This is a genomic window from Ruficoccus amylovorans (assembly GCF_014230085.1).
Classification (GTDB): domain Bacteria; phylum Verrucomicrobiota; class Verrucomicrobiia; order Opitutales; family Cerasicoccaceae; genus Ruficoccus; species Ruficoccus amylovorans.
The window spans coordinates 56,430-114,100 of sequence record NZ_JACHVB010000014.1; the positions used below are offsets into that span (position 1 = coordinate 56,430).

The following is a 57,671-nucleotide window of genomic DNA, read 5'->3' on the forward strand; positions in this document are numbered from 1 at the left end:
GCAATACTGTGCGCGACCTGGACGTTTTTCTGCTCAAGCGGGCTTCGATCACGGCGCGTTTACCGGGCGCTTTCAACCCAGGGGTAGAGACCTTTTTTCGTCGCCTCAAGGCGGAGCGTCGCCGCGAGTTTAAAAAGCTCTGCGCGTTTCTGCGCTCGGAGGAACTGCCCGCGGGCAAGCTCCAGTGGCGCGAGTTCTCGACCCGGCTGGCGAGCCCGGACTTTTCACCCGCTCCAGGGGTGTCGGTTTACACCGTGGCCTGCGCGAATATTTCCCGCCGCTATGCGCGCATCCTCAAGCGCGGGGGCAAGCTTGGTCCCGGTTCGCCCGAGGAGCCGTTCCACGAACTGCGGATCGACTTTAAAAAACTGCGCTACAACCTGGAGTTCTTCCGCTCGCTCTTTCCGGGGAAGGAGGTGGGCTACTTCATCCGCCACCTGCGCCGGATGCAGGGCCTGCTCGGCGACCTCAACGACATCAAGGTGCAACGCGATTTCCTGACCGCGCGGCTGGCGCGGCTCGACCTGAAAACCCGCGACTCGGCCAACATCGCCGCCTCGCTCGGGGCGCTCATCGCCCGGCTGGAGGAGGGGAGCCTGCGCTTGCGCGAGGGCTTCCCGGCGGCCTTTGCCGAGCTGGCCGACGGTCGCATGAAGTCCATCGCCGGGCGGCTCTTTCGACCCTCATGAAGATCCTGACGCTTTACCATCTCAAGGGCGGGGTGGGCAAGACCGCCGCCGCCGTCAACCTCAGCTACCTGGCGGCAGCCGAAGGACGGCGCGTGCTCCTGTGCGACCTCGATCCGCAGGGCTCGGCCTCGTACTACTTTCGCATGCGCCCGGCGCGCAAGGTCAAGGTCGGCAAGCTGCTCAAGTCGGCCAAGTTCGCCGAAAAGCAGGTGCGCGAGTCCGACTACGAGAACCTCTTTCTCATGCCCTCGGACCTGGTCCTGCGCCAACTCGACGCCAAGCTTGAAGCCGGGAAAAAGTCCCGTTCACGCCTGAAGCGGCTTTTCGCGGGGATGGAGGACGAGTACGACCTCATTGTGGTCGATGCGCCCCCGGCCATCACGCTGCTGGCGGAGAATCTTTTCCGCGCCTCGGACCTGCTCTTGTTGCCGATCATCCCGACCGTGCTCGCGCATCAGGCCATGCTTAAGGTGATGGAGTTCATGGAGACCGAAGGGCTGGACACCTCGCGGGTGCGGGCGTTTTTCTCCATGGCCGACCGGCGCAAGAAGCTCCACCGCGAGTTTATGAAGCAGCTTTCGGCGGATGCCACGCGCTTCCTGCCCGCTGCCATCCCCTATGCCAGCGCGGTGGAAAACATGGGACTCGAACGCCGTCCGCTGCCCGACTACGACCGTCGCAGCCCTGCCACCAAGGCCTACCGCGAATTGTGGGCGCAGTGCGCCAAGCTGTTGTAGCGTGTGGGTCGATCGGTCGCGTTTTTTTTAACCGCAAAGACGCAAAGGCGCAGAGGTTTTTTCAAGGGAAGGGCTTCTCGTCAGGGGGGCGATGGCTGCTTTGTGGGCCTTTTGTCCGTTTATGCTTTCTCCGCGCGGGAAGCTTCTTCGGCGGAGAGAGTGGAAGTGGCGTCGTCTTTGTTCATGAGCATGGGCAGGTACTTGACCTTGACCAGCCGCCAGAGCACGACGAAGAAGGCCGTCAGGGGGATGGCGAGAATCATGCCGAGGATGCCGTCCAGCGCAGTACCCCAGAAGAAGATAGCGATGATGATGACCATCGGGTGCAGGCCGGTCTGCTTGCCCATGATGCGCGGCGTGAGAAAGTAGCCCTCCAACGCCTGCACGGCTGCGAAGACCCCCAGCACCCAGATCACGGTGGAGACACCGCCGTCGCTTTGCAGGTAGCCGATGGGCAGGGCCATTCCGAGGCCGAGGATGGTGCCGAGGTAGGGGATGATGTTGAGGAAGCCCATCGCCATGCCGATGAAGAATCCGAACTTGAGCCCGACGAGGCTGAAGCCGATGGCGTAGCAGACGCCCATGATGAGCCCGATCACGATCTGGCCGCGGAAAAACGAGACGATGATGCCGACAAACTCGCGCACGAGGAACACGATGTCGTCGCGGATCTTGTCGTTGACGAAGACCAGCTCGCGCTTGAGGTCCTGCGAGAAGTCGCGGTCGCTCAGCAGGAGGAAAAACAGGTACACCGGGATGATGGCGAACTGCGCCGAAAGGCCGAAGAAGGTGAGCACGCCCTTGCCGGATTTTTGCAGAATGCTGACCATGCTCCCGGCGCTGTTCTTGATGACTTCCAGCAGACGGTTGGCGAGCTCGCCGCTCTGGTCCATCATGGCGGCCCATTTTTGTTCGCCGAAAATGTTCTTCCCCATGTCCATCAAGTCGGGGAATTTCTGGCGGATGGAGGCGATCAGTTCGGTGATCTGGTCGGGGAGGGTTTTGAAGAAGACGATGATCTGCTTGTCAAACAGCTCGAAGATCGCGTACACGCCCACCCCTGCGATGAGGATGGCGATGACGTAGAGGATAAGGATCGAAGGGATCAGCCCGAGGTGCAGCTTGCGGCTGATCAGGCTGACGACGGGGCGCAGCAGCATGGCCAGGATGCCCGCCGCCGCCAGCGGCCAGAGGACACCGCTGAAAGTGCTGACAAAGACTTTCAACAGGTAAAAGCACAGCAACACAACCGCGCACAAAAAGACGACCCCCAGCGCGGTCAGCGCCGCGACGACAATCCGCTTTTGCAGGTCGCTGAAAACTTTGTTCGGCTGCTTGTCGCCCATGAGGGGAAGCATGCCCGGCGCGCCCCGCCTGTCGAGGTTTTATCGTACGGTGTCCCGCCGTGGGTTGCAGGAGTGCAGGTGCACTGGTTTGTGCAGTATAAAGCCGGTTTCCGTTTCGCTTGCGGCAAGCCGGTTTCCTTGACGAACCGGCGGAATCCACCCCAGTTCGGACTGACTGATGCTCCGATGCGGGGTAGGCACGCAGTGCCGTAGGGGGATTGATCCCCCTCAGTGCCAGCGGGCGCAACCCGCCTAGTCGTCTTCGTAGTTGTCGCCGAGGCCGAGCTCCATGCGGGTTTCGGGGTCTTCGGCCAGGGCGTCCTTGAGTTCCTCCACGCTGAAGTCGGCCACGATGAAGTCGCCAAATTCGAGGGTGGGGGTCTTGGTCTGGCCGCTGACTTCGATCATGCGCTGCATGTTCTGGGCGCTCAGGTTGACATCGCGCAGATCGACTTCGACCGCGTGACGCTGGAAAAAGGCCATGGCTTCACGGCACCAGGGGCAACCGCGCTTGATATAGAGAATGGGGTGTTTCGACATCTCGTTTGTGCTTGGTTTTTATTGGCTTAAATCAAGCACGGCAAGACGGGTTCCGCAACCCTTTTCGGCGCTTTGCCCAAAGCCAAACAAACGTGACCGGGCTTGCGCTCGGGGCGAAACGGGGGCAGGTTAAAAGGATTTGCACAGCACGATGTCCGAGACCGAAAGCCAGCCCTGTATTCACATAAAAGGCGCGCGCCAGCACAACCTGCGCGACCTCGACCTGCGCATCCCGCGCGGGAAGCTGGTGGTGATGACCGGCGTCTCCGGCTCGGGCAAGTCGAGCCTGGCCTTTGACACCATCTATGCCGAGGGCTACCGCAAGTACATGGAGAGCCTCTCGGCCCGCGCCCGGCAGTACCTGGACCAGTTGCCGAGGCCGGACGTGGACTTTATCCACGGACTGCCGCCGGTCGTGGCTATCGAGCAGCGTACCATCACGGGCGCGAATCCGCGCAGCACCGTCGCCACGGTGACGGAGATCGCCGACTATGCGCGGCTGCTGTGGACGGTCTGCGGGGAGCAGTTCGACCCGGTGGACGGCGCGCCGATTGAGCGGCGTTCGCTCGACGATTGCATTGCCCGCATTTACGAGGAGCCGGAGGGGAGCCGCCTCATGCTTCTGGCCCCGGTGATGACGGCCAAGCCCGCCGTGTTACGCGAGGAGCTGCCCCGGTTGCGGCAGAAAGGTTTTTTACGCGTGCGGCTCGACGGGGAAATTCGCGAGTTGGCGGACGATAAGATTATCCCCTCCGGCAGCCGCGAAGTCACGGTCGAGGTGGTGGTGGACCGCATCGTGCTCGGGTCGGATCAGCGCGGGCGCATTGCCGACTCGTTGGAGCTGGCCTTCCGCGAGGGCGGGGATCGGGCGATTGTCATGGTCCAGCATGACAGGGAAGCCCCGTGGGGCGAGTTCCGGCTCAGCCAGGCGCTGGCCGGGACGCGCTCGGGCGTGGTGTACGAGCCGCTCTCGACGCGCTCCTTTTCCTGGAACAGCCCCGAGGGCGCTTGCCCGACCTGCGGCGGGCTCGGGCAGACCATGCAGTTCAGCGACGAGTTGATCGTGCCGGACCCGTCGAAGTCCGTGCGCGGCGGCGCGGTCAAGCCCTGGCGGCTCGGCTCCAAGGCGATGATAATTAAACGCAACGCCATCCTCAAGCAGCTCTCCGAGCAGTTGCCCTTCGACCGCAACGTGCCGTGGAGCGAATTGCCGGAAGAGACCCGCCAAATCATCCTGCACGGGGCGGGGGAACGGCTGTTTTCCTTCAAGCTCAAGGCGGGCAATGCCAAGCCCGAGGCCACGCCCTTTGCCGGGGTGATCGCGGATCTGGAGGAAAGCCGCCGCACGAGCAGCAGCGATGGCTTCCGCGCCCGGTTGATGGCGTTCCAGGTCACGTCGCTGTGCCCGGATTGCCAGGGGAGTCGCCTCAATGCCCGTGCGCGTAACGTGCGCGTCGAGGGCGTGTCGTTCACGGACTTTATCGGGCTCGGGATCGAGCGGGCGCGGGAATTTGTCTCCAAGCTCGGCGGGCGCAAGGGGCGTTACGAACCGGCCGCCGACGCCATTCGCGGCCTGCGCGAGCGACTGGGGTTTTTGACCGAGGTTGGGCTGGAATACCTTACGCTGGATCGCATCTATGCCACACTCAGCGGCGGCGAGGCCCAGCGCGTGCGGCTGGCTACTCAACTCGGCATGGGACTGGTCGGCGTCGCCTACGTGCTCGACGAGCCGAGCATCGGCCTGCACCCGGTGGACAACCAGCGGCTGATTGACACGCTGGTTGGCCTGCGCGACCGGGGCAACTCCGTGCTCGTGGTCGAGCACGACGCCGACACGATGCGCGTAGCGGACCAGTTGATCGAGCTCGGGCCGGGCGCGGGCGACCAAGGCGGCGAACTCATTTTCCAGGGGACGCCGGAGGAGTGCATGGCCTCGCCGCGTTCGCGGACCGGGCCGTTTCTTTCCGGCCAAAGCGAGATCATGCGCGACGCCCGTGTGCTGGAACCGCGCCACGGGATGCTGACTGTTATAGGAGCGCGGGAGAACAATCTGCGCGACCTCAATGTGGGCTTCCCGATGGGGCTGCTGACCGTCGTGTGCGGTGTGTCCGGCTCGGGCAAGAGCACGCTCGTCAACGACATCCTGGCGCGGGCGGCCGCCTTCAAGCTCAACGGTGCGAAGACCATCCCCGGCCTGCACAAGGAGATCGACGGCCTGCGCAACTTCAAGACCGTGGTGCGCGTGGACCAGGAGCCCATCGGGCGCAGCCCGCGCTCGAATCCGGCCACCTACGTGAAACTTTTCGACCAGTTGCGCGATCTTTTCGCCAAGTGCCCGCTGGCCAAGGTGCGCGGCTACAAGCCGAGCCGCTTCAGCTTCAACGTGCGCGGCGGGCGCTGCGAGAAGTGCCAGGGAGACGGCCAGATCAAGCTCGACATGCAGTTCCTCGGGGACGTGTTCGTGGAGTGCCCGAGCTGCCGCGGCCAGCGCTATAATCGCGAGACGCTGGAGATCCGCTTCAAGGGCTACAACATCGCCGAGGTGCTCGACATGACCGTCGAGGAGGCGATGAAGCACTTTCGCAACCAGCCGAAGATTTTTGAAAAGCTCGCCACGCTCGCTGCCGTCGGCCTGGGCTACGTCAAGCTCGGCCAGCCCGCCAACACTCTTTCCGGCGGCGAGGCCCAGCGGATCAAGCTCTCGCTCGAACTCTCCCGCCGCCAGCAGGGCGAGACACTCTACCTGCTCGACGAGCCCACCACCGGCCTGCACTGGGAAGACATCCAGAAGCTGATGGACCTGCTCTTCCAGCTTCGCGACGCGGGCAACACCGTTGTCATTATCGAGCACCAGCTCGATGTCATCGCCCTGGCCGACTGGCTGGTCGAGCTCGGCCCCGGCGGCGGCAAGTCCGGCGGCAACCTTGTCTTCGAGGGCACCCCCGCCGACATGACCCGCGCCGAAGGCTCTCCCACCGGCTCCGCCCTCCGCGCCGCCGGTCACGGGTGAGAGGGAGAAAAAGAAGCTCGCTCTGGGGTTGCGCCGGAGGGGGGGAGGTGTCACTTTGGCCGATTCATGAAACCTCAGAAGCGGAAGCCGGGCCGCAAACCGGTCGCCAGCGAGCTGCGCCACCGGATCAACGCCGGGCGGGTCGCGGTGAAAAACCAGATTGCCTTTTTCGAGAGCCAGTTCGGGCAGGTTGAGAGCCAGTGGAAGGAAGATGACACGCGGGTGACGTTCGCGGACTTTGCTATTTCTGAAAAGGTATTTACCGAGTTGCGCCGCTCGTTCCCGCATGACGATTTTTGCAGCGAGGAGTCGAATCCCGAGGACGAGGAGATGCTGCTGGAGGCTGAGTACGCCTGGATTCTCGATCCCATCGACGGCACGAACAATTACGCGCTGGGAATTCCGATGTGTTCAATTTCGCTGGCGCTGCTGCGCAACGGTGAGCCCGTTTACGGCTATATCTACGACTATGCCCGCCGCACGCTGATCGAGGGCGGGGAAGGCGAGGGCGTGCTCGACGGCACGCACCGATGCCGCGTGCTGGCGGACGAGCCGACGGTACAGAGCCACTTTGCGACGAATTTCCCCTTTGATCCGGCGGACATGGCGCTGACACGTGAGCTGTTCGAGCAGTACCGGGTGCGGTGCTTCGGCAGCGCGGCGATGAACCTGGCCTACACGGCGACGGGTAAGCTTGAAGCCTGCCTCGACTTCCGGGTCAAGGTCTGGGATGTGGCCGCCGGGTTCGCCATGATTAAGGCCGGGGGCGGCGAAGTCGTTTACTTCGGCGAACCGGCTTTTCCGCTCAATCGCTTCCACGTACGGATGCCTGCCGTGCGTTATGTGGCGGGTAATCCGGCTTTTTGCCGGATCGTGGAGGAGCGTATCCGCGGGGGCGGTGGCAAGGCCTAGGGCCTGAACGGGCCTCTGGAAAAACTACGTTATTGCTTGAAAACGAAGCTCTTGCGGATCAGGTCAAAGCCGGGCATGGCTTTGTCGAGGTCGTCCGAATAGTACAGCTCGGTGACGAGGATGCCCTTGGGGCCGTCGGTCGAGACGAAGATGCGGGCTCCGCCGGGAAGGAAGCCGGCGATCTTGCCCTTGAGGTGGCGTCCCTGGCCCTTGAAGTTGCCCCACTGCTCGAAGCTGTCGCGCGAGTAGGTCTCGATCATGGGGCCGTCCAGCGTGGTCAGGATGCTGAACATGATGTCGTCGGCGTCGGTGTCGGCGTCGGGGACGAAAATCTTGATCGTGATGTAGGAGTCGGCGTTGGCGACTTCGATGGTGAACAGGCGGTCGGCGTCGAAGTCTTCCTGTTGGGTGGCGACGGTCCAGTCAGCCGGGTAGGTCAGGCTGAAGCCCGGGCGGTCCAGCTTCTTAATCTCGTTCGGAGACCAGTCTTCCTGAAGGACGCTCAGGGCCAGTTGGTTGGCGGAACCGAGCGTCTCAAGGCCGGAAATTCCGGCGTAAGTTCCTGCCATCCCGGCAAGAAGGCAGAAGGACGAGGAGAGAAATTTACGCATGTATAACAGGTGAGTAGTTATTGAGAATTGCCTATTAAAAGAGAGAACGCGACCGGGTGGTTTTCGTACTTGGTTGCGTAAGGCTGATACCCCAATAAGACCTGCTTGTCAACGGGATAGTGTAAACTACTCGTAAAATACGGTACGCATTGTCGCGCTATACCGTGTAGCATGTACCGGGAACCGGGTCGGTGACGCTGTAACCCTGGTCGCTCTGCTCCAGCTCTTCCTTGAACCAGGCCCGCGCCTCGGGGTCGCCATGCGTGAGGACGATGGCGCGGGGCTCGCAGTGGTGAGCGAATTCGAGCAGTTCCTCGCGGTCGGCATGGCCGCTAAGGTCGAAACGCTCAATACTGGCCCGCACGGGCGTGACGTAGTCCAGCGCGTCGAAGACAAAGGATTCGTCCCGCGGGGTTTCCAGCAACTGGCCACCGGGGGTGTCCGGGTCGCAGTAGCCGACGAAACAGACGGCGTTGTGCGGGTTTCCGAGCAGGGACGACGCGACGGCGTAGGAGGGGGTTTTCTCCACCAGCATACCGCTGCTGACCACGAAGAGCGTGGGACGTGAGGGGGATTTGCCGGGGTCGGGGAAACGCTTCAGGCTCTGTACGCCGAGCTTTTTCAAGATCGTGCGGCGGAAATGGACCGCATTGAACTTGCGGGAAATGTTATCGAAGTAATCGACCAGATCCAGCCCCAAGCCCGAGCAGACGACGGGGACCTTGGGGATGTCGCCCTTGGAGACGGCTTCCTCCAGGATGGCGAGGATCTCCTGCATCCGGCCCAGCGCAAAGGCCGGGATGAGGACGGAGCCGCCGTTTTCCAGTGTGCGTCCGACGGTCTGGAGCAGGCGGGCGACCTCGTCTTCGCGGGCCTTGTCGGCGGTGCGGGCGGTCAGGCCACGGGTGGTTTCCATGACCAGGGTGTCAAAGGTCTCGTCTGGAAAGGATGCGCCGGGCAGGGTTTTTTGGTCGGTAAAGAGCACGTCACCGGTGAAGAAAATCGAGCGGTGCTTGTAGGTCAGTTTGACCCCGGCGGCCCCGACGATGTGGCCGGAGGCGTAGAGGGTGACCTGGACTTCCTCATTACCCTTGGCGAAGGTGCGCGCGTGCCCGTAGGGCAGGGCGAACATCATCGGCTCCAGCCGGTCCAGCTCGGAGTAGCTGTACAGCGGGTACTCGGGGATGTGCTGCTCCTCGCGCTGGCGGCGCATGACGTTACAGGAGTTGCGCAGCATGCGGACGGCCAGCTCCTGAGTCGGCCGGCTGAGGATAATCATGGCCTCGGGCTGGTGGCGCAGAGCCACGGGCAGGGAGCCGAGGTGGTCGAGGTGGCAGTGCGTCAGGATGAGCGCGTCGATGCTGTTCGGGGCCAGCTTATCAAAATCGGGCAGGGTGTCGCGCCCGACTTTTTTCGGGTGGATACCCGCATCGATAAGGAAACGGAAGGGGCCGAGTTCGACCAGAAGGCAGTTTGCTCCGATGCCTCCGTGCGGGTTCAGGTCTGTCAACTTCATGGAAAGCGCGAAAGCCTAACGCCTTTTTCCCGCGTTAGGCAATTCCCCTATTTCTGAAAAAATAACCGGCTTATCCCCCCGCCACGATGCGGACGATTTCGAGGTTGTCGCCGTTGGCGAGGGTGGCCTTGAGGGTTTCGGCGGGGGTGAGGGCTTCACGGTTGCGCTCGACCACGACGCGCTCCGGTGCCAGCCCGAGCGTATCGAGGAACTCCGGCAGCGTGGCCTGGGCCGCGATCACGTAGGGTTTGCCGTTGGCGGTGATGTGGATTTTGTCGCTCATGCTGGGGAAAGGGTTGATCGGTTCAGGTGGAGGTGTCGGTGCCGACGAGGGCGCGGTCGAAGTCCTTCCAGACCGCTTCGTAACCCTGGCGCCGGATCATGGCCGCAATCTCAACCGGCGGGCGCTCGTCTGCAATATGAAACTGCTCGCCGGGTTGGTCGGCCTCGGGGGTCCAGGTGTCCTCGTCGAAATGTTCGTACCCGCCGGGCTCGGTGCTGGAACCGGCGCTCATCAGGGTGACGCCGAGCTTGACCAGCCCGTCGCGCAGTTCGGGGCGTTCGCGGGTGGAGAGGGTGATCCCGACCTGCGGCAGGAACATGCGCAGGGCGCAGATGACCTGCACCATTTCGCGGTCGCTCATGATAAAGGACGGGTCCGGCTGGTAACCGCCGGCGGCCGGGCGCATGCGCGGGAAGCTGACTGAGATCTGGGCTTTCCAGCAATGCTTGAGCAGGTGACGGGCGTGGGCGGCGACGGCCATCGTCTCGTGCCGCCAGTCGTAGAGCCCGTAAAGTGCGCCGATGCCCAGACGGCGGAATCCGGCTTCGTAGCCGCGCTCGGCGGTGTCCATGCGCCAGGCGAAGTACTTTTTCGGCCCGGCTTTGTGCATGGATTCGTAAGTGCTCTGGTGATAGCTCTCCTGATAAACGATGAGCCCTTCGGCTCCGGCCTGAACGAGGGGAGCGTAGTCAGCGGCGTCCATCGGCCCCAGTTCCAGCGCGACGGAGGGCATGTGCCGCAGACCGGCCTGGATGCACTCGCCGACGTAGCCGTTGGAGACGTATTTGGGGTGTTCTCCGGCCACCAGCAGCAGCGAGCGGAAGCCCTGTCGCGCGATCTTGGCGATCTGTTCCTCGGCCACCTCGACCGGGATAGTCAGGCGCGGGATGTCGTTATTGCGTGAAAAGCCGCAATAGGTGCAGACGTTGACGCACTCGTTGGAGAGGTAAAGCGGGGCGAAAAGCCGGATGGCCTTGCCGAAAAAGCGCTGTGTGAGCCGTTGAGAAACCGCCGCCATCTCCTCCAGATACTCTCCGGCCTCGGGCGAGGTCAGCAACGCGAAGTCCTCCAGCGTCTCGGCGCGGCCCTTGCGGAGGAGGGCGGCGATGCGGTCGCGGTCCCCGTGGCGGGAGCGGTAGGCAAGTTCGCTGATCGGGAGCCGTTGCAGGCTTTCGGAAAAACGTCCCGCCGGCGCTTCGGCCGGCGTGTGGTACTTGGCGGGTCTGGCCATAATCCGCCTAGCTTATACAGCCCGGCGGCGAAAGCAACGTCTTTGCTCGCGAAATGTCCAGTCTCCTGCCCAGTCCCGTTGTTTGGAAAAAGGGCTATGCGCTTCTTCGCGTGGGTGCGCGGGCAACTCTTTCCCGTCTGTGTGAGTCTGTGATCGGAGCTTGGAGTCCGGGAAAAAATGTGACAAATTGTCGGGTATGAAGAAAAAACTTCTCAAAGCCGGCACCTCGTTCACGGTCAAACTGGGCGAAAGTGACACCCTGAAAATCAAGCTCGGGGAGGTGCTGGTGCCGCCGGGCCGGTCGGTTAATTTGAAGAAGGACTTCGATCCGGGGTTTACTGCCGGGTACGAGAATGAAAAGGCGGCTATGGCCAAAGTCCGGGCCAATGTCGGCAAGATGAGCAAGCTTCAGGACAAGCTCTACGCGCAGAACCGCTACAGCCTGCTGATCATTTTCCAGGCGCTCGACGCGGCCGGCAAGGATGGGGTGATCAAGCACGTCATGTCCGGGGTCAACCCGCAGGGCTGTCAGGTGACGAGCTTCAAGACGCCCTCGACCGAAGAGCTTGACCATGACTACCTCTGGCGCTCGGTGCGGGCGCTTCCGCGCCGGGGCGAGATCGGGATTTTCAACCGCTCGCACTACGAGGAGGTGCTCATCACCCGCGTTCATCCGGAGATCCTCCAGCGCCAGAAACTGCCTGCTTCCGACATGGGGCCGGAGATATTCGAGAAGCGCTACGAGCAGATCAACAACTTCGAAAAATACCTGGTCGAGAACGGCACCATCGTCCTGAAGTTTTTCCTCAACCTTTCAAAAAAAGAGCAGGCGCGTCGCTTCCTCGCCCGAGTGGACAACCCGGACAAAAACTGGAAATTCTCGGACGCCGACTATGCTGAGCGCCAGCACTGGGACGAGTACCAGGACGCCTATCAGGCGTGCATCAGCCATACCAGTACCTCGCATGCCCCGTGGTTCGTCATCCCGGCGGACAACAAGTGGTTCACGCGGCTGGCCGTATCCGAAGTCATCGTGCGCTCGATGAAACTGCTCCCGCTGGAGTACCCGAGCGTCAACGCCGAGCACAAGAAAATGATCTCCCGTATTGGAAAAAAACTACAAAAGGAAATCTAGGTGCGTGCCCGGTGCGTGACCGCACTGGACATTCTTTTTCGGGGGCTGGCTGGACCAGCGCCCCTAAGCGCCCAAAAGGCCGTTTGCTCCATGCGTGGCCGCGTAAGCCGTCGGGGGCTGCGCTTCTCGCCGGGGGCAACAGTATTTGGCCTGTCAGGATTTAACCTTTGTCGATGGGGCCAACGCAGTTCGTTTGAGCTGGCGTCAAGCGGCTGTTGTCCGTACCGCCGCGTTGGTGTGGCAGCAGTGATCCTAAGGGTCACAGGTCAAGGACTCTGCCCTTGAGGGCCGTGTTCGGTCGCAGCCCTGGGGCGTTCTTCTTAAACACGGTCCAGTGGGGCGGTGATGACGCGGATGCCTTGCTGGCGGTAGGGTTCCAGCAGGCCGGGGGCGGCGCGATCATCGGTCACGAGGACGTTGAGCTGGCGCGGTTGTGCGAAGATGAAGGGGCTCTTTTTCTCCAGTTTGCTGGAGTCGCACACGACGCAGATTTGCTCGGCGCGGGGGATGAGACGTTCCTTGAGCACTGCCTGGCCGGGGTTGACCTCGGAGGCCCCGATCTCGTGGTGAAGCCCGTCCACCCCGACGAAGAGCCACTTGATCATGTAGCGCTTGAGCGAATCCTCTGCCACCGCGCCGACGTAGGAGCGCGAGCGTTCCTCGTAGTTGCCACCGGTACAGATGAGGTCGTAGCCGGGGCGTCCGCCCAGGGCGACGATGACGTGGTGAGCATTGGTCAGGACGGTCAGCGGCACGGACGGCAGGTTGTCGCACATGGCCAGCACAGTGGAACTGGCGTCCATAAAGATGGTGTCGTTGGTGCCGACCAGTGCTGCCGCCGCCTGGGCGACGATGGATTTTTCGAACTGGTTGACACTCTGCCGGGCGGGCAGGGGAAGGTCGTGCCGGGAGTCGGAGGCTCGGGTGGCCCCGCCGTGGATGCGGATCACGCGCTTGGCCTCGGCCAGGGCTTCGAGGTCTTTGCGGATGGTTTCGTGGGTGACGTTGAAGGCGTCCGCCAACTCCGCGTTGGAGACGGAGCCTTCGGCCTCGATCCGGCGTAAAATCATTTCCTGGCGTTGGGCGGGGAGCATCGCGATAAATAAATCTGTCCTCCATTCTGGGGATAAAATTGGAAAATGCAAGTCATGCGCTTTGGATAACTTGCGATTGCAAGTTCTGCTCCCTTTAAGCCCAGAACAGTCGGTAGCTTGGGATCGGTGCAGTAGGGTTTTCTTGTGAAACCCAATTTTTAAAAGATGTAAGTATATGTTATTTAAGGACTTGAATATTCTATTTTTCGGTTCTACTATTTGCGTATACCTCCTCCGAAATCCCCGGTTTTACCCGGATAACCCCATACTATCCCACGCTTATGAGCCCCTATATAGCTGAATTCATTGGCACCGCATTGCTCATCCTCTTCGGTAACGGCGTAGTCGCCAATGTCGTTTTATCCAAATCCAAGGGTCAGAACTCTGGCTGGATCGTGATCACGGTCGGCTGGGGGTTGGCGGTGATGCTGGCCGTCTATTGCGTCGGGCGCATTTCCGGTGCGCATATCAATCCGGCGGTGACTCTCAGCCTGGCTTCGGCAGGGTTGTTCGACTGGGCGCAAGTGCCCGGCTACATCATCGCGCAGGTTTGCGGCGGCTTCTTCGGCTCGGTGCTGGTTTACCTCGCCTATTACGCGCACTGGGACCAGACCGAGGACCCGGCGTTGAAGCTGGCCTGTCACTCCACCGCGCCTGCCGTGCGACGCTTCGGCCCGGCGTTTATCACGGAATTCATCGGCACCGCCGTGCTGCTCTTTGTCATCCTCGCGGTGGGCAAAGTCGCCCTTGGCGCGGAGGACGCCCAGCGCATTTGGGCCACCTCTATGGGGACGTGGTTCGGGCCGCTGGTGGTGGGGTTGCTCATCGTGGCGATCGGCGTTTCGCTCGGCGGGCCGACTGGTTACGCGATCAACCCGGCCCGCGACTTTGGACCGCGTCTGGCTCACGCCTTCCTCCCCATCCCCGGCAAAGGCAGTTCCGACTGGGCCTACGCCTGGGTGCCGATTGTCGCGCCGATCCTGGGCGGTATTGCCGGGGCCAAGCTTTTTGTCTATCTTAACATGTAAAAACCCGTGGCGCCCTCAAAGCGCTTCTCCGAGTCCTCTCAACCGTTTCAGAACCCGCAACCCCTCAAACTTCTACTTAATCCCGTAGCACTATGTCCAAAGACCAATATATTATCGCCCTGGACCAGGGCACGACCAGCTCCCGCTCCATTGTTTTCGACCACAACGGCCATGTCGTGGCGGTCGCACAAAAGGAGTTTCGCCAAATCTACCCCAAGCCGGGCTGGGTCGAGCACGACCCGATGGAGATCTGGTCCAGCCAGAGCGCAACGGCGGCCGAGGCGATTTCGCGGGCGGACCTGACCACCGACTGCATCGCTGGAGTCGGGGTGACGAATCAGCGCGAAACCACCATCGTCTGGGACAAGGACAGCGGGCGGCCCGTTTACAACGCCATCGTCTGGCAGGACCGCCGCACGGCGGACTACTGCCTCAAGCTGAAGGAAGAGGGGCTCGAACCGATGGTCACGGAAAAAACCGGCCTGCGCCTGGACCCGTATTTTTCGGGGACGAAGGTGCGCTGGATCCTGGAAAACGTCTCCGGCGCGCGCGCCAAGGCCGAGGCCGGGAAACTGCTTTTTGGAACGGTGGACAGCTGGTTGATCTGGCAGTTGACAGGGCGCAAGGTCCACGTCACCGACGTAACCAATGCCAGCCGTACGCTGTTTTATAATCTGGAAAAGGACGATTGGGACGACGACCTGCTCAAGCTCTTCAACGTGCCCCGCTGCATGTTGCCCGAGATCCGCTCCAGTTCCGAAGTTTATGGTGAGGTCCAAAAGAACCTCTATCCCGGCGGCGCGTCCATCTCGGGCATCGCCGGTGACCAGCACGCCGCTCTCTTCGGGCAGGCGTGCTTCAGCCCCGGTATGGCCAAAAACACCTACGGCACCGGTTGCTTCCTGCTCATGAACATGGGCGACAAGCCCGTGCGCTCGAAGAACAACCTGCTCACCACGGTGGCCTGGCGCATCGGGGGAAAGACCGAGTACGCGCTGGAAGGTTCGGTCTTCATCGGTGGGGCGGTCGTGCAGTGGATTCGCGACGAGGTGCAGCTCGTGCGCACCGCGCAGGAGCTGGACTGGCTCGCCTCCACCGTCAAGGACGCCGGCGGCCTCTTCCTCGTGCCCGCCTTCGCCGGACTCGGTGCCCCGCACTGGGACCCGTACGCCCGGGGCGCGGCCCTTGGCATCACCCGTGGCACCAATCGTGCCCACATTTGCCGGGCGGCCCTGGAGTCGATCGCCTTCCAAAGCGCGGACCTGCTCTCGGCCATGGAAAAAGACAGCGGGCTCAAGCTCAAGGAACTGCGCGTGGACGGTGGGGCTTGCCGCAGCGACCCGCTTTTGCAGTTCCAGGCGGACTTGCTCCGCACGTCCGTCGTGCGGCCCAAGTGCATTGAAACGACCGCTCTGGGAGCGGCTTACCTGGCCGGGCTCGCGGTCGGCTTCTGGGAGAGCCGCGACGCGATCACCGAGCGCTGGGAGATGCAGCAGGAGTTCAAACCCGAGCGCTGCGACGAGGAAATGGCCCAACTGCGCAAGGGCTGGGACAAGGCCCTCGAACGTGCCAAGAACTGGGAGGAAGCTGAGGCGGAATAAGCCCGTCCCGGCTCCACCGCTTAACGCGCCAACCACTTAACGACAGAAGAAAGACATTATCTATGAAACGCTCAACCTCTCTCGACCGGGCCCAGTCCGCGGACAAGCCCTTTGACGTCATTATCATCGGGGGCGGTGCCTCCGGCCTGGGGGCGGCAGTCGATGCCGCCTCGCGCGGACACAGCGTCGCGCTCTTCGAGCAGGCGGACTTCGCCAAGGGCACTTCCAGCCGTTCGACCAAGCTGGTGCATGGCGGCGTGCGCTACCTCCAGCAGGGCAACGTCTCCCTCGTGCTCGAAGCCCTGCGCGAACGTGGCCGCCTGACCCAGAACGCCCCTCATCTGGTGCGTTCGCAGGCGTTTGTCATTCCGAACTACTCCTGGTGGGAAGGCCCCTTCTATGGCATCGGCATGAAGGTCTATGACCAACTCGCCGGTCGCCTCGGATTAGCCCCTTCGCACCACCTCAGCCGCAAGGAAACCATCGAGCAGATTCCGACGGTGGAGCAGGAGAGTCTCGTCGGCGGCGTCATTTACCACGATGGGCAGTTCGACGACTCGCGCCTCGCCGTGAACCTCGCGCAGACCGCCGAGGCGCTTGGCGCGGCCATGCTTAACTATTGCCGTTGCGTCGGGCTGGTGAAGGAAAATGATGTCGTCGCCGGTGTCGAGGTTGTGGACCAGGAGACCGGTAAGCAGTTCACTGTGCGCGGGAAAACCGTCATCAACGCGACGGGCGTCTTCGCCGACGACCTGCGCCAGATGGACGACCCGAAGGCCAAGGAAATTATCGCCGTGAGCCAAGGTATCCACATCGTGTTGCCCAAGCGCTTCCTGCCGGGTGATGCCGCCATCATGATCCCAAAGACGGCGGACGGGCGCGTGCTCTTTGCCGTGCCGTGGCATGACCGCGTGGTCGTCGGCACGACGGATACGCCGCTGCACCAGCATAGCCTGGAGCCGCGCGCGTTGGAAGAGGAACGCGAGTTTGTCTTCACCCACGCGTGCAAGTACCTGAGCACCGACCCCACGCCGGACGACGTGTTGAGTATTTTCGCCGGGTTGCGCCCGCTGGTCAAAGCTGGAGACGGCACGGACACGGCGGCGCTCTCGCGCGACCACAGCATCATCATCAGCGGTAGCGGTCTCATCACCCTGACCGGCGGCAAATGGACCACCTACCGCAAGATGGCCGAGGACGTCATCGACCAGGCGCAGACACTGGGCGGGCTGGCGGACCGCCGCTGCGAGACCGAGGAAATGCACATTCATGGCTGGACCCGCGCCACCTCGGACAAGCCGAACCTCGCCCTCTATGGCTCGGATGCGCTCAAGATTGAGGACTTGATGAAGGAAAATCCTGCGCTGAAGGAGCCGCTGCACGCCGACCTGCCCTATCAGAGGGGAGAAGTCGTCTGGCAGGTGCGGGAGGAAATGGCCCGTACGGTGGAAGACGTGCTCGCCCGGCGTACACGTTCGCTCCTGCTCAACGCCCGCGTCTCGATCGAGGTCGCCCCGGTGGTGGCCGCGCTCATGGCGAAGGAACTGGGCAAGGACGAGGCCTGGGAAAAGGCCCAGGTGGAAGCCTACACCGAACTGGCCAAGGGCTACATCTTCTAAGCCCGGCCGAGTTGGCTCAGTTCCAACCTTTGAGTCCTCCTTCCGGGGTTGCTGATATTCGCGTCATAGAAAGCAGCAACCCCGGATACGGGGCACTCTGGTAGCGTTAAGTTCAATTTAACCCCGCTGGAATATTCAGACGGGGGCAGAAAAACCTCTGGGCACTTTGGTTAACCTCCCGGAAGCGAGACGAGAGCACTTCAGGTTTTGCGCAAGGAAACTTCGCACGCAGCACAAAACCAAAAGTCTCTCACCTCAATGGCGTACAATCATCGCCGATGGGAGGTTAACCGAAGTGCCCTTGGGGGGCTTTTAGAGTGTTTTAAAAATACTGTAGCCATAATGGCTAAATGGCCAATTGCTAATTGTTGGATGCGGAACGTAGGAAATAACAATTAACCAATTAATCATTTAGCCATTCGGCCTTTTGCCGCATAGGGGGTGACGGCCTTCATGGCCCAGTACAGCCACGCTCCGGGGTAGCCGCCTTTTTGGCGGCGTAGGGGCGAAGCCCCTCAACGTCCCATGCGGCCACGCACAGGAGCCTTTCTGGCTCCGTAGGGGCGCAGCCCCTCAACGTCCCGTGCGGCCACGCACTATTTTTTGGAGCGTTCCCACTTGGGGCGTTCGGGCTCGCGGAGGGGGCGGGAGTCGAGCTCGATGCGGCGGACGGCGGGGTGCTTTTTGAGCTTCTCGTAAAGCTGGGGCACGAGCTTACAGGCTACGTAGTCGGGGCTCTCGAAGTAGAGCGCCTCGTCTTCGTTGACCATGACAGCCAGCCGCAGCTTCGTGCCGCCGCTCTCGTTGGTATCCACCAGTTCGCGCAGAAAGCGGGCGAGGTCGGCCAGCGGAGCGTCTTCGGTGCCGGTGTAAAGGGTGGCGGCGGTGACGTAGGCGGCGGCGGATTCGGCGGACATGGCTCCGATGTAGTTGGCGTTGAGCCGGGTCTCGCCGCGCTCCTCGTCGTAGCGGATCTCGCCCTCGACGAGCACGATCTTGCCGTCTTCGGCCAGGTTCTGCGCGTACTTTTCAAAGGCGTCCGGGAAGGCGTTGATCTGGTAGTAGGCCTTACGGGTGGCCAGGGTGAAAAAGGCCCACGGGCGGTTGTCCTTACGGGTGAGGCGCTTGTTGATGTTGAGCGCCACGCCGCAGAGGCGGAAGCTCTGGCGGTCGCACAGCTTGAGGTCCTCGCCGGGGATGAGGTTGTTGATAATGTCGTCGAGGCCGTGGAACTCGTTCATCGGGTGCCCGGAGACGTAGAAGCCCAGCAGTTCCTTTTCGTACTGGAGTTTTTCGGCCATGGGCATGGGCGGGCCGTCGGTGCGGATGGCACTGTGGCCGGGACCGGAATCGTCCGCGCCGTCGCTGTCGTCCATGAGCATGTCAAACATGTTGGCCTGGCCGGCCTCGCGGTCACGGGCGAGGTCGGCCACCTCGTTGATGACCTGCTCGACGGCGGCGAGCAGGTGCCCGCGGTCCACGCCGCAGTAGTCGAAGGCTCCGGTCTTGACCAGACACTCGACCACGCGGCGGTTGACGGCGGCATCGGCGGTGCGGGTGATAAAGTCGTGGAAATCGGTGAAGGGGCCGTTTTTGTCGCGTTCGGCCAGGATGATGCGGGCGGCGGCGTCGCCCACGCCTTTGATCGCGGCCAGGCCGAAGCGGATGCTCCAGGCGGCCTCGTCGCCCTTGTGCTCGTCCTTGACCGGGGTGAACATGAGACGCGACTCGTTGATGTCGGGGCCGAGCACCTCGATGTTGAGGTTTTCGCACTCCTCGATGAAGTGGGAAACCTTGTCCGCGTTACCCAGCTCGGAGGAGAGCACGGCGGCCATGAACTGGCACGGGAAGTTCGCCTTCAGGTAAGCCGTGCGGTAGCTGAGCATGGCATAGGCGGCGGAGTGCGATTTGTTGAAACCGTACTGCGCGAACTTCTCCAGAATGGCGAAAATTTCCTCGGCCTTGCGACGGTCGATGTTGTTGGTCTCCTTCGCGCCGGTGATGAAGATTTCCTTCTGGGCATCCATGACCTCCTTGATCTTTTTGCCCATGGCGCGCCGGAGAATGTCGGCGCCACCGAGCGTGTACCCGGCGATGATCTGCGCGGACTGCATGACCTGCTCCTGATAGACGAGCACACCGTAGGTTTCCTCGACCAGTTCCTTGAGGAGCGGGTGGGGGACCTGCATGGTCGAGGGATCTTTTTTGCCCTTGATGTACTGCGGGATAAACTGCATCGGGCCGGGACGGTAGAGGGCGATAAGCGCCACAATCTCGTCGATGCTGCTGGTCTCAAGCTGGCGGCAAAGCGCCTGCATCCCGCCGGACTCAAGCTGGAAGACGCCGACGGTCTTGGCGTCCTTCAGAAGCTGGAAGGTGGCCGGGTCCTCCAGGCTGACCTTTTCGATGTCAAAGTCCTCCTGGCCGGGCAACTGGCGGACGTTCTCCTGGGCGTCGGAAATGACGGTCAGGGTCTTCAGGCCGAGGAAGTCCATCTTGAGTAGGCCGAGGTCCTCGCTGGGGCCCTTGGGGTACTGCGTGGTGAGGTCGCCTTCCTGCAGGGTGACGGGGATCAGGTTCGTGATCGGCTGGTCGGCGATGATGACCCCGCAGGCGTGCTTGCCGGTGTTGCGGGTCATGCCCTCGATCACCTTGCCCTCCTCGATGATGCGCTTGGCGATGGGGTTGTGCTTGATCTCGCTCTGGAGTTCGCCGGACTTGGCCACGGCGTCGTCGAGGGAGATGTTCAGCTCGTCCGGGATCATCTTGGCCAGCTTGTCGCCCTCGGCGAAGGTCAGGTCGTTGATGCGGGCCAGGTCGCGCACGATCATCTTGGCCCCGAAGGTGCCGAAGGTGATGATGTTGGCCACGCGGTCACGGCCGTACTTGTCGCGCACGTAGTTGACCACGTCGTCGCGGCGGCGCATGCAGAAGTCCACGTCAAAGTCCGGCGGCGAGACGCGCTCCAGGTTGAGCATGCGCTCGAAGAGCAGGCCGAAGCGGAAGGGGTCGATGTCGGTGATTTTTAACACGTAGGCGACCATGCAGCCGGCGCCCGAACCGCGGCCCGGTCCGACCGGGATGCCCCGGTCGCGCGCCCACTTGATAAAGTCCCACACGATGAGGAAGTAGTCCACGAAGCCGGTGCCCGTGATGATGGCCAGCTCGTAGTCGAGTTGGTCGCAAAGCTTGAGCGCCTCGGCGTGCTTGTCGGCGTCGCCGTCGAGCTGTTTGCCCAGTTCCTCCAGTTGGTGGACCTCGTCGTAGTTCACGCCGTAGCGCTCCTGAAGACCCTGCTTGCACAGGTGGAAAAGGTAGAGGCCGTTGCTGCGGAATTTTTCCCGCGCATCCTCGTCGAGCGCGATGGTTTCCTTGCCCTCGCGGGTGAGAACGGTGTTCTTGCGCTCGACGTAGATGTCGAGCACGCGGTCGAAGTTCGCCGGGTCGGGCTGGTAGCTGAGTTCGGCGGGCTTCTCGTAAACCGGGTAGTGGTCCTCGCCGAAGGGCAGCTTCACGTCGCACATCTCGGCCACGGCGGTGGTATTGGTGAGCGAGTCGGGGCGTTCCTTGAAGACGCGCTCCATTTCTTCCCGGCTTTTCAGGTAAAACTGCTGCGAACCGTAGCGCAGGCGATTTTCCTCAGAGAGGCGCGAGCCGGTCTGGATGCACAGCAGCGAATCGTGTGGCTGGTGGTCGGAGGCGTTGACGTAGTGCACGTCGTTGGTGCACACGACTTTGAGGTCGAACTCAGTGGCGAGCTTGAGCAGGTCGGGGATGATGGCCTGCTGCTCCTTGAGCCCGTGGTCCATCAGCTCGATGATGAAAAACTCCTTCCCGAACATGTCCACGAACTTCCCGCACGCCTGGCGGGCCGACTCGTAGTCCCCGGCCATGAGAAACTGCGGGATGACCGCCGCCAGGCACCCGCTGAACGCGATCAGCCCCTCGCGGTGGTTGTAGAGATCGGTCAGGCTGACGCGCGGGTTACGGTAAAACCCCTCCGTGTGCCCCTTGGAGACGAGGCGGGTCAGGTTCTGGTAACCCTGGAAATTCCGGGCCAGCAGGCCCATGTGGTAGCTTTTCTGTTTGGCGCGCTCTTCGTTGGTAGCGCCGAGGTGGTCGTCGTAAACGAGGTAGATTTCGCAGCCCAGCAGGGGCTTGATGCCGTATTTCTTGGCCTGTTTGAAGAAGCTCGCCAGCCCGAAAAGCACCCCGTGGTCGGTGATGGAAAGGGCCTTCATGCCCAGCTCCTCGGCCCGCTGGCACAGGCGGTCAACGCGGCTGCACCCGTCGAGCAGGCTGTAGTCGGTGTGGACGTGGAGATGGACGAATTCTTTATCTTTGCACATGCGGCTCGCTTTTCTACGGGGAAACCGCCACTTTACCTCCGCCTCCCACCGCTTTTCAAGCCCCGGTCAACAGAAGTTGTTCGCCGGGTTATTCGCACCGGGAGGAGGAGAATGGCAAATCGGGTAAATTAGGTGTGATAAAAACCTTGACGCCCCGGTGCGAAAGGGTCTTTATCTCCGCTTTTCCCGAAAACGAATTTTAATCAATCCACATGCCCGTAGAAGTCAGAATCCGCAAAGGCGAGACCATGGAGAAGGCTCTCCGCCGCCTCAAGAAGAAGCTGGACCGCGAAGGTATCATCCGCGACGTCCGTGCCAACCGCTATTTCGAGAAGCCCTCGGAGGTGAAGCGCCGCAAGAACAAGGCTTCGGCGTTCAGCAACATGCTGCGCCAGCGCTACGAGAATCAGTAAGCTTTTTATCAGTTCTACCGGCCAGTCCGGTTGAGAGTTTGAACCCGGTCCCTGGTGGGCCGGGTTTTTTCGGTGTCCGGTTGGGGCCGTTGGAGCAGCAATCTGTCAGTCTCGGGACCGGGGCAGCTGACCCCCGGAAAAATTTCTCAAGCAGGGCCCCGGCCAAGCAGACGCTTCAGGCGGGTGCGCAGGGCGAGTTTGGTTTTCAGGCGGGGGAGGCATTTCTTCGCGGTCAATGGCCCGGTCATCGCGGTGCGCATGTGGAGGATTTTCGCCTGCCCGAGCAATCCCTGCCGGCGCATTTCATCCTCCATCCAGGGGCGGACATTATAGACGGTATTGGGGATCGGGGTCAGGCGCAAGGCCGTGGCCTCCGGTCGCCCGGACTCCAGGATGTGGTTGAAAAAATGCTGATCGCCGAAGTGCCCGGCCCACATGTCGGCATCATCATGCTCGCAGATGAGGTCTTGCAGGAGCTTCAGGAAGGCCTCGCAGGCCGGAGAACGGCGGTAGGCGAAGACGCCGGTATTGTAGTGCGCGCCCCCGCTGAGCGATTTTAACTCCCAACTCTGGTTCCAGTCCACATCGCAGTCCTTGGCGATGCATATATCCGCCTCCTCCAGCAGCGAGAACAGCTCCCAGAGCGGGGCCTGTACAAAGGCGTCGGTGTCGAGAAAGAGCGTCTGCTCGAAGGGGCTGAGCAACAGGCTGCGGGCCTTGAGCTTGTGCGCGTTGGCCGTGCCGTCCTCAAGGTGAATGAGGGTGGAAAAGGGCTTGGGCCGCTCGGTGGTCAACTCGGTGCACAGGGCGATGGGCAGGCCCGGCATGTATTTGCTGACCTGCCGGGCGTTGTAGATCGCCTCCCGCAGGAAGGCGTCCTTGCCGGTAGCGACAAACAGGCACCCGCGCTGCTGGCTCTCACTTGCTGACATGATTAACAGAGAAGACCAGCGAGGCGAAAATAGCGAGGAACTTCTATCGGCTCAGGACCAGATCGCGGCTCCGGCGGAAGCGGCTTTTTCGAGGGCCAGCCGCCATTCAGCCTCGCAGCGACCGAGGAATTTCTCCCAGCCGCTAAGCGTTCCAGCGCTGCCGTAGTCCGCTATGGCCTCCGCGTACAGTTCGCACATGCGGCCCATGCAGGCGTCGAGTGAGAAGGCCTCGGCGGTCTCTCGCAGACTGGCTTCGAGGGCGTTTCTGTCCTCCGGCGAGCCGTTGCGGAGGCGTTGGTAAAGCTCGTCGGCGGCCTCGGCGAACTGCTCGGGGCTGGCGTCACCGGCGAGCAGACGGCCATTGGAACCGTCGCGGACGACTTCACGCGCGCCGGGTGCGTCGAGGGCGACGACCGGCTTGCCGCAGGTCATGGCTTCGGCCAGTACCATGCCCTGAGTCTCGGACTTGGAGGAAAAAACAAACAGGTCCAACGCGTGGTAGGCGTCGGCCAAGTCCTGCCCTTCCAGCTTCCCGGCGAAATGGCAGCGCGGGCCGATTCCGGCTTTTTCGGCGCTGGCGCGCATTTTTTCCTCCTCAGGGCCGTAGCCGACGACGAGGAAGTGGCAGCTCTCGTTTTTCCTTAAAAAGGCGGTCACCGCTTCCATCAGGTAGGGAAGGTTTTTCTCCGGGGCGAGCCGCCCCACGTGCCCGAGGGTGAAGGCATCGGCGGGGATGCCCAGGCGTTCGCGCACGGCCTGCGGCTCGGCGGGGCGGAAGCGCTCCGGGTCGATCCCGGTGGGGATGACACGGATGGGCTGCTTGAGTTCGCGCTCCAGCAGCATCTGCTCGATGCTCGCGCTGGGGGCGACCACGAGGTCCGCGAGGCTGGAGTAGTTGAGCGCGATTTCCCGGGCCAGCGCCTTGAGGGCGTCGGAGTCCTCGAGGATGTAGTGCGCGTAGTCCTCATAGCGCGTGTGATGGGTAAAGATCAGCGGACGGCCCTCCTGATAGGCGATACGCAGGGCTGAGTCGCCCATCAGGAAGGGGTGATGCGAGTGCACTATGTCGGGTGCAAAGGCTTCGATCCGGTTTACGGCGTCCAGCCCCAGCGGCAGCCGCACCGAGAAGTCAGAGCCGTTGAAATTCTGGATAGCCGGCACGCGCAGGACGCCGGGCTCCTCTCCCTCGGGGATGTCCGGAAACTCCGGGGCGATGACGAGCGTCTCGTGCCCGTGGGCCTGGAGCCACTCGACCTGCGTGGAGACCGAGCGGGCGACCCCGCCGACATGCGGCGGGTAGGTGTTGGTGAACATGGCGATTTTCATCGGTGGCGGTGTTGAGGGGGAGGGCGTTTAGCGAGCGGTTTGGGCGGGCGAAGTTTGCCCCGTTGGGCTGGTGTAATTGCGCGACAATATGAGCGCTTTGGTCCCGCCCGGCAAGTCCTGCCCGGTGAATCCCGGAATCCGCACTTGCAGGCGCGGGGCCTTGTCGCGCCACTCTCCGAGGATGCGGAGCTGCCATTGGCCGTCGAGCGGTTCCAGTTCGAGCGTGACCGGGCCGAAACGTGTCAGTGTGGGTCCGTAGGCCATCGGCTCGTCGGCCTCAAACCATTCAGGGAAAAGCCCTTCGCCCAGAATGAGTCCGTCCTCGCTCTCACGGATAAAGAGCGCGCGCATCATTTCGCACCATTCGGCGGCGGCCCAGCCATGCTCGCCGTCGCCCATGCAGCCGCCGAGCGTGCGTGGGTGGACCGCTTCGGGCCACTTGCCGGTGGGGGAGGCGAGGCGCGTGCAGGCCTTGACGATGCGGCGGCAGCGCTCGTCGCCCCGGCGCAGGAAGGTCTGGGCCAGCGCCAGCGAGAGGTAGATGTTGAGGCCGGAGTGGATCATGTCCTGAAAGAACGCATCCTCCAGGAAGCAGTGCTGCCAGAGCCAGTTGGCGGTGCGCGTGATGCGCTCGTCGGGCAGAAAGGTCTGCTCCAGCGGGTAATCGACCACCATCGAGCCGACCGCTCCTGAGTCCATCCTCCGGTGCGGTGAGGCGGGTATGCCGCCGTGAGTGCGGCGCTCGGGGAGGGCTTCGATATTGGCCCGCAGGTCCTTTTCAAATGCGGTGGCTTCACGCCGGAACTCATCGGCCAATGCGTTCTCGCCGCGTCGGGCGAAAATCGCGGCAGCGCAGCGCAGCCCGGCAATGCCCCAGAAGTCGTCCCAGTAGTAGTAGTCATTCGGCCCGAGGTGCTCGGCGCTGAAGCCTGCCGGAAACAGGCCGGGGTGCTTCGAGTCGGAAGACTTGCGCTTACGCACGATCCAGCGGGCCGCGTTGAGCAGGGACTTGTGGTCCGGGGCATCGAGCTGTTGGCCGGTGAGTTGTTCCCAGCGGTCCACGATCCACAAAACCTGTCCGTTGGAGTCCCATTCGCCCTCCTGTGAGTGGAAGTAGCCGTCGTGCCGCTGCCGGTCGGTGAAGGTGGCCAGCGTGCGCCGGACGGTTTCCGCGTCGTTGTTGCCGAGAAAGGCGTTGGCCATCAGGCAGGCGTCGCGGAACCAGAACCGCCGGTAAGTGTAAGGGCCGGGAACGATCTCCGGCTCGGCCAGTAGTGCGAGTGTGTGTTGCGAACTTTCAAAAACCTCCCGCATCCGTGTGTCCGGGATCTCCAGCTTCGTGCGTTGGCGATTGAAGCTCTCCCAGTTCGGGAAGGCAACCGTGCGGCGGTGTTCGGTGGCTTCGAGCGGGATCTGGTAGGAGGTGGTGAAAACCTCGTGGGCGCGGACGCGCCAGGCCGCCGCCGCCGAGGCCAGCCCCGCGGGGCAGGTCTGCGCTGTGTCGAGCCGGTGCGGATCGGCCAGCGCCCGGCCGACATCGCCCCGGTGGTAGTCCGACATGACGACGCGCTCCGGCGGATGCTCCAGGTGGAGTCGGTGGTTTTCATTGACGGTAAAAGTGCTGCCCTCGCGGGCAATCTCATCGACGAAGCGCACGCCCTCGGGGTTGCTCGGGCGGATGGCCACGACCAGCCAACCGTCGGCTTCGGCGCGCAAGCCCGCCTGAGTGAGCAGGGTGGGGTGCCCGGCCTTGCGGGTGATCCCGGTGTTGAGCGAGAGCCGGGCGACGGCGGTGTTTACCTCGGTCAGCACCTGATGCTGGTCGCCCATGAGCAGGACTTGCTCGGCCTCGGCGGTGTAGGCAGGTAGGACGCGCCGCCCGTCGTCGGCCACAAACCAGTGGTCGATGGACCAGCCGTCGTGAAAAGGCGTGACGAGTCCGCGCGGATCGACCAGCGCCAGCGCCTCCTCGCCCGGCAGGCCGACCGCGGTCCAGTTGCGGTGGGTGAGGTTGATGTGGCTGAAGGAAAACGCACGCGGGATGAAGGACACGTCGCGCGGGTTGAACTGCCGCGCGATCCAGTAGGGCCAGATCCAGTCGAGGTTGTTCTGGATGACCTTGGTGTTGATGAGTCCGCGCGCGTGGAAGGCGGCTCCGGCCCGGAGCAACTCCATCGGCTCCTGCACCTCGGAGGGTTGTGAAAATTGCCTGAGCCGCGCCATGAAAGCGAACGGATCGAGGAAGCCGTGCCGGGTGGTGGCACGCCGGAGAAAATAGCGCCAGGGTAGCCAACGGAGTAAGTTCATAGCGGGACCTTGCGTTGCAGGGGGTGAGACGCGCAAACGCCTTGAGGGTTCGCTGAGAATATAGCCAGAAATCACAAGACTCTCAAGTCAGCGCCCAAGAAAAACGTGGAGAAGATGAGCAAAAAATACGATGAACAGTGCCGCGTTTCGTTTATGCCACGGTTTTTACGCAGGTCCGGTTGATCAGCGCGGACACGCGCTAAGGATGTAGTTGCCGACGGATACAGGAAGCCTGCCGTATTACATTGTTACGTCGGCCTGACACAGTGTGTCCATGCCGCGAGTGAATGCTGGAGCTCAGTCGTTGGCGGGCTGGACGCGGGAGATGAGCCAGTCGCCGTCCACCTTTTGCCACTCGATGAGATAGCGGTCCTTGTGGCGCTCACTGTCGCCCCCGATAACGACGGTGGCCGTGGCAGTGAGCAGAACAGAGGCTCGCTGCCCGTCCTCGGAGACATTGACCGTGCGGTTGCCCAGGCTGACGTCCGAGCTGCTGACCCGGGTGCGGATGCCAGCCATCGCCCCGGTCAGTTCTTTGCGATCAGTCGTGCGGGAAAGCTGCGGGATGAGCCGGACCTCGGCATCCTCGGTGAAAAAGTCCGCGATCTGCCTGGCCGCTCCCAGGCTCTGCAACTGGGTTTCGTTGGCGGGCTTGGAGCCAAGCTGCTCCAGCTTGTCGAGACGGCGGTGGATTTGCTGCTCGTCGTCATCGCGGCCCAGCAGGATAAACCCGAGCACGACCGCCACGATGAGCGCACTGATTCCGGCCAGTTTCGCGTACTGCATCATGGTTATTAATTATCACATGAGACGGAAAAGGCTAGTCCAGACGGCGATTTTCTTGGCAGAGTATACGCTTATTTTTTCCGTGGGGACTTGGAGGATGCCTGCGGTTTTTGTTCCGGCGCGGAGGGCGGGATCTGAGCCTGAGACTCGGTCTGCTCAAGCTGAGTCAAAGGCACATCAGTCTTGCGCACCTGTGGGAAGGTTTTGAGCGAGCCGAGTTGCGAGCGCTGCTTCTGGTAAACCAGATGCGTCTGGCAGTACGCGATGATGAGCCGGGTGACGCTGGTGAGCGCGTCCAGGTGCGTGCGCTCGTAGCCGTGCGAGGCGTCAACCCCGAAGGTGACAAGCGCGGTGCGGATGTCGTTGCCCGCCTCCAGCGCCGAGGAGCTGTCGCAGCGGTAGTATTTGAAAACATCGCGCTGGTGCGGGATGGTGTTTTTGGCGCACAGGTTGAGCAGGTGATGCGTCAGGTGGTAGTCGAAGGGGCCGGTCGAGTCGGCCATGGCCATGGTCACGCCGTGTTCGCTGGAGTTCTGGCCGGGAGCGACGGTGCCGTTGTCGATGGAGACCATTTCGGCCACGTCCCCGTGGAGCACGGCGGACGCGCCCGAACCGACCTCCTCGGAGATGGTGAAGAGCAGGTGGCACTCGACGGGCAGCTCGATCTTGTGGTCCATGATGTATTTGGCCGCCGTGAGCATGGCTGCCACGCCGGCCTTATCGTCGAGGTGACGGGAGTTGAGATAGCCGTTCTGCAAAAGCTCGGCCTGCGAATCCACCCCAACGAAATCTCCGACCTGCACGCCGCCTTTGATCAAATCCTCACGGCTGGCGAAATCTTCGTCTATGCGAAGTTCGAGGTTTTCCCAGACGCCGGGCTGGGTGTCGATGGCGTCGTTGAAGGTATGCCCCGAGGCCTTCAGCGGGAGAATCGTCCCGCGGTGAATGCCGCTGTCAGTGTAGAGCGAAACCCGGGCCCCTTCAGCGAAGCGTGCCGACCACGTACCGACCGGCACGAGTCCAACGCGGCCGTTGTCCTTGAGAGATTTGACCATTGCCCCGAGCGTATCGACGTGACCGACGATAGCGCGGTCCGGGCTGTAGGCCCGACCGGGCAGGGTGGTGCGAACCGCGCCCCGGCGTGTCAGTTCGTAGGGTAGTCCGAGCGCGTCCAGTTCGTTGCACAGCTCGCGCACGATCGGGTCGGTATAGCCCGAGGGGCTGTGAATGCCCAGAAGCCTGAGCAGAACCTGTTGCAGGTAATCGGTGTCGGGGCCGTCCGGTTGCTTTTTACTCATGAGTGTGCGGGACAATATACGTGCTCGCGCGGGCGTTTCAAGCGCCGGGCGCAGGGGGAGTAACCGTCTGCGGGAAAAGAAAGTCGATGAACTTCTCTGCGGTCGGCTGCGGTTCGTGGTTGGCGAGGCCGGGACGCTCGTTCGCCTCGATGAAGACGTACTCGGGCCGGTCGGGCGAGGTCACGATGAGGTCCAGGCCCACCACCGGGATGTCGAGCGCACGGGCGGCGCGGATGCTGGCGTCGGCCAGTACCGGGTGAAGCTGCTCCGTGACATCGTGAATGGTGCCGCCGGTGTGGAGGTTGGCGGTCTTGCGCACGGGGATGGACAATTCCTTTTCCAGCACGTCGTCGAGCGCGTAGCCGGCCATGCGCACGCAGCGCTCGGTCTCGTCGTCGAGCGGGATTGTGCTCTCCCCGCCGGTGGCGGCGGAGCGGCGGCGGCTGAGGCGTTCGATCAGGTCGCGCACGGTGTGTGTGCCGGTGCCTGTGACACTCGGCGGGCGGCGCACGGCGGCGGCCACGACCTCCTGGTTGATGACGATGACGCGCAGGTCCTGACCCTCGACGTATTGCTCGATCAATACAGCGTCGTCATGCACGCGCGCCTTGTCGATGGCCTTTTTCAGCGACTCCTCCGAGCGCACGTCCACGGAGATGCCCTGGCCCTGCTCGCCGTGGAGCGGCTTGACGACGACACTCTTGTGCGTGTTGAGAAAGCGCAGTTCACGGCGCGGATCGCCAGCCATGATCTGATCGGGGGTGCAAAGGTCTTCGGCGTTCAGAAGCTCGCGGGTGAACTGCTTGTCCTCGGCCCGCTTGAGTGCGATGGCGCTGGTCAGCTCGCTCAGCGACTCCCAGCAGGTGACGCTGCGCCCTCCCAGGCTGAGCCTGAAGTACCCGCGCTCGGGCGAGAGCGGGTCCACCGCAACGCCGCGCCGGAGGGCTTCATTAATGATAATGGCGGCGTACGGGTTGTAGCCCTCGGGGGCGGGCGCGCCGACGAAGAGTCGCTCGTTGATGCGGTTGCGGCGCTTGGCGGCAAAGATGTAGATGCGCTCGAAGCCGAGCTTCTCGTACAGGCGCTGGGCTTTTATGTTGTCATGGATGACGGATACATCCATGCCGGTTCGCCCGCGCTTGCCGTAGTACCGGATCAGGTGGTCAACCAGCGCCAGTCCGACGCCGGGCAGCTCCGCGCGGGGGTCCACCGCCAGCGCCCACAGGCTGCACCGCTCGGGCATGTGCTCGCCGCAGCATTTATGGTCCACGCCCATGGTTGCGCCGATGATTTCGCGTGTGTCGCTCTGGACCGCGACGAAGTAGGTAAAGGCTTCCTGGGCGCGCTCCTTCCAGACGTATTCCTTGTCCACCGGCACCATGTTAAGCGCCGAGTAGATGCGGTTGACCTCGTCCAGGTCCTCCTTGTGCATGACCTCGCGAATCTCGAATCCGGCGGGTTCGTGCGCGGGCGGCTTGTACTTGCTGAAATCAAGCCGGTAGGTGTTTGAGGGGTCGAGGAATATCTGCTGCGGGGCGCAGTTGAGGACCAGGTGCGGGTCCAGCAGGTACAGCGCGATGTCGCGCTGGTCGTCGCGCTCGCAGAGAATGGCCTCGGCCAGAGACTCGGGAGAGGGAAAGGTGTCGGCGAACAGCAGGCGGCCCCAGCCGCATTGCAGGATCGTGCCGGGCTTGGTCTGGATGACTTCCATGGCGGTAGTGGTTTTTAACTACGTATCGGAAAAAGACTACGGTATCGTCAGCCGATGCCGTGAGACTGGAGCCACAGCTCCAGCAGCGAGAGCTGCCAAAGCTTCGAGCCGCGCAGCGGCGTGATGTGATCCTCGGGCGAGGCCAGGAGCTTGTCCACGTAGGCGGGCTGGAAAAGGCCTCGGCTGCGGGCGGTGTCGTTGCACAGAGCGTCGCGGGCCAGTTCGAGGAACTCGCCGCGCAGGTACTTGAGGGCGGGGACGGGGAAGTAGCCCTTCGGGCGGTCGATGACCTCGGCCGGGATGACGCGCCGGGCGGCTTCCTTGAGTACGTACTTGCCGCCGTCCTTGATTTTCAGTTCGGGGGGGACGCGGGCCGCGAACTCCACGACCTCGTGGTCGAGGAAGGGCACGCGGGCCTCCAGCGAAGCGGCCATAGTGTTGTTGTCCACGCGCTTGACCGGGTCGTCCACCAGCATGACCTGAGCGTCCAGGCGCATGGCCTTGTCGATAGCGGCGTCCGCGCCGGGGCGTTCGAAGTGTTCCTTGACAAACTCGCGGGCGAAGTCTCCCTGCTGCCACTTTTTCTCCACCACCTCGCAGTACTCGGTGTAGTCGCGGTCGAAGAATGCCTGGGCGTAGCTGGCGAGCGGGTCGGTGGCGCTCATCATAGGCGGGTACCAGTGGTAGCCGCCGAAAATCTCGTCTGCACCCTGGCCGCTCTGAACGACTTTGACGAACTTCGCCACCTCCTGCGAGAGCAGGTAGAATCCCACGTTGTCGTGGCTGACCATCGGCTCGGACATTTGCGCGATGCAGCTCTTGAGGGCGGGCAGGGCGCGGGTCGAGTCGATAGGGAGTTGGTGGTGGCTGGTCTGGAAGTGCCGGGCGATCACGTCGGAGTATTTGAACTCGTCGCCGGACTCGCCGCCCACCGACTCGAAGCCGATGGAAAAGGTCTCAATCTGCTGGCTGCTGTGCTCGGCCAGCAGGCCCACGATCAGGCTGGAGTCGAGGCCGCCGGAGAGCAGAACGCCGACCGGCACGTCGGCCACGAGGCGGCGCTTGACGGCGCGGCGCATAACATCGAGCGTGGCGTCTTCCCAGTCGGACTGGCTGAAATTCTTTTCCTCCTCACGCGCCCCGTATTGGATATCCCAATACGGACGCTGCGTCATTTTTCCGTCCGGATCGACGATGGCCACGGTGGCCGGAGGGAGCTTTTTGACGCCGTTGAGAATGGTACGCTCGGGGGGAACCACCGAATGGAATGTCATGTAGTGGTTGAGCGCTACAGGGTCGAGCGAGGTGTCCACGCCGCCCGCCGCCAGCAGGGCGGGCAGGGTGGAGGCAAAGCGCAGGCAGGATGCGTCCTTGGTGTAGTACAAGGGCTTGATCCCGAGCCGGTCACGGGCCAGGGTGATCCGTCCGCTATCGCGCTCCAGAATGGCAAAGGCGAACATGCCGTTGAGCCGCTTGACGCAGTCCGCCCCCCAGGCGTGGAAGGCCTTGATGATGACCTCGGTGTCGCCGTGGCTGAAGAAGCGGTAGCCCTTGCCCTCCAGTTCGGTGCGCAGTTCCGGGTAGTTGTAGATGGCACCGTTGTAGACGATGGTGAGGCCCAGATCGGCGTCCACCATCGGCTGTTGGGCGGCCTCGCTCAAGTCGATAATCTTGAGCCGCCGGTGGCCGAGCACAGTCGCTCCGCGAGCCACCAGGCCGTCACCGTCAGGTCCCCGGGGGACCATCGTATCCATCATTCGTGCGACCTGCGCCGGGTCGGGCGCACGTCCGTTAAATTGCATGATTCCGCTTATTCCACACATAATGAGGTGAGAGTGTCCGGGCGAAGGGAGCGCCGGACGATAGTCACGGTAACCATCTCACAGGCGTTTGGATGTGTCAAAGGCTAATGGCTGAAAAGCCTGATTTGATGAGCCTTACAGGTTGCCCTTGCCTTGCGAGGCTCATCTAGTCTATGTCTGCGGGATGGCCCCGGCTCCGGAAAGACAACTGACCGTCCGCGCGATCGTTACCGGCTTTGTGTTGGGAGCGCTGCTTGCCCCGTGTAACATTTATACCGGCCTGCGTATCGGCTTTTCGTTTAACATGTCCATCGCCGCCGCGTTGTTGAGCTACGCGTGGTGGAACGGCCTGCACCGCTTCGGTGCGGCGAAGCACTGGGGCTTGCTGGAGAACAATATCAACCAGACAGCAGCGTCTTCGGCGGCCTCGATTTTGTCCGCCGGGCTGGTCGCGCCCATCCCGGCGCTGACGCTTATCACGGGGCATGAAATGTCCTACCCGGTGCTGGCTTTGTGGGTGTTTACGGTGAGCTTCGCCGGAATCGCCTGCGCGCTGGCAGTGCGCCGCCAGATGCTGGAGCGCGAGGGCTTGCCGTTCCCCAATGGCGTGGCCACGGCCGAGACGATCACCGAAATCTACGCGCGGGGGCGGGAGGCTGCTTCCCGCGTGCGGGCGCTGCTCGGGGCCGGGGTGCTTTCGGGAGGGATCTTTCTTTATGGGGCGTTTATCAAGACGCTGCCGAATCTCGGCCCGCCGGCGAACTGGGGCTTCAAGGCTCCGGCTAATGTCGCCGCGCAGGGTGTCGAGCGGGTGAGCTGGCGCGCGCTCGGCGTTGAGTTGCAACCCTCGCTCCTGCTGCTGGGGTTCGGGGCCATCGTGGGGCCGCGCGTGGGGGTGTCGCTTCTGCTCGGGACGTTGATCGCGTGGATGGCGTTGCCGGAGCAGTTGCTGGCGCGTGGCTGGGCGCAACCGGCACTCGGCGGGCTGAGTTGGTACGAGGTCATGCTGGAGTGGTTGCTGTGGCCGGGGGTGAGCCTGATGGTCGCCGGGGCGCTGACTTCGTTCGCTCTGTCGATGGTGAAAATTTTCAAAGCAAAGCTCGCCCGCCGGCGTGGCCGCTACGTGGACACCGACCCGGAAACAAGCGCCGCCGACGAGGCCGCGAATGCGCCCGGCGGTGCGCGGTATTTTTCCAAAAAATGGTTCATGGTCATGGTGGCGGTGGCGTTCGTTTCTTGCGTGGTGGCGCAGCAGTGGATTTTTAATATCCCGCTGTGGCTGGGGACGGTGGCTTTCGGGCTGTCGTTCCTGCTGGCAGTGGTGGCGGCCCGCGTCTCGGGGGAGACGGGCATCCCACCCATTGGCGCGCTGGGCAAGATCACGCAGGTGACCTTCGGCTTTCTGTCTCCGGCCAATACCACGGTCAACCTCATGACCGCGAACGTCACCGGCGGGGCTGCCGGGCAGTGCTCCGACCTGCTGCACGACCTCAAGACGGGTAAACTCATCGGTGCGAGCCTGCGGGCGCAGATCGTGGCGCAGATGTTCGGTATCCTCGCCGGTTCGCTGGCGGGCTGCGCCGCCTACCTCATCCTGATCCCCAACCCGCAGGAGATGCTCTTGACCGAGGACTGGCCCGCGCCCGCTGTGGCCACCTGGAAGGCCGTGGCCGAAGTCCTGGCAGAGGGGCTGGACACGATCCCGGACGGCTGCGGTCCGGCGGTGGTGGTCGCCGTGGTGATCGGCGTCGTGCTGGCCTGTCTGGAGTCGCTGTTGCCGCCACGGCACCGTCACTGGGTGCCGAGCGCGTCGAGCCTGGGCTTCGCGTTTATCATTCCGCCTTTTATCAGCCTGGGGATTTTTATCGGCTCGATGCTGCGCGTGATCGCCGAGCGCTTCTGGAAGCACTGGAGCGCGAAGTACCTGATCGTCCTCGCCGCCGGGCTGGTGGCTGGTGAGAGCCTGGCCGGGGTGGTGCAGGCGGTGATCAGTTTTTTCAAGGCCGGCCTATAGCACCGGGAGGATGGCTTTTTGACTGCTTGCAGGGTGCAGTCTGGCTTATGACTGGAATAAGCCCACTTGCTGGCTGGCTATAAGCGTTTTTTAAGCCTTGGAAGGGGAAGTGTAATGGCATTTTACTGAAACCGGGACTCAATTACAGATTTTATCAGGTAATGAACATGGGGATGATGATGAAACCGGAAGACTGCTACGTGGCCGTGGGAGCGGACGTACTGACAGAAGCCTTTGTCGCCGCGGACAAGGTGCCGAACCACAGCCGCTCGATGCAGGGGGCGCGGATGCTGGACAAGCCCTTCGCCGAGTGGGCGCCGAGGCTGTTCGCGGAGAGGAGCTGCAAGCCACTGGCCCTTTACGTGCATGTGCCCTTTTGCCGCCACCGTTGCCTGTTCTGCCCCTTTTACCAGAATCGCAGTAACGACACCTTCAGCGCCTGGTACGCGGACCTGCTCATGCGGCATCTCGAACTGGTCGAGGACGCGCTGGGCAAGGGCTCGGCTTGCCGTCCGGTGGATGCCGTGTTCTTCGGAGGCGGAACACCGAGCGACCTCAACGCGCCCGACCTGGCCCGCGTCCTGCGCCGCCTGAAGTCCCTTTTCGCCATTTCGGACGAGACCGAGGTCACCATCGAGGGGCGCATCCGCGACTTCACCCCGGACAAGGTCAAAGCCTGGCGTGACGCCGGGGCCAATCGCTTCTCGCTCGGGATTCAGAGCACGGACGAGGCCCTGCGCCGCCGTCTCGGGCGTTTGGCCGGGCGCGAGGAAATGCTAAAAGTCCTCGGCTCGCTGGCGGACTCGGGGGCCGTGCTGATCGTCGACCTGATCTTCGGCCTGCCGGGGCAGACGCCGGAGCTGTTGCGGGAGGACTTGCGCTTTTTGGCCGAGGAGACCCGCATCGACGGCCTCGACCTGTACGAGTTGATCCAGTTTCCCAACAGCCCGCTGACCAAGGCCGTGGAGTCGGGGCGGCTGGGGGCTCCGCTCGGGCGCGCCGAGCGGGCGCGGATGTTTGGCGCGGCCCACGAGGCGCTGGCCGGGTACGGTTTCGAACATTTTACGCCGCAGCACTGGCGGCGGGGTTCGCGCGAGCGTTCGGTTTACAATCGGCTGGCCAAGAGCAACGCCGACATCCTGCCCATCGGCTCCTCTGCCGGAGGCAACCTCAGCCGCGTCTCCATGATGATGGAGCGCAACATCGATACCTACGCCGAGAAAATCAACGAGGGCATCATCCCCGCGCGCTGCCTGGCTCCGACCGCTCCGATGAGCGATGAGGAGCGCTTCAAGACCCGTCTGGCCGAAGCCGCCGAACGCTGCGAACTGCCTCCGCTTTCGCGCTGGCCGCAGCAAGCCCATGCCTGGGCGGCCCCGCTCCTTGAGAACTGGATGGAAGTCGGGTTAATTAAATCTCCGGTAGACCAAGACGGAGCTTTTGCGCTGACTGTGGCGGGGGCTTACTGGATAAAGATTATCCAACGTATGCTGATGGCTTGCCTGACCCCGATGCATGCTGAGTCCAGCAATGGATATCCAGGTGGACACCGCGGTGGCGCTCATGGACATCCCGGCGGTGGCCATCCGCAGGGAAATCGCCCTGCCGGATCAGGGGCAGGCGTCGGACAGCACTCCAGTCATGCCGGGACACGCGGGTAGCCGGTGAGGTTGATGAGGCCGACTTAAGCTCGTCCTCTATATTTAAATAGAGCCTCGAAAGCAGTTCATGTGACTAACGTCTCTATTTGAATAGGGTTTGTTTGTTTTCTCGTGGCAGTGATGCTTTGGGCTGCGCGTGATCAATGTTATTAAGTGGTGAAGTATCTCCGCTTGCCTGGAGAGAAGCGGTTTTTCCACTTTTAGGGAATAAAGACCCGTGCACGTGAGTCTCAGTTAGGTCATACCTTTAAAGGAATTAATTGTATAACAGCTTATGTTTGACTGATGTTAAAAAAAGGTCAAACTGCCCTCATCGGCTGAATCAATAAGGCCAACCCCTCTCTTTCTCTCTCTCTCAAATTTATGGTTTGCTATACCCGGCAATCGACCGTACTAGGTGTAATTAGTTTAACGGTATCTGTCGCTGTTTTGTTTGGATGGTTCGCGGACATCACAGCGCTTAAAAGTGTTTTACCGGGGTTGGCTCCGATGAAGTTTAATACCGCCCTGTGCTTCATCCTGAGCGCGGGAGCGCTGTTCGGGATGGCGCTGGGGCGCTGGAAAAAGGCTGCGATAGTGCTGGCGGGGCTTGGGTTCGCGCTGGCGTCGGCGTCGCTGATGCAGTACTGGATCGGCCACAGCCTGGGGATCGACGAGTTTGTGGTTCACGACCGGCATACACCGCTGGCAGAAGATCCCGGACGGATGTCGCCGGGGACTGCGCTGTCTTTTATCCTGATTGACACAGCGTTGATTTTGCTGGTCACAGGCAAGTCGAAGCTTGTTGTCCCGGGGCAAGCCTTGGCTATGGGCAGCCTGTTTGGCGGAATGATTGGACTGACGGGCTACATCCTGGCAGCTTCTTCGCTTTATAAGTTCTTCTGGTTCTCCTCTATGGCGGTGCATACATCGCTGCTTTTTGTCATGTTAGGGGTTGCTACTTTGCTGGCCAGTTGGGACAAGGGCTTCGTCGCCACGGTCACGAGCAAAAAGATGGGCGGGCGGCTGGCGCGGCGCTTGATCCCCGTCGCGGTAGTTTTGCCTATTATCGTCGGTTGGCTGCTGCTTGCTGGAGCCCGGGCCGGTTATTATGACCCGGTCATGATCGTGGATCTGTTTGCGATCATTACAATTATCACCTTCGGGGTCTCCATCTGGCTGCAAGCCGCTTCTCTCAATCGCGCTCACACGGATCTGATGGAGCAGAACAGGCTGCTGGCAAAAGCCGGCAATACGGACGCGCTCCTGGCCGCGATCGTGGAATCTTCGGATGCGGCGATTGTCAGCGAATCGGCGGATGGCACGATCACAAGCTGGAATGCCGCGGCGGAAAGAATGTACGGGTACACGGCGCAGGAAATGATCGGCCAAACGATGGCCAGACTGATTCCGCACGATGCCTTTGCCGATGAGGCGGATGTCATCCAGAATATCCGGCGCGGAGCCCGCAATGGTCATTTCGAGGCGAAGCGCCAACACAAAGACGGAAGCTTGCTGGATGTGTCCGTGATGGTTTCGTCGGTGCTTGATGATCGGGGCAAGAGGATCGGTATCTCGAGGATCGCTCGCAACATCTCCGAGCAAAAGCGAATGGAGGAGGATCTGCAAGAAAGCCTGAGAGAGATTCAGAACCTGAAAGCCGCCCTCGACGAGCACGCCATTGTCGCCATCACAGACCCGAAGGGAAAAATTACCTACGTGAACGACAAGTTCTGCGCGATCTCTCAATACGCGCGTGAGGAACTGATCGGGCAGGACCACCGCATGCTCAATTCGGCGTTTCACTCCAAGGACTTCATGCGCGAACTGTGGGCGACCATCACGCAGGGAAAAATCTGGCATGGCAAGATCCGCAACCGCGCCAAGGATGGCCACTTCTATTGGGTCGATACAACGATCGTGCCCTTCATGGGGGCGGATGGCCGCCCGCAAAAATATGTCGCGGTACGTTCGGACATCACCGAGAGTATGCAGGTAGCCGAGACGCTGGCGCGCCAGGCGGCCCGTCTGGCCCGCTCGAACAAGGACCTGGAGCAGTTCGCCTACATCGCTTCGCACGATTTGCAGGAGCCCTTGCGGGCGGTTTCCGGTTGCGCCCAGTTACTTAAAAAACGCTACGAAGGAAAGCTCGACGCGAAGGCCGATGAGTTTATCCACCACACCGTCGAGGGGGCGGAGCGCATGCAGCGGCTCATTCGGGACCTGCTGGCATTCTCCCGGGTCGGCACGCGCGGCGAGGAAATGCAGAAGATCAATCTAGAGCAGCCGCTAAAGACTGCGATGGAGAACCTCGCCGTGCTGATTAAGGAGTGCGACGCCACGATCACCTGCGATCCCTTGCCTGAGATACATGGCGATTCCGGTCAACTCACCATGCTCATGCAGAACCTGATTGGAAACGCGATCAAGTTTCGGGGCGAGCGTAGGCCGGAAGTCCACATCGGCGCAGTCAAAGAGGGTGATGCCTGGACCGTCAGCGTGCGCGACAACGGCATCGGAATTGAGGCCGACTACTTCGAACGGATTTTTATCATCTTCCAGCGTCTGCACACACGCGACGAGTATTCGGGCACGGGTATTGGCCTGGCCCTGTGCAAGCGCATTGTCGAGCGCCACGGCGGGAACATCTGGGTCGAATCGACACCGGGGCAGGGAAGTGTCTTCTCCTTTACGCTGAGAGACGACGCCCAGAGTAGTTGATTTTTGTTATAAAGTACCTTAACCTGTTTTTAATGTTATATAATGCTAAATAAGGATCGCCTATGTCTCATCGCACACGTCCGGTCGAAATCCTGCTGGTTGAAGACAGCTCGGCTGACATTATGCTCACGCGGGAAGCCTTGGAGTATTCGAAGGTTCTGAATGTACTCCATGTCGTTCAGGATGGAGTGGATGCCCTGGATTTTCTTCACCGCCGGGGCAAGTATCAAAACGCTCCCCGGCCTGGGCTGATCCTGCTCGATCTTAACCTGCCCCGAAAAAGTGGCCGTGAGGTCCTCGCCGATATCAAGGCCGATGCCTCCCTGCAAAAGATCCCTGTCGTGGTGCTCAGCACCTCTAATGCCGATGAAGACGTTAAAGCGGTTTACGGGCTGCATGCGAACTGCTATGTGGTCAAACCCGTGAATTTCGATACCTTCTCTCAAATCGTAAGGTCTATTCATGATTTCTGGTTCTGCGTGGTCGAACTCCCCTGCGGCGAAGATGCATAAGCGGCGGGGCTTTCGCATCCTGTTGGTGGAGGATAATCCCGCCGACGTGCTGATACTTCAGGAAGTGCTGGAGGATGTGAAGGACTTTGATTTCACGCTCAAGCACGTTTCACGCATGTCCGAGTGTTTGACGGAGCTGAGCTGTGAGCAGTACGATGCCGTCCTGCTGGACTTGGGGTTGCCGGATTCGCAGGGGGAGCAGACTTGCGTAAACCTGAAAAAAGCCTTTCCCGATGTGCCCGTGTTGGTCCTGACCGGACTCGAGGACGAGGAGGCGGGTACGCGGGCCCTGCGCATGGGAGCGCAGGATTTCCTGCGCAAGAACCAGTTCGATGGAGCACTGCTGGGGCGCTCCATCGCCTACGCGGTCGAGCGTCAGCATATCGCCAGCGAACTGCGCAACAAGACCCGTCAACTGGCCGCCAGCGAATCGCGCATTCGCCAGATTATCGAGTCCAGTGCGGACGCCATTCTTGTGGTGGACCGGGAGGAGGTTGTGCAGTTTGCCAATCCGGCGGCGGAGGAAATTCTGGATCGTCGGATGTTGGATTTGATCGGTCGTCCTTTTGCGTACCCCCTGGCGAAGGATTCTCGCGGCGAGTTTGAGATCACACATGCCAATGGGGCGGTGAGGATCGTGGAAATGTGCGTCGTGGATACCTTCTGGAACGAGAAAGAGGCGACGCTCGTTACTCTCCGCGACGTAACGGTTCGCAAGCACAATGAGGCCGTGCTCAAGCGCGATGCTGAGATCCTGTCACGCTTGCGCGATGCCATTATTTTTACCAATCTGGAAGCTAAGATCCTTTACTGGAATGAAGGCGCGACGAAGTTGTTCGGCTGGAGTGCAGAGGAGATGCGCGGCAAGTCCTATCTCAGCCGCTATCCGAGAGAGGAGCACGCCGCGATCATGAAACGGCTGGAGCGCATGCGTCAGGGCCATGCGATCCACAGCGAGCGTGCGGAGGTGCGCAAGGACGGCTCGCGTGTCTGGGTCGAGGCGTTGGCCTACTCCACACAGGATGAGGCCGGGAAGCCCAACGGGATTCTCGTCATGTTCAGGGATGTGAGCGAAAAGCGCAAGCTTGAGGGCCAACTGCACCAGGCGCAGAAAATGGAAGCCATCGGTACGCTGGCTGGCGGTATCGCCCATGATTTCAACAACATCATGATGGCGATCAACGGCTACACCCAGTTGGCCAGCATGGCCTCTACCCAGCCCGAAGTGCGCGAGCATCTGGAGACGGTGATGCGGGCCGGGGTCCGGGCCACGGCCCTGATTAAGCAGATTCTCACCTTCAGCCGCCAGCAGCCGCTGGACCGCGACACGACGAAACTTTACGATGTCGTGCAGGAGTCGATCTCGCTCCTGCGCGCATCGCTCCCCTCCACGATCGAGATTGTAACCCGGTTGGAGCCCGCCGTGCCCGCCGTGCTCGCCAACGCCGGACAGATCCAGCAGGTCTTGCTCAATCTTGGGACCAATGCGCTGCATGCGATGAAGGGCCGGACGGGGCACCTGGAGTTTTGCCTGGAGCCGTTTGAGGTGGACAGCCACGTCGCCGACCAAAACCCCAATCTCCAGCCCGGTAAATACGTGCGTATTTCAGTCTCTGACGATGGCCACGGCATGGACAAGGAGACGCTGGAGCGCATCTACGATCCGTTTTACACGACCAAGCCGGTGGGCGAGGGGACCGGACTCGGGCTGGCGGTCGTTCATGGGATCATGAAAAGTCACGATGGTGCTATCACTGTTTACAGCCAAGTGGGGGTCGGAACGACATTTCGTCTTTATTTTCCTGTGCACGCGGATAGGGTAGTGCACGTGGATGATGCAAGCGCACCCGTGCCGCAGGGCAATGGCGAGAGGATACTGATCGTTGATGACGAGGAGTCCTTACTGCTGTTGGGGCAGAAGACGCTCGAAATGATCGGTTATCAGGCTGAGGGCTGTGCCCGCGTGCAGGATGCGTTGGATCGTGTGCGGCAGGATCCGGAGCGTTACGACCTCATTATCACGGACGAAACCATGCCCGGTATGACCGGAATGGACTTCGCCCGGGAAGTGGTCAAAATCCGCCCCGGCCAACGGATTATCCTGACGACCGGCTACTCGGCCAAGCTGACCCCGGACGTGATCGAGGAGGCGGGGATCAGTGCGCTCCTGCCCAAGCCGCACAGCATCAATGTCCTTGGCGCTCTCGTTCACGAGGTTCTCAAATAGGGACGCAGGCTGAGGTTTCCATGCCCCCTTTGGGAGGGAAAATAGCCCAGATAAACGGCGTCTTGAAAATGCGATTCATGCTCAATTATCGCGAGATCGAATCGCATTAGCAAATGGCTGATAATAGCGGGTTTAACTGGAACAAGCGGGGTGGTTATGCTTAATTATAACGCATAACTTCAACCGAGGGTAATATTATGGAAAAGACTATGACCGCCACCGCCACTTGCAGCAAATGCGCTTACTGGAAAAGCGTCTCCAGCGACAAGGGCGAATGCCGCCGCAACGCTCCGCAATCCGTCGTCTTTGCAGTGGATGAAGACACCCGCTACGAAACGCACTTCCCGGAAACCGCTTCTTCCGACTGGTGCGGCGAGTTCTCCGCCAAGGCCTAAGCGGCGAAACGGCGATAAAAAAGTCGCCAGGAGTGATTTTGCACTTGCGATTGGGTCTCATTGGCATCTGAATGGTGTCAATGAGCGCCCAATTTTTGCATGACGTACTGGTGCCGCTTAGCGACGCCTTTTATAAGCAGGCAGATGCCATTCTGGATCTGCGTGAGTACGCGCTGAGCAAGCAGAATCCGGGGCGCTGTGTCTCGTGTTATTTCAAGCTGTTCAGCGCAGCGCGGGGGGACAAGGTTCGCCGCCTGCAGGCCCTGCGCAAGTGGTTGGAAACCAACCTTGTGGTGGTGGCCCGCGATGAGCAGGACCGCTTGTTGGAGCGCATTCCGCTTTATCTGGACGAGGGAGACCTCGAGTCCTTCTGTCAGCGGATGCTGCAGGAGGTCGTTCACAATCGCGTTTACAATTCGAAGCGCATTGAGTTGCAATTCGCGTTCAAGGGCGAGAGCCTGGCGGCCTGAGCACCGATGGGAGAGTCAACGGAAACTCCCGCGGACTACCTGATTGCCCAGGCTTACGCCTTTTGGCGGACCAAGGGCAGTTCCGTCACTGTGGTGCGGAAGATTATCTGTGAGGTGGCGCTGCGGGCCGAGGATGCCTTTGATGCCGAGACGCTGCTGGCGCGTTGCCGCTGTGAGGACAGCCAGATTTCACTTTCCACGGTTTACCGCACGCTCGGGCATTTGGTCGAGGCGCGTGTCCTGCACGAGGTTCAGGGCGTTGGGGAGAAGAAGTGCTACGCCCCGGCTACCTCGCAGTACGCCGGACAGAGCCACGTCGTGTGCCAGGATTGCAAGCAGGTTTTTCCGCTGGAGGATCCCTGTCTCGTGCTGCGGGAAGGGGCGCTGGCCCGCAAGCAGGGGTTCAGCCCGAAAAATGTCAGTCTGCGTCTGGAGGCCAGTTGCGATCAGTTGAACGAACTGGGCATCTGTGACCGTAAAAAGAATGGATCTGACAAAGGCGCGAAGAGCGGACAGGGGTCCTGAGCCGCAACTCCCCTTTGTGGGGAGCTTTTTACGATAAGACCTGTGGGGCGTATGCTGACCAGGCCCGCACGGCTTTTCTGACGGGGTGGGGTTTATTGCAGGGGTGTCGGAGGGCTCCAGTCGTTCCGGGGCGGGGGCTACTCCGCACGCGCACGAGCTAAGGCGTCGGCCCGCCGGGCCGCGGGGGGAGAGACTTTGTTCTCTTTGGTATGTCCTCGGTGGTTGGTTATGAAAAAAGAGAGTTCTTTGCTTGACGGTCCGTTGTTTTATCGTAAATTTACGATATACGATTAATTGAGCTCTTATGCCGTTTCATAGTCACGACGAATTTAGTCCCGAGCAGGTTGCGCTGGCGGACTTTGCCCGGGCGCTGGCCCATCCGGCGCGGATTGCGATCCTGACGTTTCTTCAGAAGCAGGGCGAAGCCTCCTGCGGGGAGATTGTCGAAGCCTTGCCCTTGGCGCAGGCGACGGTTTCACAGCACCTGCGGGCCATGCGCGGGGCGGGCCTGCTGGTCGCCAAGAGCTGCGGGCCGCGCGTCTGCTACTCGCTCGACTGCGACAACATCAAGTCCTTTTGCCACAGCTTCCAATGCACGCTGGGGACCGCCCCGGCCGGAACCGAGCACGAGGCGACGTCGACCCCGTCAGCATCCGTGCCGGAAGCAGCACTTCCTCCCGCCGCACGGTAAGCTTGGGATTCCCTTTTTCTGTCCCTCGCTTCAGCCCGTCCAACTTTCAAACCCTCAAACTCTTAAACTTTCAAACTCCACCCCCGGTTCTGTCATGAGTGAAAAAGCCCAACCCACCTATGCGAAAAAACTGCGCCTCGTCGTCATCGGCGGAGTGGCCGGCGGCGCGTCCGCCGCTGCCCGTGCCCGCCGCCTGAGCGAGGACGCCGAAATTATCGTGATTGAGCGCGGCCCGGACGTGTCGTTCGCCAACTGCGGACTGCCGTACCACATCGGCGGCGAGATCCAGGACCGCGGCAAGCTCGCGCTCCAGACCCCGGCCACCCTCAAGAGTATGCTCCGGCTCGACGTGCGCAATCTGACCGAGGCGCTCGACATCGACCGCGAAGCGCACACCGTGCGCATCCGCAACGTCGAGACCGGGGTGGAGGAGGACCTCGCCTATGACAAGCTCATCCTTTCGCCGGGGGCCTCGCCGCTGACGCCGCCGCTACCCGGCATTGAGCTGCCCGGCATCTACACGCTGCGCAACTTGCAGGACATGGACCAGATCAAGGAGGCCGCTGCCGAGGCCCGGCATGTGGCCATCATCGGGGCGGGCTTTATCGGTCTGGAAATGGCCGAGCAGCTTATCCATCTGGGCAAGGAGGTTGCGCTGGTCGAACTGGTGGACCAGGTGCTGCCGCAGATGGACAAGGACATGGTGCAGGCGGTGGAGGAAGATCTGCGCGAACACGGGGTCGAGCTGATCCTGGGCGACGGGATCGACGGTTTTGAAAAAATGTCCGACGGCCTCCGGGCCAAGCTCAAGTCGGGCCAGAAGCTGGAGACGGACATGGTGATCCTGTCCATCGGCGTACGCCCTGAGAACGCGCTGGCCAAGGCCGCCGGGCTGGAACTGGGCGCGCGCGGCCACATCGTGGCCAACGCCTGGATGCAGACTACCGACCCGGACATTTACGCCGTCGGCGACGCCTCGCAGACGACCGACCCGATCCTTGGCGGTCCTACCGCCATTGCCCTCGGTGGCCCGGCCAACCGGCAGGGCCGCACCGCCGCCGACCACATTTTCCTCGGAGACAAAGCCCAGCCGTATCCCGGCTCCATCGGCACCTCCATCGTGCGGGTCTTCGATGTGGCCGCGGGCGTGACTGGTTTTACCGAAAAGCGTCTTCGGCAGGCCGGGGTCGATTTTGGCAAGACCGTGGTGAGCGATTTCGACCACGCCAGCTATTATCCGGGGGCGACGCACCTTACGCTTAAAATCCTCTGGGACAAGGCCGACGGACGCCTTCTGGGCGGTCAGGCTTTCGGCGCCAACGGCGTGGACAAGCGCCTCGACGTGCTCGCCACCGCGATCAAGGGCAAGCTCACGGTTGAGGAACTGGAGCACCTGGAGCTGGCCTACGCGCCGCCTTTCGGCTCGGCCAAGGATCCGGTCAACATCGCCGGTTTCTCCGCCAACAACATCCGCAGCGGCTTTGTCCAGCCGGTCTATTCGCTGGCGGAGTCGCCCGCCAACGCCCAGGTCGTGGATGTGCGCCCGCCGGAGATGGTTGCCCTCAAGGCCATCCCCGGCGCGATCAATATCCCGTATCCGCAGTTACGCGACCGCCTCGGCGAACTCGACCCGGCGCGCCCGGTGGTGACGATTTGCGCGCTGGGCAAGACGAGCTACTTCGCCGCCCGCGTGCTGGCGCAGCGGGGCTTTGACGCCTTCGCCCACGTCGGTGGGGCCAAGGTTGAGCCGTCCGTCCAGCAGGTCGAGCAGCCGAAGCTGCCCGCCGGTCCCTCCTGTTGTTCGACCCCGGCGGCCCCCTTTGTGAAGGCCGCATCGGCTGAGTCCGACGAAGAGGTGGTCAAGCTCGACGCCACCGGGATGGCCTGCCCGGGGCCGATCCTGCGGGTGAAAGAAGCCGCCACCGCGCTCAAGCCGGGGCAGGTGCTCGAAGTGCGCGCATCGGACGCCGGTTTCAAGAACGATTTGCCCGCCTTCTGCCGCGCCAACGGCTACGAATGCCTGAGCGTGCAGAAGGACAAGGGGGTGGTGGTCGGTCGCCTGCGCCTTTCCACCGACGTGCTGCCTGCCGGGTGGCGTCCGTCCGGTTCGCCCGCCCGCAGCGGGGGAGGGGCCTCCGGCCCGCGCAACGGCGCGACACTGGTCTGCTTCTCTGGCGACCTGGACAAGGCGATGGCCACCTTTATCATCGCCAACGGCGCGGTCGCCATGGGCGGCAAGGCCACGATCTTTTTCACCTTCTGGGGCCTGAACGTCCTGCGCAAGGACGTCGCGCCCGCATCCGCCGTTGAGGGCAAGAGCTTCATGGACAAAATGTTCGGCTGGATGCTCCCGCGCGGTGCGGACAAGCTCCCGCTCTCGCAGATGCACATGGCCGGGATGGGCACCCGCATGATGAAGGACCGCATGAAGTCCAAAAACCTCCCGAACCTGCTCGGCCTGATGGAAGAGGCGAAAAAGGCCGGAGTCCGGCTGGTCGCCTGCACCATGTCGATGGACGCGATGGGCATCCGTGCCGAAGAGCTGATCGACGGGGTCGAGTTGGGCGGCGTGGCCGAGTTCCTCGGGGCCTCCGGCGATACCGGGACGAATTTGTTTATCTAAGCTTCGCCGCGTTCCGAGAACTCGCAAGGCCACACTGGTTGCATGACTGAATGGTTAAATGGTTAGAATGGCTAATTGTTGTTTTCTACGTCCAGCATCCAACAATTAACAATCAGCCATTTAACCATTTCCCATTTGGCATTTCAACGATGACTGCGGTTTTGCATGAGCCGTAGTCATCGCTCACCATATCGGCCAGGTGGGGGCGGCTTTTGCGGATTTGGCAGGCGTTGTGCACTGTTTTATACGTTCGCTTGACAAAGGGGGCGGCGGTTGGCACGATGGCCCTTTTCCAACCATCCTATACCTCAGGATAGTGGGTCGCACGTACCCGCTATTTTTTTTCTAATAACATATCGATGAGTAACGAAATCCTGTCCGTTCTCGAATACATGGAGAAGGAGAAGGGGATCAGCCGAGAGGACATGATCGCCACCATCGCGGCTGCCATCAAAAGCGCCGCTCAGAAGGGTGTGAACGCCGGCGCCGAGCTCGATGTGCAAATCGATCCGCGCACAGGTGCCCTCAAGGCGTGGACACTGCTCCGCGTGGTTGACTCGTTCAGCGACCCGGCCTCCGAGATCCCGCTCGACAAGGCCCACGTGTATGACAAGAACGCCAGAGTTGGCGACATCGTCCGCAAGGACATCGACCCGGCATTTCTCGGCCGTATCGCGGCCCAGACCGCCCGCCAGGCGATCATGCAGCGCGTCCGCCAGTTCGAGAAGGAACGCATTTACGACGACTACAAGGACTCCGTGGGCGACATCGTCACCGGTGTGGTCCGCCGTCGCGAACGCGGTGATCTCATCGTTGATCTGGGCAAGGCCGAAGCCATCCTGCCCCCCCGCGAACGTGTCCCCGGCGAGGATTATGCCCCCGGCGAACGCATTCGCTGCCTGCTGCTCGCCATCGAAAGCACTCCGCGCGGTCCCGAGCTTGTGTTGAGCCGTTCGAGCATTAAATTTGTCCGTCGCCTCTTCGAACTGGAAGTGACGGAAATCGCCGACGGTACCGTGACCCTCGAAGGCATGGCCCGCGAACCCGGCTACCGCACGAAAATCTGCGTTCACAGCAACGACCCGAAGGTGGACCCGGTCGGCGCCTGCGTCGGTGCCCGTGGTGCTCGCGTCAAGAGCATCGTCCGCGAGCTCGGTGGCGAAAAGATCGACATCATCCGCTACTTCGCCGATCCGCAGCAGATGCTGGAAGAGGCTATCAAGCCGGCCATTCCGAAGAACCTGCACATCGATCCGATTGCGAAACGTATTTATTTCGAGGTGAGCGAGGACGACCTCGCGGTGGCCATCGGCCGTCGCGGGCAGAACGCCAAGCTGACCTCTCGCCTTATGGGCTGGAGACTTGATATCGGCAAGGAACGACGCGAAGCCGCCACGTTGGAGGAACGCGCCGAACGTGCCGGGGTCAATCTGGCCCAATCCCTGGGAATCGACGACGAAATGGCCGAAAAGCTCGTCGCCATGGGTATTAATTCCGTTGAGGTGATCGCCGCTGGCGTCACCGCCGACGACCTTGTCGAGTCCGGTGATTTTACACCGGAGCAAGCCGCCGCGATCATCGCGAAAGTCAACCAGCTACAATCCCAGGCCTAAGACCATACAGACTGATTACCGCACAACTATTTTATGAGTGTCCGCATATACGAGCTCTCCAAAGAGCTGAACATGGAAAACAAGGAGGTCATGCAACTCCTCCGCGAACGTGGCCACGAGGTGAAAAGCGCTTCGAGCACGGTCGATAACATCTCCGCACAGGCGCTCATCGAAGAATTCAGCGGGGCAGCCCAGGCGGAAACGCCTGAGCAGGAGACGGCGGAAGCCGCTCCGGCCCCCGATGCGGTCAAGTCCGGTCCTGCCACGCCCAAGCTCCCGCCTTCGGCCATCGTCAAGACGCCCGACCAGATCGCGCAGGAAAAGCGCGAGAAGGAGGCCGAGGAAGAAGCCGCCCGTCAGCGTCGTGAGGACGAGCGTGCCGCCGTCCGCCAGGCCCAGCGCGATGCCATGCTCTCCTCCACGCAGAAGCCGGCTGCGGCTACTCCGGCGGAACCCGAGCGCAAGTCTCCTCCGCCCCCGCCGCCTCCGGGCGCGCGCCGTGCGCCGATCCCCGCGCCCGTCATGGGGCCGGGCCGTCCGGCCACCCCTTCGGTCAATGTTTCTGTCCGCCCGGCCCAGCCGGCGGTCCCCCCGCGCACTCCTGGCGTGGCCCCGGCTCCGTCCGTGCAGCCGCGCGCGGCTGGTGGCGCTCCGGCCCCGGTTGTTCCGCCCGCGTCCGCCGTTCCGCCGCGCACGAGCGGGGCTGCGCCGGCTCCGGCTGTCCCGCCGCGTCATACACCCGGCGTGGCTCCCGCGCCGTCCGCACCCGCTGCTTCCACTCCGCCCGGAGCGACTCCGCCGCCGGTCAAGATGCCCGCGTCCGTGCGTCCGTCGCCTTCGCCGATCATTCCGCCGTCGATACCGCGTCCGGCCCAGCCCGGTCAGCAACCGCAGCCCGGCCAGCAGGCTTCGGCTGCCGGTAAAGTGATCGAAAAGGAAGGCGAAACGATCATCCAGATCAAGCCGCCCATCGTGGTGCGGGATTTCGCCATCCTCCTGGGCAAGAAGCCTTTCCAGCTCATTTCCGAACTGATGGAGATGGGCATTTTCGCCTCGATGAATCAGGCGATCGAGGAAGCCAACGCCAAGCAGATCGCCGAGCGTCATGGCTTCACGCTGGACATCCGCCACCGCGGCGACGACAAGCCCGAGCCCAAGAAAAAGGCCAAGGCTCCCCGCGAGGACGACCCTGCTCTGATGGAAGAGCGCCCGCCGGTCGTCTGCGTGCTTGGCCACGTTGACCACGGCAAGACCAGCCTGCTGGACCAGATCCGCAACGCGCACGTCGTCTCCGGCGAGGCCGGCGGCATCACCCAGCACGTTGGCGCCTACCAGGTCGAGCGCAAGGGCAAGAAGATCACCTTCCTCGACACCCCGGGTCACGCCGCCTTCTCCAAGATTCGCGAGCGCGGAGCCAATGTCACCGACATCGCTATTCTGGTGGTGGCCGCTGACGACGGCTTCATGCCGCAGACGGACGAGGCGCTCAAGTTCGCCCGCAATGCCAACGTCGAAATCATTGTCGCCATCAACAAGATGGACGCCAAGGGCGCGAACATTGATCGCGTCAAGCAGCAGATGCAGGAGCGCGACCTGATGCCCGAAGACTGGGGCGGCACCACTCTTTGCACGCCCGTTTCCGCGCTGGAGGGCACAAACATCAACGAACTGCTCGAACTCGTCCTCCTGCAGGCCGAGGTGAGCGAACTGAAGGCCAACCCGAAGGCGGTAGCCGAAGGCGTCATCGTTGAGTCTCAGGTGGAGCAGGGCCGCGGCCCGACCGCCACCGTCATTGTCCAGAAGGGTACACTCAAAGTGGGCGACGCTCTGGTCTGCGGCCCGCATTACTGCAAGGTCCGCGCGATGATGGACGAGCACGGCAAGCCCGTCAAAAGTGCCCCGCCGTCCACTCCGGTCCGTATCATGGGCTGGTCCGGCACACCTGTTTCCGGCGCGGTCTGCACCGTGGCCAAGAACGAAAAAGCGGCCAAGGCCGAAGCCGAAGAAAACGCCCAGGCCCTCAAGGCCCGTGCGGCCGCCAAGCCCGCCGTCACCACTGGTGCCACCGACCTCGACAGCCTGCTGGCCGCCATCGACGACCAGTCCTCGAAGGTGCTGCGCGTCGTCATCAAGGGTGATGTTAACGGCAGTGTCGAAGCTCTTGCTGACTGCCTGCGCGCCATCGAGAGCGAGAAGGTCAAGCTGGAGATCGTCGAAACCGGCGTCGGCGTCATCACGAAGAACGACATCACGCTGGCCGACTCTTCCGAAGCCTGCGTGATCGGCTTCAACGTCAAGCAGGAGAACGGCGTCACCGCCCTGGCCAAGCACCACGGTGTGCGCATCATCCAGCACAACATCATTTACGAGCTCATCACATCGGTCGAAGAGGCCATGTCGGAACTGCTCGATCCGGAGTACCGCGAGGTCAAGCTCGGCATGGTCGAGGTCCGCGCCACCTTCCCGCTGGCCAAGGGCCTTGTCGCCGGCTGTATGGTGACCGAGGGCATCATCAAGCGCGACGCCCACGCCCGCCTCATCCGCAAGGAAGTCGTCATCCACGAAGGCCGCATCGGCACGCTCAAGCGCTTCAAGGAAGATGTCAACGAGGTCCGTGCCGGTTACGAGTGCGGTATCCAGGTCAGCGGCACCCACGACTACAAGGAAGGCGACCGGATCGAGTGCTACGAGATCCACGAATTCCGCCCGAACCTGCGATAAACATTTTGATTGGTCATTTGCCGATGCTCATTTGCCATTTTTCATTTGGGAGAGAGTTTTTTCGCCGCCTGCCGAATGAAAGATGGCCAATGACAAATGGCCGATGATCAATGACTATTTGTAAATACTCATGAGCAACCGGGGCACACGCGTCAACGAACTGGTCAAGCGCGAGGTCAGCGACATCCTGCACACGCGCTATCAGGGCGACGCGGTTAACATCACGATCACCGATGTGGTCGTGACGAGCGACCTGCGCAGCGCGCGCGTGTACTACTCGATCCTCGGGGACGAGGGCTCGTCCTATCTGGCGGAGAAGTTCTTCGCCGCCAAACACCGGGACATCCGGCAGGAGCTGAGCCAGCGCATTGTTTTGAAATACCTGCCGCGCCTGCGCTTTGTGGAGGATGACTCGATCGCCCGCGGGACGGAAGTTCTGAAAATTATCGACGAAATCGACCGCGAAGAGGGCGAGCTGCCCGATCAGCACTGATTGAGGGCGGGCTCATTTTTGTCGGACGTTGGAGGGGCAGGACGCAAAAATGGATACGATGGTGGATATCCGACGTCTGCGCATGGAGGAGCTTCCACGGGTGGAAGAGTTGGCCCGTCGCATCTGGCCGGAGTGCTTTGGCGGACTCCTGAGTTCGGAGCAGATTGCCGCCATGCTGGATGCTATCTATGCCCGCGAGGTTTTGGAGCGTGACGGGCGGGAAAAGGGGCACTGTTTCTGGCTGGCGCAGGTGGACGGGGCCGACTCCGGCTTTGTCGCGGCCTACAGGGAGGCGGAGACGCTCTGGATTCGCAAGCTGTACGTGCTGGAGCGTTGCCGTGGGCTCGGGATCGGAAAAAAACTCATTGCGGCGGCACGAGCGCATTTCTGCGAAGTACGTTCGCTGGCTCTGAATGTCAATGTGGCCAACGAAAAGGCGATTGCGTTTTATCGTTCGCAGGGCTTTGTCGCTGCTGAGCGTGTATCGGTTACGATGGGGCCGTACGAGTTCGAGGATTTTGTCATGCGCCGCGAAATAGCTGATAAATGATGTCGTTCCCGATCTTTCGTTCTTCCAGTTCAAGCTTTTGAAGTGCCCGGCCGTCGGGGAAGTGCGGTTGTTTTTCCTGTTACTGGCGGGGCTTTGCGGTTAAAACCTGCGGGCAATGTATTTTCCAGAGCTGTCCGAACGTTTCAAGCAACTGCTGGCCGAACTGCGAGGTCGGCGCGTGGCCGTGCTCGGGCATTTGCGTCCGGACGGGGACTGCATCGGCTCGCAGGTGGCACTGACCCGTGTGTTGTGCTCGCAGGGGATCGACGCCATCGCGGTGAACCGTGACGATCCGCCGCGCGTGATCCAGCCCTTTGTCGGCGACACGCCGTGGGCGCTGGCGAAAGATTTTACTCCCGAGGGTTATGTCACGATGAACGTCGATTGTGCCGACCCGATCCGTGTCGGCATGTTGCTGGAGGGGATGTTTCCTGAGACGCTGGCCAATATCGACCACCATGTATCCAATCCCAGCTACGGGCGACACAACTTTGTCGCGCCCGCCACATCAGCCACTGCCGAGGTGCTGGCCGGGATGTTTTTCGACTTGGGGTTGCCCGTCGATGCGGTGACGGCGCAGGCGCTCTACGTGGGCATTGCGACCGATACCGGGCAGTTTCGTTTCCCGACGACGACGGGGCAGGTCTTCGAGTTGTGCGCACGTCTGTGCGCCTGCGGGGCCTCGCCCGCTGAGGTGGCCCGGGAGCTGTTTGAGCAGGAGCCGCTGGCCAAGCTCAAGCTCCTGCGCCGCTACCTCGGCTCGCTGCGTCTCTACCACAGCGGGCGTATTTGCATCGGTGTGCTGCGCGAGCAGGATTTTCAGGAAACCGGGGCCGAGCACGAGGACGCCGAGGGCTTCGTTGATTATGCCCGCGACCTCGACGGGGTGGACATCGGCATGCTGGTGCAGGAGTTTGAAAATCAGGTCAAAGGCAGCCTGCGGGCAAAGACGAGAGCCTACCGCCTGGACCAGCTCGCACAGGAGTTCGGCGGCGGCGGACATGCCCCGGCGGCGGGCTTTAACCAGCACCGCCCGCTGGAAGAAGTTTGCGAGCTGTTGCTCAGGGCGGCCGAGGTGCATCTGGAGAAAATGGACCGGGAGCGCGGTACTGTCGGTGCGTAAAGGGCTGGAAAACTACCGGAAAAGGGCTGGGCAGGGGTGGACTTCTGCCTTGCCAATGGGGGCGGTTTTGAGAGAGTGATAGTTTGCTCTAGTCATGACACCGACGAATCAGAACGAATTTGAAGGCGTGCTGCTGGTGGATAAGCCCAGTGGCCCCACCTCGCACGACGTGGTTGACCGTCTGCGCCGCAAGCTGAAAATGAAGCGCATCGGCCATGCCGGTACGCTCGACCCGAACGCGACCGGGCTGCTCATCATGCTGGTGGGCCGCGCGACGAAGGTTTCCCAGTACCTGATGTCCCTGGACAAGGCCTACGAGGGCACGATCCGGCTGGGCGAGGAGACCAACACCTACGACAGCGACGGCGAAATCACCGAGACCCGCCCGTTGCCCGAAGGGCTAGACGCGGCTGCCATCGACGAGGTGCTCCAGTCCTTTGTCGGCGACCAGTACCAGACGCCTCCGATGTTTTCCGCCAAGAAGGTGGACGGCGTGCCCCTCTACAAGCTCGCCCGCAAGGGCAAGGAAGTGGAACGAGAGCCGCGCTTCATCCGCATTTCCGAGATCGAGCTGCTCGACTACACCGAGCCTTGCGCCGAGATCGGCATGGCCTGCTCAAAGGGCACCTACGTGCGCACACTGGCGCACGATGTCGGCCAAAAGCTCGGCTGCGGGGCGCACTTGTCCGAACTGCGCCGCATCGCCGTGGGGCACTTCCACATCGACGATGCCGTCACGTTGGAAGAGCTGGAGGAAATGAGCCTGTCGGCCTTTCGCCGCCGCCTGATCCCCATTTACCAGGCCGTTCCCAGCCACGTGCTGTGAGTTGAGCGCCCGCCGGATTTTCATAAAAGTAACTGCCCCGTTATGGCCTACGCTTCGCTCGACAACCTGAAGCTGCCGGATCGCCCGCTGCATCTGGCCATCGGGATGTTTGACGGCGTGCACCTCGGGCACCAGTCGGTCATCGAGGCCGCGGTGAACTCGGCGGCGAGCAGAGGCGGGCTTTCGGGCGTGTTGACCTTCTGGCCGCACCCGAGCCGGCTCTTTCGCCCCGAGGGCGAGGCGACCCGGCTTTTCATGCCGTTGAACCAGAAGGAGGCCAGCCTTGTCGCGATGGGGGTGGATTGCGTGATCACGCAGCCCTTCACCCCGGAATTCGCCGCCATCACGGCGGAAGATTTTCCCGGCACCCTCAAGCAGAAGTTGCCGACCCTGACCGCCATCTACGTGGGGGAGAATTTCCGCTACGGCAAAGGGCGCAAAGGGACCATCGAGACCTTGATAAAGACCTGCCGCGGGCTGGGGCTGCATGTTTTCAGCGCCGAGCGTCTGAGGGTGGATGGCGAGCCGATCTCCAGCACCCGCATACGCGCCTGTCTGGAAGCGGGCGAAATGGCGCAGGCCAACGCCCTGCTCGGCTACCCCTACACCAGCACGGGGCGGGTCATTCCGGGGCGGCAACTGGGCAGGACGCTGGGCTTTCCCACACTGAACCTGCCCTGGGAGCCGGAGTTGCGGCCCCGCTACGGGGTGTACGCGGTGCGCGCCCGTGAAAGCGTATCCGAAAAATGGATACCGGGCGTGGCCAATTACGGTCAGCGCCCGACGGTCGAGCGCGAGCCCGCCGCGCCTCTGTTGGAAGTTCACCTGCTGGAGCCGGTCAAGTGGAGCGCCGGGACGGCCCTGGAGGTACAGTGGATGCACTTCCTGCGTCCGGAAATGAAGTTCTCCGGCCTCGACGAGCTCAAGGCCCGCATCGCGCAGGACCGTGACGAGGCTGCCGCTTATTTCCGGCGTCCGTCGGGTGGCTGAGCGGAGGTGCCCGCCGGGCTGGCGGTAAAAAAAGATCCCGCTGAGTGTTCCCGGTCCGTAGGCTCTTTGGTGATTTTTATCAAAAGAACGGGCTGCGTTCCATGATGGAGAGGTCGAGCGCTTTGATCATTTCCCGGCAGTTGCGGGCCTCGGTGGTCAAGTCGGTGTAGCGGCGCACGAGCGCGAGAAATACGGCCACATCGCCGGCGGCGATGGAGCGGTTCAGGTGCTCCTTGCGGAGCATGGCTGTCAGCTCATGCGTGAGCTGGCTTACCGGTGTATCCAGGTCCGGATACGTGGTGGAGGCCTGGCCGTTCTCGAAAGTCCGCTCGAACTCGTCAAGTGTCTCCTGCAGGCGCTGGTTGAGCTCGATCAGGGTGGGTGCCATGCGCTCGGCCAGAACAGGGGCCATCGGGCGGCGGATGGCGCGTTCCAGCGCCTGCAGGCGGAAGCGAAACCCTTGCAGACACAGGGAAAGCTGCCGGTATTTACCGCGTTGGGGTTCATCGGACTTGTGGAGCCCGATCTGGCTGACCCATTCCTGGCAGGCGCCGGGCAGATCGACGAGACGCGTCTCCAGCGAACCGACGACGGCGATGGGGGCCTCGCCCCGCAGCACTTGCGGCGTGTAGAGGTCGAGGTAGTTGCGGCAGTCCTTGAAAAAGGTTTTCAGAGTCGAGCGCAACTGGTGCTCAGGGATGACGGGCCAGATCAGGCGCAGGACGATGGCACAGACCATGAAGCCGAGCAAAATGCCCAGCAGTCGCTCGATGCCGGGTTCCAGCGAGATGTCCTGCTTGTTGGAGACTGAGGTCATCAGCAAAAAGGCGAGAAAAGCCTGGAACCCGGCGTAGGAGTAGCGGGCCGGACCGTAGTTGATCAGGGTGAAGACCATGAAGCACAGGAACAGAACGGGGGCCAGCTCCTCGAAGGTTTCCAGGTGCGGGGTGACGGTGAGCAGGAAGAACGCCGCCGCCGTGCCTCCGAGCAGGCAGCCGCCCAGCCGGAGCATGGATTTCTGATTGCTGGCGACGACGGTTTTCTGGATTAGGATTGAGGCCGTGATAACGCCCGGTACGCCGCCAGGACACTGTGTCCACTGCCATAGGTAGAGCGTGCCCAGCACGGCCACGCCGACCTTGATCCCGTGCTTGAGGCGCATCGGGTCCGGCCTCCAGCGCGCCTGATTTCGCCGGACGCGTTCCTTGACTTCGCGCCGTTCGCGGCCGGGCTGGAGGATGGCCACGGCGGCCTTGCGCAAGAGCATGACCACGCGCTCGATTTCGGCCAGGTTGGCATAGTAGGCCATGAAGGCGGTGGTGTCGCTGAGCTCATAGCGCAGCGGCGTGTCGCTGGCGCGAAGCGCTTCGAGGTGCGTCTGGAGCGCGGCGTGGGCGTCCGGGGCGACTGCCGGAGGCAGCGGGGCGGGGGAGGCGAAAAAGTTCGCCAGCGCGCACAGTTCGGCCCGGAGTGCGTCGGTGTAGGCGCGCAGCTCGGTGCTGAGGTTTTCCTGGTAGTGCCGGGGAAAGTCGCCCTGCGTCGAGTGCAGGGTCGTTACCACGGAGACGAACGTGCTCTCCATGAACTGCAAGGCCCCCTGAATACTCGTGCGGTGGTTGGAAAAGCGGCTGGAGTCGAGCATGGCCTGCGGGAGCAGGGCGCGCAGCTTGGGGAAGTCGCCGCTGAGCTTTTCGCTCAGCTTGCCGGAGTCGGGGAGCTTTTCGCCGTAGCCGCTGTAGGAGGCGGTCGAGTGGTCAAAGAGCCGTATGCAGTCCTTGAGCGTAGTGGACATCTGACGGCCCATTTCACGGCTGGCGCTCTGGGGCCACAGCAGGGAGTTGACGGTGAGCGCGACGATGACTCCGAGGCTGATTTCCGACACCCGGAAAAAGACTACCGGCCAGAGTTGGTCCAGATTGTTGAAGACCTGGGCGTTGATAATGGACAGGGTGATCCCGCTGAGGAAAAACGCATAGGGGTAAAATTTGCCCGTGCCCATGTAGCCGGTGAAAACCAATATCCCGAAAAGCATGGCGGCGTATCCGAACTGGTTCTGCGGAAACGCGCCGCAGATCAGGTACGAAACGGCTCCGGCGAACAGCGTGCCGATGAGCCGCATGATGCCCTTTTCCAGCGAAGCCCCGATGTAGGGCAGGGTGGCCACGAGCACGGAGATACCCGCCCAGTAGGGATTTTCCCAGCCCAGGCCCATCGCGATCCCGATGGCGATGACCGAGGCCAGCGACGCCTTGAACGCCGTCAGCCAGCGCAGTTTATTCAGTTTCGGCCAGTGCCAGCGCCCGGTGACGGCGCCTGTGCTTGCGGCTATGGATTCAAGAACGGCCATGCTGAAATAATTCGCATTGTCATTAACCGCCATTGGCGTGATTGTAAACGCCGATGATTATGGATTTGGTGGAGCGTCTGTCCAGTGTCGTGCCGCCGCAGTGGCGGTTGCCGGCGGAGATCGACTTTTTGGGCTTTTACCTGACACCCATCTTCGTCGTCCTCCCGCTGGGAATTCTTCTGGCCGGGGTGACCGTCTGGCTCGTTGACCGTGCCCGGCTGACGCGTTTTATCTGGCATCCGCCGCTGTTCCTGTTTTCGCTTGCCATCATCTACGGGGTGACGCTGTCCCTGCTCTTTATGCCAGCCTGACCGCTGTTCGTATGCTCAAGAAGATTATCAAAGTCGTTGTGACGCTCTGCGCCGTGGCCCTGGCCGGTATCCTCGCCTGGGCCTACTGGCATCAGTACCTGCTCAACCCCTGGACCCGCGATGGTCAGGTGCAGGCCTATGTGGTCGGCGTGGCCGCCCGCGTGAGCGGCCCGATGATCGACGTGCCGGTGCAGGATAACCAGTTTGTCAAGCGCGGGGACCTGCTCTTTGTCATCGACCCGACCGACTATCAGCAGGATGTGGACGGAGCCCGCGCCGCGCTCAACAAGGCCGAAACCTCCGCCGAGCTACTGAAGCTCGAGATCGAGCGTCGGACTCCGCTGTTGGCCCAGCAATTGATTTCGGTCGAGGATTACCAGATACTCCAGGCCAAGTACGCCGAGGCGCTGGCCGACATCGAGGTGGCCGTGGCCTCTCTGCAACTGTCTGAGCTGAACCTCAGTTACACACGGGTCTATGCCCCGGTAGATGGCTACGTGACGAACCTCGTGGTCACGACCGGCACCTACGTGACCAAGGGCCAGCCGCTCATGGCGCTGGTCGATGCGAACGATTTTTGGGTCACAGGCTATTTCCGCGAAA

At 62.0% G+C, this 57,671-nt stretch carries 44 protein-coding genes (2 of these 44 cut by a window edge); 28 read left to right on the top strand and 16 right to left on the bottom strand.

All coding sequences use genetic code 11. From position 1 onward, the window contains the following. On the top strand, positions 1–689 hold the 3' end of the coding sequence (locus tag H5P28_RS04790; protein WP_185674578.1) for a CHAD domain-containing protein. Its footprint begins 877 nt before the window's first position; the window shows 689 of its 1,566 coding nt (coding positions 878–1,566); its start codon lies off the left edge, out of view; its stop codon occupies positions 687–689. Continuing rightward, positions 686–1,426 (top strand): ParA family protein, encoded by a 741-nt coding sequence (locus H5P28_RS04795; RefSeq protein ID WP_185674579.1) that lies wholly within the window; start codon positions 686–688, stop codon positions 1,424–1,426. Before H5P28_RS04790 ends, H5P28_RS04795 begins: the two co-directional genes overlap by 4 nt. A gap of 119 nt (positions 1,427–1,545) precedes the next feature. On the opposite strand, the gene H5P28_RS04800 is transcribed toward H5P28_RS04795, so the two are convergent. Next, the gene (locus tag H5P28_RS04800) at positions 1,546–2,772 is read right to left on the bottom strand and encodes an AI-2E family transporter (RefSeq protein ID WP_185674580.1); all 1,227 of its coding nucleotides are present in this window, start codon (positions 2,770–2,772) and stop codon (positions 1,546–1,548) included. Between the two features lie 252 nt (positions 2,773–3,024). After that, on the bottom strand, positions 3,025–3,312 hold the full coding sequence (locus tag H5P28_RS04805) for a glutaredoxin family protein (RefSeq protein WP_185674581.1): 288 nt from the start codon (positions 3,310–3,312) through the stop codon (positions 3,025–3,027). 151 nt (positions 3,313–3,463) lie between these two features. Here H5P28_RS04805 and uvrA point away from each other — a divergent pair, with 151 nt between their 5' ends. Next, entirely contained in the window at positions 3,464–6,322 is a 2,859-nt protein-coding gene (uvrA, locus tag H5P28_RS04810; protein WP_185674582.1) for an excinuclease ABC subunit UvrA, read from the top strand. Between the two features lie 66 nt (positions 6,323–6,388). Then, positions 6,389–7,234: an inositol monophosphatase family protein gene (locus H5P28_RS04815; RefSeq protein ID WP_185674583.1), complete on the top strand. Its 846-nt coding sequence runs from the start codon at positions 6,389–6,391 to the stop codon at positions 7,232–7,234. A gap of 29 nt (positions 7,235–7,263) precedes the next feature. Here the strand turns inward: H5P28_RS04815 and H5P28_RS04820 are convergent, their stop codons facing one another. From H5P28_RS04820 to thiH, 4 genes are all read right to left on the bottom strand, one after another. After that, positions 7,264–7,845: a hypothetical protein gene (locus H5P28_RS04820; RefSeq protein ID WP_185674584.1), complete on the bottom strand. Its 582-nt coding sequence runs from the start codon at positions 7,843–7,845 to the stop codon at positions 7,264–7,266. A 157-nt stretch (positions 7,846–8,002) separates the two neighbouring features. Beyond that, positions 8,003–9,361: an MBL fold metallo-hydrolase gene (locus H5P28_RS04825; RefSeq protein ID WP_185674585.1), complete on the bottom strand. Its 1,359-nt coding sequence runs from the start codon at positions 9,359–9,361 to the stop codon at positions 8,003–8,005. Between the two features lie 70 nt (positions 9,362–9,431). Further along, positions 9,432–9,644, bottom strand: coding sequence for a sulfur carrier protein ThiS (gene thiS / locus H5P28_RS04830; RefSeq protein WP_185674586.1), 213 nt, complete (start codon positions 9,642–9,644; stop codon positions 9,432–9,434). A gap of 22 nt (positions 9,645–9,666) precedes the next feature. Beyond that, positions 9,667–10,875, bottom strand: coding sequence for a 2-iminoacetate synthase ThiH (thiH, locus tag H5P28_RS04835; protein WP_185674587.1), 1,209 nt, complete (start codon positions 10,873–10,875; stop codon positions 9,667–9,669). 196 nt (positions 10,876–11,071) lie between these two features. Between thiH and H5P28_RS04840 the strand changes: the two genes are divergently transcribed. Further along, on the top strand, positions 11,072–12,010 hold the full coding sequence (locus H5P28_RS04840) for a polyphosphate kinase 2 family protein (protein WP_185674588.1): 939 nt from the start codon (positions 11,072–11,074) through the stop codon (positions 12,008–12,010). A 320-nt stretch (positions 12,011–12,330) separates the two neighbouring features. Here H5P28_RS04840 and H5P28_RS04845 read toward each other — a convergent pair whose 3' ends face one another. Then, positions 12,331–13,104: a DeoR/GlpR family DNA-binding transcription regulator gene (locus H5P28_RS04845; RefSeq protein ID WP_185674589.1), complete on the bottom strand. Its 774-nt coding sequence runs from the start codon at positions 13,102–13,104 to the stop codon at positions 12,331–12,333. Positions 13,105–13,385: 281 nt separating this feature from the next. Here H5P28_RS04845 and H5P28_RS04850 point away from each other — a divergent pair, with 281 nt between their 5' ends. The 3 genes from H5P28_RS04850 to H5P28_RS04860 all read left to right on the top strand — a co-directional run bounded on the left by H5P28_RS04850 (position 13,386) and on the right by H5P28_RS04860 (position 17,352). Continuing rightward, positions 13,386–14,132 carry an MIP/aquaporin family protein gene (locus H5P28_RS04850; RefSeq protein WP_185674590.1) on the top strand — a complete coding sequence of 249 codons (747 nt, stop codon included), beginning with the start codon at positions 13,386–13,388 and terminating at the stop codon, positions 14,130–14,132. A gap of 92 nt (positions 14,133–14,224) precedes the next feature. After that, positions 14,225–15,733, top strand: coding sequence for a glycerol kinase GlpK (gene glpK / locus H5P28_RS04855; RefSeq protein ID WP_185674591.1), 1,509 nt, complete (start codon positions 14,225–14,227; stop codon positions 15,731–15,733). Between the two features lie 62 nt (positions 15,734–15,795). Further along, on the top strand, positions 15,796–17,352 hold the full coding sequence (locus H5P28_RS04860; RefSeq protein ID WP_185674592.1) for a glycerol-3-phosphate dehydrogenase/oxidase: 1,557 nt from the start codon (positions 15,796–15,798) through the stop codon (positions 17,350–17,352). Positions 17,353–17,948: 596 nt separating this feature from the next. Here the strand turns inward: H5P28_RS04860 and dnaE are convergent. Then, positions 17,949–21,701, bottom strand: coding sequence for a DNA polymerase III subunit alpha (dnaE, locus tag H5P28_RS04865; RefSeq protein ID WP_185674593.1), 3,753 nt, complete (start codon positions 21,699–21,701; stop codon positions 17,949–17,951). Between the two features lie 212 nt (positions 21,702–21,913). Here dnaE and rpsU point away from each other — a divergent pair, with 212 nt between their 5' ends. Further along, a complete protein-coding gene (gene rpsU, locus H5P28_RS04870; RefSeq protein WP_185674594.1) occupies positions 21,914–22,114 on the top strand; it encodes a 30S ribosomal protein S21 in 201 nt (66 codons plus the stop codon). A 146-nt stretch (positions 22,115–22,260) separates the two neighbouring features. Here the strand turns inward: rpsU and H5P28_RS04875 are convergent, their stop codons facing one another. The 7 genes from H5P28_RS04875 to H5P28_RS04905 all read right to left on the bottom strand — a co-directional run bounded on the left by H5P28_RS04875 (position 22,261) and on the right by H5P28_RS04905 (position 32,297). Beyond that, positions 22,261–23,046, bottom strand: coding sequence for a glycosyltransferase family protein (locus H5P28_RS04875; protein WP_185674595.1), 786 nt, complete (start codon positions 23,044–23,046; stop codon positions 22,261–22,263). Positions 23,047–23,097: 51 nt separating this feature from the next. Beyond that, entirely contained in the window at positions 23,098–24,372 is a 1,275-nt protein-coding gene (locus H5P28_RS04880; protein WP_185674596.1) for a glycosyltransferase, read from the bottom strand. 27 nt (positions 24,373–24,399) lie between these two features. Continuing rightward, positions 24,400–26,679: a hypothetical protein gene (locus H5P28_RS04885; protein ID WP_185674597.1), complete on the bottom strand. Its 2,280-nt coding sequence runs from the start codon at positions 26,677–26,679 to the stop codon at positions 24,400–24,402. Positions 26,680–26,976: 297 nt separating this feature from the next. After that, positions 26,977–27,468, bottom strand: a complete 492-nt coding sequence (locus H5P28_RS04890; protein ID WP_185674598.1) for a nuclear transport factor 2 family protein — start codon at positions 27,466–27,468, stop codon at positions 26,977–26,979. Between the two features lie 68 nt (positions 27,469–27,536). Further along, on the bottom strand, positions 27,537–28,763 hold the full coding sequence (locus tag H5P28_RS04895; RefSeq protein WP_185674599.1) for an osmoprotectant NAGGN system M42 family peptidase: 1,227 nt from the start codon (positions 28,761–28,763) through the stop codon (positions 27,537–27,539). Positions 28,764–28,800: 37 nt separating this feature from the next. Then, positions 28,801–30,474 (bottom strand): N-acetylglutaminylglutamine synthetase, encoded by a 1,674-nt coding sequence (ngg, locus tag H5P28_RS04900; protein WP_185674600.1) that lies wholly within the window; start codon positions 30,472–30,474, stop codon positions 28,801–28,803. 47 nt (positions 30,475–30,521) lie between these two features. Further along, on the bottom strand, positions 30,522–32,297 hold the full coding sequence (locus tag H5P28_RS04905; protein WP_185674601.1) for an N-acetylglutaminylglutamine amidotransferase: 1,776 nt from the start codon (positions 32,295–32,297) through the stop codon (positions 30,522–30,524). Positions 32,298–32,460: 163 nt separating this feature from the next. On the opposite strand from H5P28_RS04905, the gene H5P28_RS04910 reads away from it, so the two are divergent. The 17 genes from H5P28_RS04910 (at position 32,461) to ribF (ending at position 54,410) form a co-directional block, all read left to right on the top strand. Then, positions 32,461–34,290, top strand: coding sequence for an OPT family oligopeptide transporter (locus H5P28_RS04910; RefSeq protein WP_185674602.1), 1,830 nt, complete (start codon positions 32,461–32,463; stop codon positions 34,288–34,290). 173 nt (positions 34,291–34,463) lie between these two features. Continuing rightward, complete coding sequence (locus H5P28_RS04915) at positions 34,464–35,951, top strand: radical SAM protein (RefSeq protein WP_185674603.1); 1,488 nt, start codon at positions 34,464–34,466, stop codon at positions 35,949–35,951. 489 nt (positions 35,952–36,440) lie between these two features. Continuing rightward, complete coding sequence (locus H5P28_RS04920; RefSeq protein ID WP_185674604.1) at positions 36,441–38,651, top strand: sensor histidine kinase; 2,211 nt, start codon at positions 36,441–36,443, stop codon at positions 38,649–38,651. A gap of 62 nt (positions 38,652–38,713) precedes the next feature. After that, the gene (locus H5P28_RS04925) at positions 38,714–39,163 is read left to right on the top strand and encodes a response regulator (RefSeq protein ID WP_185674605.1); all 450 of its coding nucleotides are present in this window, start codon (positions 38,714–38,716) and stop codon (positions 39,161–39,163) included. Next, complete coding sequence (locus H5P28_RS04930) at positions 39,114–41,390, top strand: PAS domain S-box protein (protein WP_185674606.1); 2,277 nt, start codon at positions 39,114–39,116, stop codon at positions 41,388–41,390. The genes H5P28_RS04925 and H5P28_RS04930 overlap by 50 nt, the downstream gene beginning before the upstream one ends. Positions 41,391–41,587: 197 nt before the next feature. Further along, positions 41,588–41,785, top strand: coding sequence for a hypothetical protein (locus H5P28_RS04935; protein WP_185674607.1), 198 nt, complete (start codon positions 41,588–41,590; stop codon positions 41,783–41,785). 80 nt (positions 41,786–41,865) lie between these two features. After that, complete coding sequence (locus H5P28_RS04940) at positions 41,866–42,255, top strand: hypothetical protein (protein WP_185674608.1); 390 nt, start codon at positions 41,866–41,868, stop codon at positions 42,253–42,255. Positions 42,256–42,261: 6 nt separating this feature from the next. After that, the gene (locus H5P28_RS04945; protein ID WP_185674609.1) at positions 42,262–42,780 is read left to right on the top strand and encodes a Fur family transcriptional regulator; all 519 of its coding nucleotides are present in this window, start codon (positions 42,262–42,264) and stop codon (positions 42,778–42,780) included. Between the two features lie 304 nt (positions 42,781–43,084). Next, the gene (locus H5P28_RS04950; protein ID WP_185674610.1) at positions 43,085–43,471 is read left to right on the top strand and encodes an ArsR/SmtB family transcription factor; all 387 of its coding nucleotides are present in this window, start codon (positions 43,085–43,087) and stop codon (positions 43,469–43,471) included. 94 nt (positions 43,472–43,565) lie between these two features. Next, positions 43,566–46,094, top strand: a complete 2,529-nt coding sequence (locus H5P28_RS04955; protein WP_185674611.1) for an FAD-dependent oxidoreductase — start codon at positions 43,566–43,568, stop codon at positions 46,092–46,094. A 359-nt stretch (positions 46,095–46,453) separates the two neighbouring features. Next, positions 46,454–47,707 carry a transcription termination factor NusA gene (gene nusA / locus H5P28_RS04960; RefSeq protein WP_185674612.1) on the top strand — a complete coding sequence of 418 codons (1,254 nt, stop codon included), beginning with the start codon at positions 46,454–46,456 and terminating at the stop codon, positions 47,705–47,707. A gap of 33 nt (positions 47,708–47,740) precedes the next feature. Further along, positions 47,741–50,428: a translation initiation factor IF-2 gene (infB, locus tag H5P28_RS04965; RefSeq protein WP_185674613.1), complete on the top strand. Its 2,688-nt coding sequence runs from the start codon at positions 47,741–47,743 to the stop codon at positions 50,426–50,428. Positions 50,429–50,558: 130 nt separating this feature from the next. Then, complete coding sequence (rbfA, locus tag H5P28_RS04970; RefSeq protein ID WP_185674614.1) at positions 50,559–50,921, top strand: 30S ribosome-binding factor RbfA; 363 nt, start codon at positions 50,559–50,561, stop codon at positions 50,919–50,921. Positions 50,922–50,970: 49 nt separating this feature from the next. Next, entirely contained in the window at positions 50,971–51,471 is a 501-nt protein-coding gene (locus tag H5P28_RS04975; protein ID WP_185674615.1) for a GNAT family N-acetyltransferase, read from the top strand. A gap of 115 nt (positions 51,472–51,586) precedes the next feature. Continuing rightward, a complete protein-coding gene (locus H5P28_RS04980) occupies positions 51,587–52,594 on the top strand; it encodes a DHH family phosphoesterase (protein ID WP_185674616.1) in 1,008 nt (335 codons plus the stop codon). Between the two features lie 94 nt (positions 52,595–52,688). After that, entirely contained in the window at positions 52,689–53,420 is a 732-nt protein-coding gene (gene truB / locus H5P28_RS04985) for a tRNA pseudouridine(55) synthase TruB (protein WP_185674617.1), read from the top strand. A 42-nt stretch (positions 53,421–53,462) separates the two neighbouring features. Then, on the top strand, positions 53,463–54,410 hold the full coding sequence (ribF, locus tag H5P28_RS04990; protein ID WP_185674618.1) for a riboflavin biosynthesis protein RibF: 948 nt from the start codon (positions 53,463–53,465) through the stop codon (positions 54,408–54,410). A 79-nt stretch (positions 54,411–54,489) separates the two neighbouring features. On the opposite strand, the gene H5P28_RS04995 is transcribed toward ribF, so the two are convergent. Then, positions 54,490–56,757 (bottom strand): FUSC family protein, encoded by a 2,268-nt coding sequence (locus tag H5P28_RS04995; RefSeq protein ID WP_185674619.1) that lies wholly within the window; start codon positions 56,755–56,757, stop codon positions 54,490–54,492. Positions 56,758–56,810: 53 nt separating this feature from the next. On the opposite strand from H5P28_RS04995, the gene H5P28_RS05000 reads away from it, so the two are divergent. Next, positions 56,811–57,068 carry a DUF1656 domain-containing protein gene (locus tag H5P28_RS05000; protein ID WP_185674620.1) on the top strand — a complete coding sequence of 86 codons (258 nt, stop codon included), beginning with the start codon at positions 56,811–56,813 and terminating at the stop codon, positions 57,066–57,068. 11 nt (positions 57,069–57,079) lie between these two features. Next, positions 57,080–57,671: the 5' portion of an efflux RND transporter periplasmic adaptor subunit gene (locus tag H5P28_RS05005; protein WP_185674621.1), read on the top strand. 1,343 nt of this gene lie beyond the right edge of the window; only the first 592 of its 1,935 coding nucleotides appear in the window; the start codon lies at positions 57,080–57,082; the stop codon falls past the right edge of the window.

Excerpts from the sequence above, each read along its gene's own strand:
- H5P28_RS04945 (WP_185674609.1), top strand. The coding sequence starts at position 42,262 with ATGGGAGAGTCAACGGAAACTCCCGCGGACTACCTGATTGCCCAGGCT.
- H5P28_RS04940 (WP_185674608.1), top strand. The coding sequence starts at position 41,866 with ATGAGCGCCCAATTTTTGCATGACGTACTGGTGCCGCTTAGCGACGCC.
- H5P28_RS04995 (WP_185674619.1), bottom strand. The coding sequence starts at position 56,757 with ATGGCCGTTCTTGAATCCATAGCCGCAAGCACAGGCGCCGTCACCGGG.
- H5P28_RS04820 (WP_185674584.1), bottom strand. The coding sequence starts at position 7,845 with ATGCGTAAATTTCTCTCCTCGTCCTTCTGCCTTCTTGCCGGGATGGCA.
- ribF (WP_185674618.1), top strand. The coding sequence starts at position 53,463 with ATGGCCTACGCTTCGCTCGACAACCTGAAGCTGCCGGATCGCCCGCTG.
- H5P28_RS04950 (WP_185674610.1), top strand. The coding sequence starts at position 43,085 with ATGCCGTTTCATAGTCACGACGAATTTAGTCCCGAGCAGGTTGCGCTG.
- H5P28_RS04805 (WP_185674581.1), bottom strand. The coding sequence starts at position 3,312 with ATGTCGAAACACCCCATTCTCTATATCAAGCGCGGTTGCCCCTGGTGC.
- H5P28_RS04800 (WP_185674580.1), bottom strand. The coding sequence starts at position 2,772 with ATGGGCGACAAGCAGCCGAACAAAGTTTTCAGCGACCTGCAAAAGCGG.
- thiS (WP_185674586.1), bottom strand. The coding sequence starts at position 9,644 with ATGAGCGACAAAATCCACATCACCGCCAACGGCAAACCCTACGTGATC.
- H5P28_RS04880 (WP_185674596.1), bottom strand. The coding sequence starts at position 24,372 with ATGAAAATCGCCATGTTCACCAACACCTACCCGCCGCATGTCGGCGGG.
- rpsU (WP_185674594.1), top strand. The coding sequence starts at position 21,914 with ATGCCCGTAGAAGTCAGAATCCGCAAAGGCGAGACCATGGAGAAGGCT.
- H5P28_RS04895 (WP_185674599.1), bottom strand. The coding sequence starts at position 28,763 with ATGAGTAAAAAGCAACCGGACGGCCCCGACACCGATTACCTGCAACAG.
- H5P28_RS04840 (WP_185674588.1), top strand. The coding sequence starts at position 11,072 with ATGAAGAAAAAACTTCTCAAAGCCGGCACCTCGTTCACGGTCAAACTG.
- H5P28_RS04860 (WP_185674592.1), top strand. The coding sequence starts at position 15,796 with ATGAAACGCTCAACCTCTCTCGACCGGGCCCAGTCCGCGGACAAGCCC.
- H5P28_RS04925 (WP_185674605.1), top strand. The coding sequence starts at position 38,714 with ATGTCTCATCGCACACGTCCGGTCGAAATCCTGCTGGTTGAAGACAGC.
- H5P28_RS04920 (WP_185674604.1), top strand. The coding sequence starts at position 36,441 with ATGAAGTTTAATACCGCCCTGTGCTTCATCCTGAGCGCGGGAGCGCTG.
- H5P28_RS04850 (WP_185674590.1), top strand. The coding sequence starts at position 13,386 with ATGAGCCCCTATATAGCTGAATTCATTGGCACCGCATTGCTCATCCTC.
- H5P28_RS04930 (WP_185674606.1), top strand. The coding sequence starts at position 39,114 with ATGATTTCTGGTTCTGCGTGGTCGAACTCCCCTGCGGCGAAGATGCAT.
- H5P28_RS04980 (WP_185674616.1), top strand. The coding sequence starts at position 51,587 with ATGTATTTTCCAGAGCTGTCCGAACGTTTCAAGCAACTGCTGGCCGAA.
- H5P28_RS04935 (WP_185674607.1), top strand. The coding sequence starts at position 41,588 with ATGGAAAAGACTATGACCGCCACCGCCACTTGCAGCAAATGCGCTTAC.
- thiH (WP_185674587.1), bottom strand. The coding sequence starts at position 10,875 with ATGGCCAGACCCGCCAAGTACCACACGCCGGCCGAAGCGCCGGCGGGA.
- H5P28_RS04915 (WP_185674603.1), top strand. The coding sequence starts at position 34,464 with ATGATGATGAAACCGGAAGACTGCTACGTGGCCGTGGGAGCGGACGTA.
- H5P28_RS04795 (WP_185674579.1), top strand. The coding sequence starts at position 686 with ATGAAGATCCTGACGCTTTACCATCTCAAGGGCGGGGTGGGCAAGACC.
- H5P28_RS04875 (WP_185674595.1), bottom strand. The coding sequence starts at position 23,046 with ATGTCAGCAAGTGAGAGCCAGCAGCGCGGGTGCCTGTTTGTCGCTACC.
- H5P28_RS04815 (WP_185674583.1), top strand. The coding sequence starts at position 6,389 with ATGAAACCTCAGAAGCGGAAGCCGGGCCGCAAACCGGTCGCCAGCGAG.
- H5P28_RS04885 (WP_185674597.1), bottom strand. The coding sequence starts at position 26,679 with ATGAACTTACTCCGTTGGCTACCCTGGCGCTATTTTCTCCGGCGTGCC.
- H5P28_RS04890 (WP_185674598.1), bottom strand. The coding sequence starts at position 27,468 with ATGATGCAGTACGCGAAACTGGCCGGAATCAGTGCGCTCATCGTGGCG.
- H5P28_RS04845 (WP_185674589.1), bottom strand. The coding sequence starts at position 13,104 with ATGCTCCCCGCCCAACGCCAGGAAATGATTTTACGCCGGATCGAGGCC.
- nusA (WP_185674612.1), top strand. The coding sequence starts at position 46,454 with ATGAGTAACGAAATCCTGTCCGTTCTCGAATACATGGAGAAGGAGAAG.
- H5P28_RS04825 (WP_185674585.1), bottom strand. The coding sequence starts at position 9,361 with ATGAAGTTGACAGACCTGAACCCGCACGGAGGCATCGGAGCAAACTGC.
- rbfA (WP_185674614.1), top strand. The coding sequence starts at position 50,559 with ATGAGCAACCGGGGCACACGCGTCAACGAACTGGTCAAGCGCGAGGTC.
- glpK (WP_185674591.1), top strand. The coding sequence starts at position 14,225 with ATGTCCAAAGACCAATATATTATCGCCCTGGACCAGGGCACGACCAGC.
- truB (WP_185674617.1), top strand. The coding sequence starts at position 52,689 with ATGACACCGACGAATCAGAACGAATTTGAAGGCGTGCTGCTGGTGGAT.
- ngg (WP_185674600.1), bottom strand. The coding sequence starts at position 30,474 with ATGGAAGTCATCCAGACCAAGCCCGGCACGATCCTGCAATGCGGCTGG.
- H5P28_RS04975 (WP_185674615.1), top strand. The coding sequence starts at position 50,971 with ATGGATACGATGGTGGATATCCGACGTCTGCGCATGGAGGAGCTTCCA.
- H5P28_RS04910 (WP_185674602.1), top strand. The coding sequence starts at position 32,461 with ATGGCCCCGGCTCCGGAAAGACAACTGACCGTCCGCGCGATCGTTACC.
- H5P28_RS05000 (WP_185674620.1), top strand. The coding sequence starts at position 56,811 with ATGATTATGGATTTGGTGGAGCGTCTGTCCAGTGTCGTGCCGCCGCAG.
- H5P28_RS04955 (WP_185674611.1), top strand. The coding sequence starts at position 43,566 with ATGAGTGAAAAAGCCCAACCCACCTATGCGAAAAAACTGCGCCTCGTC.
- uvrA (WP_185674582.1), top strand. The coding sequence starts at position 3,464 with ATGTCCGAGACCGAAAGCCAGCCCTGTATTCACATAAAAGGCGCGCGC.
- dnaE (WP_185674593.1), bottom strand. The coding sequence starts at position 21,701 with ATGTGCAAAGATAAAGAATTCGTCCATCTCCACGTCCACACCGACTAC.
- H5P28_RS04905 (WP_185674601.1), bottom strand. The coding sequence starts at position 32,297 with ATGTGTGGAATAAGCGGAATCATGCAATTTAACGGACGTGCGCCCGAC.
- infB (WP_185674613.1), top strand. The coding sequence starts at position 47,741 with ATGAGTGTCCGCATATACGAGCTCTCCAAAGAGCTGAACATGGAAAAC.